This is a genomic window from Halomonas sp. I1 (assembly GCF_032334135.1).
Classification (GTDB): Bacteria; Pseudomonadota; Gammaproteobacteria; order Pseudomonadales; family Halomonadaceae; genus Halomonas.
In genome coordinates this window covers 1-57,671 of record NZ_JAVXUS010000007.1, presented here as the reverse complement: position 1 = coordinate 57,671, position 57,671 = coordinate 1, and the positions used below count along the sequence as shown (strand labels likewise).

Annotated in this window: 48 protein-coding genes; 11 read left to right on the top strand and 37 right to left on the bottom strand. The window is 61.9% G+C overall.

Going from position 1 to position 57,671, the window contains the following annotated elements:
* Positions 1 to 76: 76 nt before the first annotated feature.
* Both RSO41_RS09770 and RSO41_RS09765 read right to left on the bottom strand, forming a co-directional pair.
* Positions 77 to 703 (bottom strand): 3'-5' exonuclease, encoded by a 627-nt coding sequence (locus RSO41_RS09770; protein WP_315618912.1) that lies wholly within the window; start codon positions 701 to 703, stop codon positions 77 to 79.
* Positions 704 to 754: 51 nt separating this feature from the next.
* Complete coding sequence (locus tag RSO41_RS09765; RefSeq protein WP_315618911.1) at positions 755 to 2,569, bottom strand: putative nucleotidyltransferase substrate binding domain-containing protein; 1,815 nt, start codon at positions 2,567 to 2,569, stop codon at positions 755 to 757.
* A gap of 515 nt (positions 2,570 to 3,084) precedes the next feature.
* Between RSO41_RS09765 and RSO41_RS09760 the strand changes: the two genes are divergently transcribed.
* The 5 genes from RSO41_RS09760 to RSO41_RS09740 all read left to right on the top strand — a co-directional run bounded on the left by RSO41_RS09760 (position 3,085) and on the right by RSO41_RS09740 (position 11,076).
* Complete coding sequence (locus tag RSO41_RS09760; RefSeq protein ID WP_315618910.1) at positions 3,085 to 3,345, top strand: DUF4212 domain-containing protein; 261 nt, start codon at positions 3,085 to 3,087, stop codon at positions 3,343 to 3,345.
* 5 nt (positions 3,346 to 3,350) lie between these two features.
* The gene (locus tag RSO41_RS09755; protein ID WP_315618909.1) at positions 3,351 to 5,144 is read left to right on the top strand and encodes a sodium:solute symporter family protein; all 1,794 of its coding nucleotides are present in this window, start codon (positions 3,351 to 3,353) and stop codon (positions 5,142 to 5,144) included.
* A gap of 97 nt (positions 5,145 to 5,241) precedes the next feature.
* Positions 5,242 to 5,757, top strand: a complete 516-nt coding sequence (locus RSO41_RS09750; RefSeq protein WP_315618908.1) for a hypothetical protein — start codon at positions 5,242 to 5,244, stop codon at positions 5,755 to 5,757.
* 201 nt (positions 5,758 to 5,958) lie between these two features.
* On the top strand, positions 5,959 to 9,900 hold the full coding sequence (locus RSO41_RS09745; protein ID WP_315618907.1) for a NahK/ErcS family hybrid sensor histidine kinase/response regulator: 3,942 nt from the start codon (positions 5,959 to 5,961) through the stop codon (positions 9,898 to 9,900).
* 39 nt (positions 9,901 to 9,939) lie between these two features.
* Positions 9,940 to 11,076: a low temperature requirement protein A gene (locus RSO41_RS09740; protein ID WP_315618906.1), complete on the top strand. Its 1,137-nt coding sequence runs from the start codon at positions 9,940 to 9,942 to the stop codon at positions 11,074 to 11,076.
* A gap of 250 nt (positions 11,077 to 11,326) precedes the next feature.
* Here RSO41_RS09740 and RSO41_RS09735 read toward each other — a convergent pair whose 3' ends face one another.
* The 3 genes from RSO41_RS09735 to RSO41_RS09725 all read right to left on the bottom strand — a co-directional run bounded on the left by RSO41_RS09735 (position 11,327) and on the right by RSO41_RS09725 (position 14,889).
* Positions 11,327 to 11,992: a response regulator gene (locus RSO41_RS09735; RefSeq protein WP_013333318.1), complete on the bottom strand. Its 666-nt coding sequence runs from the start codon at positions 11,990 to 11,992 to the stop codon at positions 11,327 to 11,329.
* A gap of 222 nt (positions 11,993 to 12,214) precedes the next feature.
* The gene (gene acs / locus RSO41_RS09730) at positions 12,215 to 14,164 is read right to left on the bottom strand and encodes an acetate--CoA ligase (protein ID WP_315618905.1); all 1,950 of its coding nucleotides are present in this window, start codon (positions 14,162 to 14,164) and stop codon (positions 12,215 to 12,217) included.
* Between the two features lie 164 nt (positions 14,165 to 14,328).
* Entirely contained in the window at positions 14,329 to 14,889 is a 561-nt protein-coding gene (locus tag RSO41_RS09725; protein ID WP_315618904.1) for a SprT-like domain-containing protein, read from the bottom strand.
* Positions 14,890 to 14,960: 71 nt separating this feature from the next.
* Here RSO41_RS09725 and RSO41_RS09720 point away from each other — a divergent pair, with 71 nt between their 5' ends.
* Positions 14,961 to 15,614 (top strand): YecA family protein, encoded by a 654-nt coding sequence (locus RSO41_RS09720; RefSeq protein WP_315618903.1) that lies wholly within the window; start codon positions 14,961 to 14,963, stop codon positions 15,612 to 15,614.
* A 109-nt stretch (positions 15,615 to 15,723) separates the two neighbouring features.
* Here the strand turns inward: RSO41_RS09720 and RSO41_RS09715 are convergent, their stop codons facing one another.
* Positions 15,724 to 16,842: a phosphatidylserine/phosphatidylglycerophosphate/cardiolipin synthase family protein gene (locus RSO41_RS09715; protein ID WP_315618902.1), complete on the bottom strand. Its 1,119-nt coding sequence runs from the start codon at positions 16,840 to 16,842 to the stop codon at positions 15,724 to 15,726.
* 119 nt (positions 16,843 to 16,961) lie between these two features.
* Here RSO41_RS09715 and plsB point away from each other — a divergent pair, with 119 nt between their 5' ends.
* Positions 16,962 to 19,397 carry a glycerol-3-phosphate 1-O-acyltransferase PlsB gene (gene plsB, locus RSO41_RS09710; RefSeq protein WP_315618901.1) on the top strand — a complete coding sequence of 812 codons (2,436 nt, stop codon included), beginning with the start codon at positions 16,962 to 16,964 and terminating at the stop codon, positions 19,395 to 19,397.
* 10 nt (positions 19,398 to 19,407) lie between these two features.
* Here the strand turns inward: plsB and RSO41_RS09705 are convergent, their stop codons facing one another.
* From RSO41_RS09705 to ampD, 6 genes are all read right to left on the bottom strand, one after another.
* Positions 19,408 to 20,175 (bottom strand): class I SAM-dependent methyltransferase, encoded by a 768-nt coding sequence (locus RSO41_RS09705; protein ID WP_315618900.1) that lies wholly within the window; start codon positions 20,173 to 20,175, stop codon positions 19,408 to 19,410.
* A complete protein-coding gene (tsaB, locus tag RSO41_RS09700) occupies positions 20,172 to 20,876 on the bottom strand; it encodes a tRNA (adenosine(37)-N6)-threonylcarbamoyltransferase complex dimerization subunit type 1 TsaB (RefSeq protein WP_315618899.1) in 705 nt (234 codons plus the stop codon). The genes RSO41_RS09705 and tsaB overlap by 4 nt, the downstream gene beginning before the upstream one ends.
* Before the next feature lie 164 nt (positions 20,877 to 21,040).
* The gene (gene adk / locus RSO41_RS09695; protein ID WP_315618897.1) at positions 21,041 to 21,697 is read right to left on the bottom strand and encodes an adenylate kinase; all 657 of its coding nucleotides are present in this window, start codon (positions 21,695 to 21,697) and stop codon (positions 21,041 to 21,043) included.
* A gap of 258 nt (positions 21,698 to 21,955) precedes the next feature.
* Positions 21,956 to 23,959, bottom strand: coding sequence for a pyruvate dehydrogenase complex dihydrolipoyllysine-residue acetyltransferase (aceF, locus tag RSO41_RS09690; RefSeq protein WP_315618896.1), 2,004 nt, complete (start codon positions 23,957 to 23,959; stop codon positions 21,956 to 21,958).
* A gap of 72 nt (positions 23,960 to 24,031) precedes the next feature.
* Entirely contained in the window at positions 24,032 to 26,710 is a 2,679-nt protein-coding gene (gene aceE / locus RSO41_RS09685) for a pyruvate dehydrogenase (acetyl-transferring), homodimeric type (RefSeq protein WP_315618895.1), read from the bottom strand.
* 346 nt (positions 26,711 to 27,056) lie between these two features.
* Positions 27,057 to 27,620, bottom strand: a complete 564-nt coding sequence (gene ampD, locus RSO41_RS09680; RefSeq protein ID WP_315618894.1) for a 1,6-anhydro-N-acetylmuramyl-L-alanine amidase AmpD — start codon at positions 27,618 to 27,620, stop codon at positions 27,057 to 27,059.
* A 79-nt stretch (positions 27,621 to 27,699) separates the two neighbouring features.
* Between ampD and nadC the strand changes: the two genes are divergently transcribed.
* Positions 27,700 to 28,551: a carboxylating nicotinate-nucleotide diphosphorylase gene (gene nadC / locus RSO41_RS09675; RefSeq protein WP_315618893.1), complete on the top strand. Its 852-nt coding sequence runs from the start codon at positions 27,700 to 27,702 to the stop codon at positions 28,549 to 28,551.
* Between the two features lie 5 nt (positions 28,552 to 28,556).
* Here nadC and RSO41_RS09670 read toward each other — a convergent pair whose 3' ends face one another.
* Positions 28,557 to 29,114 (bottom strand): GNAT family N-acetyltransferase, encoded by a 558-nt coding sequence (locus RSO41_RS09670; protein ID WP_315618892.1) that lies wholly within the window; start codon positions 29,112 to 29,114, stop codon positions 28,557 to 28,559.
* 92 nt (positions 29,115 to 29,206) lie between these two features.
* Here RSO41_RS09670 and tsaA point away from each other — a divergent pair, with 92 nt between their 5' ends.
* Positions 29,207 to 29,929: a tRNA (N6-threonylcarbamoyladenosine(37)-N6)-methyltransferase TrmO gene (tsaA, locus tag RSO41_RS09665; protein ID WP_315618891.1), complete on the top strand. Its 723-nt coding sequence runs from the start codon at positions 29,207 to 29,209 to the stop codon at positions 29,927 to 29,929.
* 56 nt (positions 29,930 to 29,985) lie between these two features.
* Here tsaA and purC read toward each other — a convergent pair whose 3' ends face one another.
* The 4 genes from purC to dapA all read right to left on the bottom strand — a co-directional run bounded on the left by purC (position 29,986) and on the right by dapA (position 33,673).
* A complete protein-coding gene (gene purC, locus RSO41_RS09660) occupies positions 29,986 to 30,699 on the bottom strand; it encodes a phosphoribosylaminoimidazolesuccinocarboxamide synthase (protein ID WP_315618889.1) in 714 nt (237 codons plus the stop codon).
* 278 nt (positions 30,700 to 30,977) lie between these two features.
* Complete coding sequence (locus RSO41_RS09655; protein ID WP_315618888.1) at positions 30,978 to 31,769, bottom strand: MBL fold metallo-hydrolase; 792 nt, start codon at positions 31,767 to 31,769, stop codon at positions 30,978 to 30,980.
* Positions 31,769 to 32,743 (bottom strand): lipoprotein-34, encoded by a 975-nt coding sequence (locus RSO41_RS09650; RefSeq protein WP_315618887.1) that lies wholly within the window; start codon positions 32,741 to 32,743, stop codon positions 31,769 to 31,771. Before RSO41_RS09650 ends, RSO41_RS09655 begins: the two co-directional genes overlap by 1 nt.
* A 45-nt stretch (positions 32,744 to 32,788) precedes the next feature.
* A complete protein-coding gene (gene dapA / locus RSO41_RS09645; RefSeq protein ID WP_315618886.1) occupies positions 32,789 to 33,673 on the bottom strand; it encodes a 4-hydroxy-tetrahydrodipicolinate synthase in 885 nt (294 codons plus the stop codon).
* A gap of 185 nt (positions 33,674 to 33,858) precedes the next feature.
* Here dapA and RSO41_RS09640 point away from each other — a divergent pair, with 185 nt between their 5' ends.
* Complete coding sequence (locus RSO41_RS09640) at positions 33,859 to 34,335, top strand: peroxiredoxin (RefSeq protein WP_315618885.1); 477 nt, start codon at positions 33,859 to 33,861, stop codon at positions 34,333 to 34,335.
* A gap of 289 nt (positions 34,336 to 34,624) precedes the next feature.
* Here RSO41_RS09640 and RSO41_RS09635 read toward each other — a convergent pair whose 3' ends face one another.
* Both RSO41_RS09635 and RSO41_RS09630 read right to left on the bottom strand, forming a co-directional pair.
* Positions 34,625 to 35,743, bottom strand: a complete 1,119-nt coding sequence (locus RSO41_RS09635; protein ID WP_315618884.1) for an AI-2E family transporter — start codon at positions 35,741 to 35,743, stop codon at positions 34,625 to 34,627.
* Positions 35,740 to 35,988, bottom strand: a complete 249-nt coding sequence (locus RSO41_RS09630; protein ID WP_315618883.1) for a sulfurtransferase TusA family protein — start codon at positions 35,986 to 35,988, stop codon at positions 35,740 to 35,742. Before RSO41_RS09630 ends, RSO41_RS09635 begins: the two co-directional genes overlap by 4 nt.
* A gap of 142 nt (positions 35,989 to 36,130) precedes the next feature.
* Here RSO41_RS09630 and RSO41_RS09625 point away from each other — a divergent pair, with 142 nt between their 5' ends.
* The gene (locus tag RSO41_RS09625; protein ID WP_315618882.1) at positions 36,131 to 37,591 is read left to right on the top strand and encodes a M48 family metalloprotease; all 1,461 of its coding nucleotides are present in this window, start codon (positions 36,131 to 36,133) and stop codon (positions 37,589 to 37,591) included.
* Positions 37,592 to 37,727: 136 nt separating this feature from the next.
* Here RSO41_RS09625 and lon read toward each other — a convergent pair whose 3' ends face one another.
* The 18 genes from lon to RSO41_RS09535 form a co-directional block, all read right to left on the bottom strand.
* On the bottom strand, positions 37,728 to 40,160 hold the full coding sequence (lon, locus tag RSO41_RS09620; protein ID WP_315618881.1) for an endopeptidase La: 2,433 nt from the start codon (positions 40,158 to 40,160) through the stop codon (positions 37,728 to 37,730).
* 79 nt (positions 40,161 to 40,239) lie between these two features.
* Positions 40,240 to 41,481 (bottom strand): DUF945 family protein, encoded by a 1,242-nt coding sequence (locus RSO41_RS09615; RefSeq protein WP_315618880.1) that lies wholly within the window; start codon positions 41,479 to 41,481, stop codon positions 40,240 to 40,242.
* 84 nt (positions 41,482 to 41,565) lie between these two features.
* Positions 41,566 to 42,039, bottom strand: a complete 474-nt coding sequence (locus RSO41_RS09610; RefSeq protein ID WP_275286423.1) for a phosphatidylglycerophosphatase A — start codon at positions 42,037 to 42,039, stop codon at positions 41,566 to 41,568.
* Positions 42,036 to 42,989: a thiamine-phosphate kinase gene (thiL, locus tag RSO41_RS09605; RefSeq protein WP_315618879.1), complete on the bottom strand. Its 954-nt coding sequence runs from the start codon at positions 42,987 to 42,989 to the stop codon at positions 42,036 to 42,038. The genes RSO41_RS09610 and thiL overlap by 4 nt, the downstream gene beginning before the upstream one ends.
* 14 nt (positions 42,990 to 43,003) lie before the next feature.
* Positions 43,004 to 43,504 (bottom strand): transcription antitermination factor NusB, encoded by a 501-nt coding sequence (gene nusB / locus RSO41_RS09600; RefSeq protein WP_315618878.1) that lies wholly within the window; start codon positions 43,502 to 43,504, stop codon positions 43,004 to 43,006.
* Positions 43,501 to 43,998 carry a 6,7-dimethyl-8-ribityllumazine synthase gene (ribE, locus tag RSO41_RS09595; RefSeq protein ID WP_315618877.1) on the bottom strand — a complete coding sequence of 166 codons (498 nt, stop codon included), beginning with the start codon at positions 43,996 to 43,998 and terminating at the stop codon, positions 43,501 to 43,503. Before ribE ends, nusB begins: the two co-directional genes overlap by 4 nt.
* A gap of 72 nt (positions 43,999 to 44,070) precedes the next feature.
* Complete coding sequence (gene ribBA, locus RSO41_RS09590; protein ID WP_315618876.1) at positions 44,071 to 45,237, bottom strand: bifunctional 3,4-dihydroxy-2-butanone-4-phosphate synthase/GTP cyclohydrolase II; 1,167 nt, start codon at positions 45,235 to 45,237, stop codon at positions 44,071 to 44,073.
* Between the two features lie 159 nt (positions 45,238 to 45,396).
* Complete coding sequence (ribD, locus tag RSO41_RS09585) at positions 45,397 to 46,524, bottom strand: bifunctional diaminohydroxyphosphoribosylaminopyrimidine deaminase/5-amino-6-(5-phosphoribosylamino)uracil reductase RibD (RefSeq protein ID WP_315618875.1); 1,128 nt, start codon at positions 46,522 to 46,524, stop codon at positions 45,397 to 45,399.
* Complete coding sequence (nrdR, locus tag RSO41_RS09580; protein WP_315618874.1) at positions 46,521 to 47,006, bottom strand: transcriptional regulator NrdR; 486 nt, start codon at positions 47,004 to 47,006, stop codon at positions 46,521 to 46,523. The genes ribD and nrdR overlap by 4 nt, the downstream gene beginning before the upstream one ends.
* Positions 47,007 to 47,204: 198 nt before the next feature.
* Positions 47,205 to 47,465 carry a DUF6447 family protein gene (locus RSO41_RS09575; protein ID WP_315618873.1) on the bottom strand — a complete coding sequence of 87 codons (261 nt, stop codon included), beginning with the start codon at positions 47,463 to 47,465 and terminating at the stop codon, positions 47,205 to 47,207.
* A gap of 174 nt (positions 47,466 to 47,639) precedes the next feature.
* Positions 47,640 to 48,650: a UDP-glucose 4-epimerase GalE gene (galE, locus tag RSO41_RS09570; protein WP_315618872.1), complete on the bottom strand. Its 1,011-nt coding sequence runs from the start codon at positions 48,648 to 48,650 to the stop codon at positions 47,640 to 47,642.
* Between the two features lie 35 nt (positions 48,651 to 48,685).
* Positions 48,686 to 50,074 carry an undecaprenyl-phosphate glucose phosphotransferase gene (locus tag RSO41_RS09565; RefSeq protein WP_315618871.1) on the bottom strand — a complete coding sequence of 463 codons (1,389 nt, stop codon included), beginning with the start codon at positions 50,072 to 50,074 and terminating at the stop codon, positions 48,686 to 48,688.
* Position 50,075: 1 nt separating this feature from the next.
* Positions 50,076 to 51,068, bottom strand: a complete 993-nt coding sequence (locus RSO41_RS09560; RefSeq protein WP_315618870.1) for a glycosyltransferase — start codon at positions 51,066 to 51,068, stop codon at positions 50,076 to 50,078.
* Between the two features lie 24 nt (positions 51,069 to 51,092).
* On the bottom strand, positions 51,093 to 52,235 hold the full coding sequence (gene glf / locus RSO41_RS09555) for a UDP-galactopyranose mutase (protein WP_315618869.1): 1,143 nt from the start codon (positions 52,233 to 52,235) through the stop codon (positions 51,093 to 51,095).
* Entirely contained in the window at positions 52,232 to 53,137 is a 906-nt protein-coding gene (locus RSO41_RS09550) for a glycosyltransferase family 2 protein (RefSeq protein WP_315618868.1), read from the bottom strand. The genes glf and RSO41_RS09550 overlap by 4 nt, the downstream gene beginning before the upstream one ends.
* A 7-nt stretch (positions 53,138 to 53,144) precedes the next feature.
* The gene (locus RSO41_RS09545) at positions 53,145 to 54,683 is read right to left on the bottom strand and encodes a beta-1,6-N-acetylglucosaminyltransferase (RefSeq protein WP_315618867.1); all 1,539 of its coding nucleotides are present in this window, start codon (positions 54,681 to 54,683) and stop codon (positions 53,145 to 53,147) included.
* A gap of 4 nt (positions 54,684 to 54,687) precedes the next feature.
* Entirely contained in the window at positions 54,688 to 55,704 is a 1,017-nt protein-coding gene (locus RSO41_RS09540; RefSeq protein WP_315618866.1) for a glycosyltransferase family 2 protein, read from the bottom strand.
* Positions 55,705 to 55,766: 62 nt separating this feature from the next.
* Positions 55,767 to 56,555 carry a hypothetical protein gene (locus tag RSO41_RS09535; RefSeq protein WP_315618865.1) on the bottom strand — a complete coding sequence of 263 codons (789 nt, stop codon included), beginning with the start codon at positions 56,553 to 56,555 and terminating at the stop codon, positions 55,767 to 55,769.
* Positions 56,556 to 57,671 lie beyond the last annotated feature (1,116 nt).

Below are 57,671 nucleotides of genomic sequence, written 5' to 3'. Positions count from 1 at the left end.
CGGCGCTGCCAGGGCATCTACGAAATTCGGGGGCGTTATCCTACCACCCCCGACCCATACAGGCGAAACGCCATGCTCAGCTGCTGTGGCGCCGCACGGCGTCATCACGCACCAGGCGCAGGTACATCAAGGCAGTGGTCACCGCATCGCCCAGTGCACTGTGGCGGCCCATCAACGGCACGTCGAGCCGTTCGGCGGCCTCTTCGAAACACGGTCGCCCCTCGAGTTGAGGATGACGATAGCGCTGGCGTCGCTGATAGAGCTGAGCCACATCGATCGCGGCATTGGGCAGGTCGAAACCGAAGCGCGGTCGCAACTCCCGATTCAGCATGGCCAGCTCCTCCTCCAGATGCCACCCCACCAGGGGCCGATTACCGACGAAGTCCAGGAGGCGCTCCAGGGCATCGCCCAAGGGCTCACCGTCTTCCAGATCGATACCGCGCAACCCGTGCCGACGAACGGTTTCGGCCGTGAGGCCGACGGGCCGCCGTACATGCAGGTCGAGCGACTCGCTGGTCAGGACCCGGTCGCCACGCAGGCACACGGCGGCGATGGCAACGGGCTCGCCATGACGATCGGGCGATTCGGTAGCTCGGCAGGCCACGGCCACCATTTCATCGCCGGTATAAGGCTGAAAGAGCCAGCCGTACCGGCTGTCGGCATGACGCCAGCGATCGGCCGCACGTCGCAAGGCCTTGAACATGATCTTTCCCTCCTGATCGGTCCGGGTTCCTGTCAGAGGGCCGCGCCTCCCTCAGGCGTACTCCAGGTGGTAGCGGTGGGACAACCGCTGTTTGAAGTCCTTGACGATATGCAGTGCCTCGCGCAGCAGGTCGCGTTCCAGCGACGACAGTTCCTGGACCACCACCCGGTCAGGTTCTCCTTCCCTGCCGTCGAGCCGTTCGAGCTGCTGCTTCAGGCGCAATTCGGTGAACAATGACAGCGCCTCTCCCAAATCCTCGGCGAAACGAGCCTCCAGTCGACCATCGGCCACCAGGGCATCGAGCCGCTCCAGGGTCGAGGTCACCGTAATGTTGCGTTCCAGGGCCATGACCCTGACGCCGTGCACGACCGGGAAGATGCCGCCCTTCTTGATGTCGATACCGTGCCGCGGTTTCTTCAGCGAGCCGAACAACGTCAACGGCGTCGAAAACCGCAGCACCGGGCGGGCGAAATGCGACAGCAGGATCTCGTCACCAGCACAGCGCTCGAAGAGCGCCTCGCGCAACCGTGCGAGCAGCGCCGGATTGCCCCCCATGGCCTGGGCGTCGAGCAGGATGGCCAGGTTCATCAGCGCGTCCACGTCACAACGCCGTGCCCAGGTGTCGATACGCTCCCGCCACTGGGTCTCGCTGCCGACCCACTGCGCATTGGAAACCATGATGCCACCGGGACATGGCGGATAGCCCAGCTCGAGGAGCGCATCGCTGAAAGCACGCATGCAGGCCTCTCGTTGCGGCCAGACCAGGTCATCGCTCAGGATCAGGCCGTTGTCCTGGTCGGTCTTGAGGATCTGCTCCCCGCGCCCTTCGCTGCCCATGACCATCAGGCAACTCGCACCGTGATAACGCTCGTCGACGATAAAGTCCCATGTCTTGCCGATGAGGCGCCCATTCAGCGCTGCCAGCAGCCCCATGACGAAACGCGGCTTGACCCCCTGAGCCATCAGCCCTCGCACCAGGTCGGGCATCAGCCGACTGGCAACCGACAGTGACGCCAGATCATCAGCCTGCTCCACCTGCAGGCTGACCCCATGACTGCGGCTGGAAAAATGGCTGAGTGCGTCGACCAGCTCGACGACGCCCACAGGCGTGACATCCTCCATGACCACAACCCGCTCGATGCGGTGATGTGTCATCGCCACCAGCGCTTCGAACAGATACTGGTCCGGGCGCACCGTGACCAGCGCAAAGTGAGCGATGGAGCGTACCGGTGCATCCGGCGGCCACTTCTCCAGCACCAGGGCATTGAGCAGATCGGTCTTGGTCACCATGCCCGGACCGCTGTCGCCATCGACCAGCAGGCTGTCGACGCGTCGTGCCTCCAGGGTGGTCACCGCCTCGGTGATGGTGGCGGTTCTCGCCAACCGGAAAGGCGGACGCATGCATTCCCTCGCACGCGCCAGCATGGTGCCGGCCATGTCGGCCCCACCGGAAGCACGCTGAGCAGCCAGCAGGCGTGTCTTGTGCGCCAGGTTACGACGAAAGCAATCGGCGAAGGCCGGATAGTCATCGCACAACGCCAGGAACTCCGCCCTGGGCAACAGGTAGCAGAGGCTCTCCTGTTCGGCGCAGAACCGATATCGACTCTGCCCGTGCAGGATACTGATAGCGCCGAACAGGTCGCCAGCGGTGTAGTGGCCGATGCGCTCCGGTTCCCCGGGCTGAGTGACATCCAGTTCGGCGACCTCGCCCTTGTGGATCAGAAAGACGCTCTCGCCGGGCTGACCGGCATCGAGAATAACCTCATCTCGATCGAAATAGACCAGATCGAGGCTGCCGCTCACCCTCTCTCGCCCGGCATCGTCGAGCAGGCTGAACGGGGGCTGAGAAAAATCGACATCGATCATGACGAGAGCCTCGCGGCGTGGTCATTACCCACCGCCTCTCCGGACCGCTCGCCGGAAAGACAGAATCATGCATCCTTCATCGAACAAAAGCATCCATCCGGGGACAGGCGCCAAGGCCAGACTAACAAGGCCATACCCATGGCAAGAATCCATACCATGGTTCTATATGCCGAAGTCGTACGAGCAGGCCATCTCATCACTATGGATTAATACCATCGTTTTATAGCGCGGTAACCGTCATTCTCTCACCGCCTTTTCCGCTGCTATACCATGGTCCCATACTGGCTTGCCAACTACATTCAACAATTCTCCAATAACACAATAACCAATTGATAATAAAGGATAACGAAAAACACACAAAAACCACCAAGATCCATTGATACCAAAGTATGGGCTTCATTTTTTCATATTATTGACCAGCATTACCCATGAAACCCTGGAGGGCGTCGCCGTCTCGCCACCCCTCCTTACCGGGTACTACTTTCCGACCTCAACGACAAGCGGAGAGCAACACAATGGCAGACAATAAATCCAATGCCGAAGCCTACTGGGCGGCCAACATACGACTGATAGCAGGGTGTCTGGTCGTCTGGGCCCTGGTGTCCTATGGCTGCGCCATCCTGCTGAGACCCCTACTGTCCGGCATCGCCATCGGTGGTACCGACCTCGGCTTCTGGTTCGCGCAGCAGGGTTCGATACTGACCTTCATCGGCATCATCTTCTTCTATGCCTGGAAGATGAACCGGCTGGATAAACAGTTCGGGCTCGAGGAGTAACCTGCATGAGTCAATTTGCCATCAACGTCCTCTTCGTGGGCGCTTCCTTCGCCTTGTACATCGGCATCGCCATCTGGGCGAAGGTTGGCTCGACCAAGGATTTCTATGTTGCCGGCGGCGGCATTCACCCGATCACCAATGGCATGGCCATCGGTGCCGACTGGATGTCAGCGGCGTCCTTCATTTCCATGGCCGGCCTGATCGCGGCCGGCGGCTATGCCAACTCGACCTTCCTGATGGGCTGGACCGGCGGCTATGTCCTGCTGGCGACCCTGCTGGCGCCCTATCTGCGCAAGTTCGGCAAGTTCACTGTCCCGGAATTCATCGGTGACCGCTTCTACAGCAAACCGGCGCGCATGGTCGCGGTGGTCTGTCTGATCGTGGCCTCGGTGACCTACGTCATCGGGCAGATGGCAGGCGCCGGCGTGGCCTTCTCGCGCTTCCTCGAGGTGGATGCCACCACCGGCCTGTTGATCGCCGCCGTGGTGATCTTCTTCTATTCGGTGCTGGGGGGCATGAAGGGCATCACCTATACTCAGGTAGCCCAGTACATCGTGCTGATCATCGCCTATACCATTCCGGCGATCTTCATCTCGCTTGAACTGACCGACAACCCCATTCCACCGCTCGGGCTGTTCTCCGACCACAGTGAATCCGGCGTGCCGCTGCTGGCCAAGCTCAACGAGGTGGTAACCGCCCTGGGCTTCAACGAGTACACGGCAGACGTGGACAACAAGCTCAACATGGTGCTGTTCACTCTCTCGCTGATGATCGGTACCGCCGGTTTGCCCCACGTCATCATCCGTTTCTTCACGGTGCCCAAGGTGGCGGATGCTCGCTGGTCGGCCGGCTGGGCCCTGGTGTTCATCGCTCTGCTCTACCTGACTGCTCCCGCCGTGGCCTCCATGGCACGTCTCAACATCGCGACCACCGTCTACCCAGAGATGGCCGGCCAGGTCGAGAACGTCGAGGAAGCCACATCCAACCCGATCCTCTACGAGGAGCGCCCCGGGTGGATCCGTACCTGGGAGGAAACCGGCCTGATCCAGTACGAGGACAAGAACGACGACGGTCGTATCCAGCTCTACAACGACACCGAGGACTTCGCGTCGACCGCCGAGCAACGCGGCTGGGAAGGCAACGAACTCTCGGTCAACAATGACATCCTGGTACTGGCCAATCCCGAGATCGCCAATCTGCCAGGTTGGGTCATCGGCCTGATCGCCGCCGGCGGGCTGGCCGCAGCGCTGTCGACGGCTGCCGGTCTGTTGCTGGCCATCTCCTCGGCCATCAGCCACGACCTGATCAAGGGGGCCATCAATCCACGCATCACCGAGAAAGGCGAGTTGATGGCAGCCCGGATATCCATGTCCGTCGCCATCATCGTGGCAACGTACCTGGGGGCCAACCCGCCGGGCTTCGCTGCCCAGGTGGTGGCACTGGCCTTCGGTATCGCCGCCGCCTCGCTGTTCCCGGCGCTGATGATGGGGATCTTCTCCAAGCGGGTGAACAACACCGGCGCCATCGCCGGCATGGTGACCGGCCTGGTCTTCACCCTGGTGTACATTTTCATCTACAAGGGATGGTTCTTCATTCCGGGCACCAACAACCTGCCGGATACGCCGGAAAACTGGGTGCTGGGGATTTCGCCGCTGTCCATCGGGGCCGTGGGCGCCATCGTCAACTTCGCGGTGGCCTTCACCACGTCCCGGATGACGGCGGAGCCCCCCCAGGAAATCCAGGACCTCGTCGAAAGCGTGCGCTATCCCAAGGGCGCTGGCGCCGCCACCGACCACTAAGTCATAATCCCTCCATTCCGGCGTCGTTCGCGGCGCCGATCACAACCCTTGCATCGGGCTTCCTTCGGGAAGCCCGATGATCGTCAGGAAGCCCTACATGATTTGGCATTTGATCGCGGCGATCTTCGCCGGCCTGGGTGCGGCGGGCCTCGGTCTGCTGCTGCGCACCCTGAGCGGCAAGCGACTGCCGCGCTGGGTCGTTCCGGTATGTGCCGGCCTCGGCATGCTCGGCTACCAGATCCAGCATGAATACGGCTGGTTCGATCACAAGCGGCAACAGCTGCCCGACTCGGCACGTATCGTTTCCACTACCGAGGAACCGGCCCTCTGGCGTCCCTGGACCTACCTCGCGCCGATGACGACCGCTTTCACGGTGGTGGATCGGGATGATGTGGCAGTGGAGACGGTGGACGGACAACGGCTGGCGGAGTTCATTCTCTATCGCTTCACCTCCGGCGCCGCCCAGCGCGTGATCCACCAGGCCCAGTTGCTCAATTGCGACAGCCGCGAACTGGTCCCGCTCAGCGAGGAACAACGCCGACCACAGACCGATGAGCTGCGTCGCCTGGAGGGCTCGGACCCGCTCTACCGGGAAGTCTGCCAGGCGAGCTGAACAGCCCCCTCACCAATGCCCCGCTCGCCCGAAGACAGCGCCTGCGCGACGAGCCCGCCAGCCACCTGCAGCGTCGTTGCCCCTCTCGGGGCAGCGCGATGCAACATCATCATGTCGAGCCGCCTTCACCCCCGCCGCCATGGGGGAGTTTGACAGCCCGCCAGCCTGCTAGAATAGCCGCACCAAGCAAGGGAGATACGCATGTTCGCTGGCTGGCTACTGATCGTCGTTTCACTACTGTATGTCGCCGTCCTGTTCGCCATTGCCTGGCGCGGCGATCGCCTGGCCAGGACACGAGGCGCCACCCGCCGCCGCCCGATCGTCTACAGTCTGGCGCTGGCCATCTACTGCACCTCCTGGACGTTTCATGGCGCCGTGGGGCAAGCCGCCACCTCGGGGTGGTCCTTTGCCAGCATTTTCGTCGGGCCGATCCTCACTCTGCTGTTGTTCTGGCCGGTGCTGGCCAAGATGATTCGGGTCGCCAAGCACCAGAACGTGACCTCGATCGCCGACTTCATCGCCTCGCGCTACGGCAAGACCCAGTCGTTGGCTGCCTTCGCCAGCCTGGTGGCACTGATCGGCACCCTGCCCTACATCGTGCTTCAGCTTAAGGCCGTCTCCACCTCCTTCAGCGTGCTGACCTCGGAGGCAGACATCACCCGGGCACCGCTATTCGGCGATACCGCCTTCTACGTGGCGCTGGTGATGGCGGCCTTCGCGATTCTCTTCGGCACCCGCCATACCGATGCCACCGAGCACCATGAGGGCCTTATCCATGCCGTGGCCTTCGAGTCGCTGATCAAGCTGGTGGCCTTCCTGACGCTGGGCGCCTACGTGACCTGGGGCATGTTCGACGGCCTCGGTGACCTGCTGGCCTTCGCCGATATCCAGCTCGAGCTTCAGCGCCAGCTCGCCCAGCAGGACTTCGGCCAGGGGTTCTGGGCCCAGACCCTGCTGGCCATGCTGGCCATCCTCTGTCTGCCTCGCCAGTTCCACGTGGCAGTGGTGGAGAACACCCATCGCGACGATGCCGCCAAGGCCCGCTGGCTGTTTCCGCTCTACCTGCTGGCCTTCGGTTTCTTCGTGCTGCCGCTGGCCGCCGCCGGCCTGACCATCTTCGCCGATACCAATGTGTCGCCCGACACCTATGTACTGGCACTGCCCATGGCCGCCGGCAGCGAATGGCTCACCCTGCTGACCTTCATCGGCGGTTTCTCGGCCTCCACCGGCATGGTGATCGTCGCCGCGGTGGCAGTATCGATCATGATCTCCAACGAGATCGTCATTCCCGCCCTGTTCCGCCTGCGCTGGTTCGACACCAAGGCCCGCGACTATGGCCGCCTGGTGCTGCGCGCCCGTCGCATCACCATCGGCGTGATCCTGGCCATGGCCTACGGCGTCTACCAGCTGCTCGGCGACTTCAGTTCCCTGGCCGCCATCGGCATGCTGTCCTTCGCCGCCGCCGCCCAGTTCGCCCCGGCGCTGATCGGCGGCCTCTACTGGAAGCGCGGCAACCGCCTGGGCGTGATCGTGGGCATGAACGCCGGCTTCGCGATCTGGGCCTACAGCCTGCTGATGCCGGACCTGATCGCCGCCGGCGTGCTTCCCGAGGCCTGGTTGTACGGCGGTCCGCTGAACATCGGCTGGCTCTCGCCCACCGCCCTGTTCGGGCTCAATGTCGGCGACAGTTTCACCCATGGCGTGATGCTGTCGTTGGGCGTCAACCTGGTCGCCTACATCTTCGTCTCCCAGATGACCCCGCAGCGGGTGGTCGAGCGTATCCAGGCCTCGCTGTTCGTCGACAGCGTCGAAACTCGCCAGACCTCGGTGAACCGCCCCTGGACCGGTGCCACCACGGTGGGCGATCTCAAGGTCCTGTGCGAACGCTTCCTCGGCGCCGGCCAGGTCAGCCGTGCCTTCGATGACTATGCCCGCCGCATCGGCAAGCCGATGGAGGACAACACCCGCGCCTCCATCGACGTCATCCAGTTCACCGAGCGCTTTCTGGCCTCGGTCCTCGGCGCCTCCTCGGCGCGTATCGTGGTCAACTCAGCACTCCAGGGCCGAGGCATCGGCATTTCGGACGTGATCTCGATCGTCGACGAAGCGTCCCAGGTACTGGAATTCAACCGCGCCCTGCTCCAGGCCACCATCGAGAACATCAACCAGGGCATCAGCGTGGTCGACCAGAACCTGCGCCTGGTGGTGTGGAATCAACGCTACCTGGAACTGTTCCGCTTTCCCGATCACCTGATCCGAGTCGGCGCGCCGATCGATCGCATCTTTCTCTACAATGCGCACAACGGCGAATACGGCCCCGGCGATCCCGAGGAACACGTCAAGCTGCTCCTCGACAACATCCGCGAAGGCCAGCCACACCGTTATGTCCGCTACCGTCAGGATGGCAGCGTCCTGGAGGTGCAGGGCAATCCCATGCCGGGCGGCGGCTTCGTCTACACCTACCAGGACATCACCCAGCAGAAGCGTACCGAGGAAGCGCTGATCCGCTCGGAAAACAATATCCGCATCTACACCGACAATGTGCCGGCGCTGATCGCCTATTTCGACAAGGACTGCCGCTACCTCTTCACCAACCGCGCCTATGAACAGGCTTTCGAGATCGATCGCAACGAGGTTATCGGCAAACCGCTTCAGACGGTGATTTCCGACGACATGGCGCGAGAACGCGCCCCATGGATCGACCGAGCTCTCGATGGCGAACGGGTCAGTTTCGAGGTTTCGCTGCAGTTGCCCGAGGGCATCCGCTACATGCTGGTCACCTATACCCCCCACTTCGGCGACAGCGGCGCTATCCTCGGCTTCTTCGCCCTCTATCAGGACATCACCGAACGCCGCCGCGCCGAAATCGCCCTCAAGGAAACCAACGAGACCCTGGAGGAGCGGGTGCGCGAGCGCACCCAGGCACTCTCCGAGGCCAACGCTGCCCTGCGTCAGGAGAACCGGGTGCGTGCCGAGGCCGAGCAGGCGCTGCGCCAGGCCAAGCAGGTCGCCGAGGACGCCAATGCGTCCAAGACGCGCTTTCTGGCCGCGGCCAGCCATGATCTGCTGCAGCCGCTCAATGCCGCTCGCCTGTTCACTTCGGCCCTGACCCAGGGGATGGATGCCGACGACATGAAACGCACCATCGGCCATATCGATAATTCGCTGCAGGCCGCCGAAGAGTTGCTCGGCACCCTGCTCGACATCTCCAAGCTCGACGCCGGCGCCCTGACCCCCAGGCGCAGCCATTTCGCCCTGGCGGACATCTTCCGGCCACTGCGCGCCGAGTTCGAGGTGATGGCCGAGGATCGAGGCCTCGACCTGGTCGTCGTGTCGAGCCGTGCCTGGGTCGACAGCGACGCCCAGATGCTGCGACGCATCGTGCAGAACTTTCTTTCCAATGCCATCCGCTACACCCAGGAAGGCCGCGTGCTGCTGGGCTGCCGCCGGCAGGGCGAGCGCCTTTCCATCGAAGTCTGGGACAGCGGACCGGGCATCCCGGAGGCCAAGCAGGCCGAGATCTTCCAGGAGTTTCGCCGCCTCGATCAGGCGTCACGTCACAAGGAGGGCGAGAAGGGCCTCGGCCTGGGCCTCTCCATTGCCGAGCGCATGAGTCGAGTGCTCGATCACCCCATCCGGGTGCGTTCCGAGGAAGGTGCCGGTACCGTCTTCGCGGTCAGCGTGCCGGTGGTGGAAGCCCGCCGTCAGGAGACGGCCGAGGAGAGCAAGCCACGTCGAGCCGGCAACAAGCTGGCCGGCACGCGCATCCTGTGCATCGACAATGAGTCACTGATCCTGGAGGGCATGAAGGCCATGCTTACGGGCTGGGGCTGCGAAGTCTTCACCGCCACCTCCATCGGCGGCGCCAAATCGGTGCTGCGTCACCTGGACGCCGATCCCGACGCCATCCTGGCCGATTATCACCTCGACAACGAAGTCACCGGCCTGATGGCCATGGAAGCGCTAGGCGAACGCCTGCAGGGCAACGTGCCCGGCATCGTCATTACCGCCGATCGCACCGAGGAGGTCGCCGAAACGGTCAAGCGAGCCGGCTATCACCTGTTGCTCAAACCGGTGCGTCCCGCCGCCCTTCGCGCCCTATTGACCCGGACCCTGCAGGCCAGCCGAGCCGCCGCCCGCTAGGCATTGTCTGAATCTTGTTCCCACGAGAGTTCACCAGCCATGCTCGACCTGCGTTTTACCCCGCGTGACCCGGATGCCCCCAACAGAAGCGCCACGCCCCTGGAGCTCTTGTTCGACCTGGCCAGCGTGGTCGCGATCGGGGTGGCCGCACAGGGACTTGTCGAAAGTATCGAAGCCGGACGCACGGTGGCGGGACTGGTCGATTATCTGTGCAGCTTCTTCATGATCTGGTGGGCCTGGATGAACTACACCTGGTTCGCCTCGGCCTATGATGACCATTCCCCAGCCTTCCGGTTGTTGACCATGGTGATCATGTTCGGCGCCCTGATGCTGGCAGCCGGCATCGATGCGGTCTTCGACCGAACGCCGATCCTGCTGGTCCTGGCGGGATTCTCCATCATGCGCCTGGCAATGGTCCTGTTCTGGGTCGGGGCCAGTCGAGGCGATCCAGAACGACGAGCGACTGCCCGGCGCTATGCCATGGGCATCACCCTGATGCAGGGTTACTGGCTCGTGGCCATGACGGCGGTCATGCCCTCGTCCCCCCTCTTCCTGCCGCTCTTCCTGGCGGGAGCCGCCGGCGAACTGTCCGTTCCGGCGCTGGCCGAACGCCACGCCGCCACAACGTGGCATCGCGGGCATATCGTCTCGCGCTACGGACGCTTGACCCTGATCGTGCTGGGACAGTGCTTCGCGTCGATCGTGCTGACGATCCAACTGGCGCCTGACCCCTCCCTGCTCGACGCCGGCAGACTCTGGCACGCCTTTCTTCTCGCCGTTATCGCCTTCTCGATATGGGGCCTCTATTTCACCGACGACCCCCAGCTCGACAGCAGTGGCTACGGCCGCGCACTGCTCTGGGGATATGGGCACTTCTTCATCTTCAGCACCATCGCCGCGGCCGGTGCCAGCATGCGCCTGATGATCGAAGGCCCCGGGGAAACGCCTCTCGGCAACGACGTCCTGAGCCTTGCGCTGGCATGCCTTGCGGCAACCCTCTGGATCGTGCGAGACAGGTACCGCCTGCAGGGAATGGCGCGCTGGTGGCTTCCCTGCCTGGCGATCGTGCTGCTACTCACGCCTGCCTCACCGGCTCCGCTGGAAGCCATCGCGCTGGTACTCGTCAGCGGGACGCTGTTGAGACGCCGGGGCTCGCCGCACGGCGCACCCTGCTGACGCGCAGCCTGCACGAGAAACGAGAAACGAGAAACGAGAAACGAGAAACGAGAAACGAGAAACGAGAAACGAGCATAGCGTGCCAAGGCCGCTCCAGGGGAACAAGGCGACGGGTCGAGCGATGTTCTGCTCGTATCTCGTCGCTCGCTGCTCGCCCAGACGTTGAAACCCGGCCAGGGGCCGGGGGAACTGATCGCGTAAAGCTTACGGCTTAAAGCTTACGGCCCCTGAACGTCGGCTTGGCCGACGCTCAGGACTCTTCCACCTTCGGTGGCTCAACCTCGAGTTTCTGGGCGGCGATCACCGCCTGGGTACGGGAATGGACACCGAGCTTGCGCAGAATGGCCGTGACATGGGCCTTGATGGTGGCCTCGGAGACATTGAGCTCGAAGGCGATCTGCTTGTTGAGCAGGCCTTCGGTGAGCATGTTCAGCACGCGAAACTGCTGCGGCGTCAGCGAGGCGATGGCCTCGGCGAAGCGCGTGTCCTCCTCGTCGGCCTCGCCGAGGGCTTCGGCCATTTCTTCCGGCAACCACACCTCGCCATCGAGGATCTCGCCCACCGCTTCGGCGATCAGCGCCAGCGACGCGGACTTGGGAATGAAGCCGGAGGCTCCGTAATCGATGGCACGACGCACCACATGAAGCTCGTCGCTCCCGGACACCACCGCTACCGGGATATCCGGTGTCTGTCCGCGCAACTGGATCAGCCCCGAGAAACCATGGGCGCCCGGCATGTGCAGATCCAGCAGGATCAGGTCGGCATCCGGATGGCGGGTCACCACCTCGGTGGTGGCTTCCATGGTATCGGCCTCGACGATCTCGGCCTGGGGCGCCAACTGGCGCAACGCCTGGGTGAGAGCCGCGCGGAACAACGGATGGTCATCGGCGACGATGAATTTCTGGGCAAAAGCCATGGTTCTCCTCCGGTTCCGGGTGCAACGGGCGGGCCCGCCGCCTGCTGGACGCTTGTATTTTACCGCATGTTACCCCATGGCCGAGGCAATGCCCAAGCGATCCATCTGAATTGTCGACACTTTCCGCCAACGTCATGAAAAAGCCGGCCCATGGCCGGCTCAGTACAGGACGGCAGGCGACCGAGCCGCCCACCGTCCCACGGGCACGCGCTGACGCGACGATCAGCGATTGGCCCGATGCTCGATCAACTCCTCGACCACCGACGGATCCGCCAGGGTGCTGGTATCGCCCAGGCCATCGCACTCGTTGGCGGCGATCTTGCGCAGGATGCGGCGCATGATCTTGCCGGAGCGGGTCTTGGGCAGGCTGGGCGCCCACTGGATGATATCCGGCGAGGCGATCGGCCCGATATCCTTGCGCACCCACTGGGTCAACTCCTTCTTGAGCGCATCGCTGGGCTCGTGCTGATCATCCAGGGTCACGTAGATGTAGATCCCCTGCCCCTTGATGTCATGGGGGAAGCCGACCACGGCGGCTTCGGCCACGGCCTCGTGGGCCACCAGCGAGGATTCGATCTCGGCGGTGCCCATGCGGTGACCGGAGACGTTGAGCACGTCATCGACCCGGCCGGTGATCCAGTAGTAGCCATCCTCGTCGCGACGGCAACCGTCACCGGTGAAATACATGCCTTCATAAGTGGAGAAGTAGGTCTGGACGAAGCGTTCGTGATTGTTCCAGATCGAACGCGCCTGCCCCGGCCAGGAGTCGAGCACCACCAGGTTACCGTCGGAGGCGCCCTCGAGGCGATGGCCTTCGTTGTCGACCAGCGCCGGCTGCACGCCGAAGAACGGCAGCGTCGCCGAGCCAGGCTTGAGGTCGATGGCGCCGGGCAGTGGCGCGATCATGATGCCGCCGGTCTCGGTCTGCCACCAAGTATCGACGATCGGGCAGCGCTCCTTGCCGATCACCCGGTAGAACCATTCCCAGGCTTCGGGGTTGATCGGCTCGCCCACCGACCCCAGCAGACGCAGGCTGTCGCGTTTGCTGGAATCCATGACATGATCGCCATGCGCCATCAGGGCACGCACTGCCGTGGGCGCGGTGTACAGAATGCTGACCTGGTGCTTGTCGACGATCTCGCCCATGCGACCGTTGGTCGGATAGCTCGGCACCCCCTCGAACATCAGGGTCGTCGCCCCATTGGCCAGCGGGCCATAGACGATGTAGCTATGGCCGGTCACCCAGCCTACATCGGCAGTGCACCAGTAGACCTCGCCATCCTGATAGTCGAAGACGTACTGATGGGTCAGGGCGGCCTGCAGCAGGTAGCCACCGGTGGTGTGCTTGAGCCCCTTGGGCGCGCCGGTCGAGCCTGACGTGTAGAGAATGAACAGGGGATCCTCGGCGCCGACCTCCTCGGCCGGGCAGTCGGTGGACTGCTTGTCGACCAGATCGTGGAACCAGACGTCACGCCCCTCCTTCCAGTCGATCTGTCCACCGGTACGCTGGAAGACCAGGACCTTCTCGGCAACTTCCGTTCCCTCACGGGTCAGGGCCGCATCGACGTTGTCCTTGAGCGGTACCTGCTTGCCGCCACGCACCGATTCATCGGCGGTGATCACCACCTTGGAGGCGGCATCCTTGACGCGCTGGGCCAGGGCATCCGGCGAGAAGCCGCCGAACACCACCGAGTGCACGGCGCCGATGCGCGCGCAGGCAAGCATGGCCATGGCTGCCTCGGGCACCATCGGCATGTAGAGCGTGACGGTGTCCCCCTTGCCGACGCCCAGTGCCTTGAGGGCATTGGCCAGCTGACAAGTACGTTCGTGAACCTCGCGGTAGGTCAGCGTCTTGGAGTTGGCGGGGTCATCGCCCTCCCAGATGATCGCGGGCTGGTCACCACGGCTGGCCAGATGGCGATCCAGGCAGTTGACACTGGCATTCAGCTTGCCGTCCTCAAACCAGCGGATATCGACATTGTTCGAAGCAAAGGAGGTGTTCTTGATGATGCTCGGCGCCTTGAACCACTCCAGGCGTCGGGCCTGCTCGTCCCAGAAGCCTTCCGGGTCATCCAGGGAGCGCTGATACATGGCCTGGTAAGTGTCCTTGTCGGCCCAGGCCTTGGCGGCGATGTCATCGCGTACCGGATGGATATGCTGCTGATCGCTCATCGAAATGCCTCTGTCCTCGGGATGATCCCTTCAGGTGAATGAAGCCGATCGGGCGCGACGCAGCGTCGACCGGCGCCATGTAAGACGAACCCAGCATAACCCCCTGTCGGCTCGGCTTCCCCTTAGACATTGGTATGAACGATTTTCTTTTTTATAACAGTGAGTTAAATCGAATCTTCAACCGCCGAAAACCTCATATAGACCAACGGCTGACCACAGCTCCGACAATGATACTGACGCCCCTGCCGAGCCAGGCCATGACGACGCGCCGAGAAACCATGCTCTCGACAGCCACAGCGATAGCGATAGGGCTCGGGACTCGAGCGGCCGGTATCGAAACGATGCGTGGCATGCGGCGGCAGCCCGAACAGTTCGCGCATCACCGTCCGCCATTCGTGGCCATGCGGGCGTGCCCGATGGCCATCCGCCAGGTGATGCACCAGCCAGTGGGCCACCTCGTGGGGGACGACCTCGACGAGAAAGGCACGACGGTTCTCGTCGAAGAGCACCGGATTGAACCTCAGACCGCCCCGACCGAAATGCGCCTGCCCGGCACCCTTGCCTCGCAGGTCCAGCCAGACGGCCGGGCGCGGTAGGGTGTCATGCACCTCACGACACAGCCGCCAGGCGGCCTCGACCCGCTCGCACAATGCTCGCTGGCTGGTGGCACGATCGAGCGCATCGAGCCATTCGGTATCGGGGTCGGGCAACACGGGATGGATCATGGGGTGCTAGAATGGCGTCCCGTTCCGATGGCGTAAAGCCCCGCGCGAGACGACACCTGCGAGTGAGAGACATGTCAGACGACACCCCCCAGCCCCTGCCGCTCCTCGATGACGAGGCCCTCGACCAGCTCGACGACTTCCTCGAATCGGAAAGGGTCGACGCCGATGCCCTGGACCTGATCGGTACCCACGGCTTCCTCGTTGCCCTGGCCGTGGCACCGAGCGATGTGCCCGCCACCACCTGGGTACCGGAACTCTTCCACGGCGAACCGACCTTCACGGACGATGCCGAGCAGGAAGCGACGCTGGCACTGCTCGAACAACTGCGCCACAACGCCATTCAGGTCCTGGAAGGCGGCGGCCTGCCCGAGCTGCCGTTCGACCTGGAACTGGGGGGACTGGCACCGGAAGAAACGCCGATCGGCGACTGGTGCGCAGGCTTCATGGAAGGCGTCTTCCTCGACGAACCGGCCTGGTTCGCCGATGACGAGGAAGCCGCCGCCACCCTGCTGCTACCTTTCATGCTGCTCTCGGGACTGTTCGCCGACGAGCCCGACATGGCCGAACTGGCCACCGACGGCCAGCGACTGGAACGACTGGTGGCACAGCTCCCGGAACTGGTACTCGATCTCTACCTGCACTATCGCGTCCCACCGGAAGCCCCCAAGCCCAAACCACGCCGCAAGGGACCGCCCGGACGAGGCAAGAAGACGCGCAAACGCTAACGGCTCCAGATTCCGAGCTTCGAGCTTCGAGCTGCAAGTTTCAGACTCCGTATCTCGCGGCTCGTATCTCGTATCTCGTATCTCGTGTCTCGTGTCTCGTGGCTCGTGGCTAGCGCAGCCTCGTCAACATCCCGTCCAGCAGCCCGAACAGCCATTCCTTGAAGCGCTGACCGCGCGGCCGGCGTGCCCAGTCGTCGCGCAGGACTTCCCGGCTGGCGGCGAAGTTGCGTTCGAACAGGGCGGCCACGTCGGCGGCGAAATCCGCGTCGTCCACTTCCTGGTTGGCCTCGAGGTTCCACTGCAGGCTCCAGTGGTCGAAATTGCAGGAGCCAAGGCTCACCCAGTCGTCGACCAGCGAGAACTTGGCATGAATGAAGGACGGCTGGAACTCGAAAATACGTACGCCGGCCCTCAACAGGCGGCCATAGAAACGCTGGCCGGCATAACGCACACCGGGATGATCATGGGCACCGCCGGGTAGCAGCAGACGCACGTCACCCCCGCGTCGTGCGGCACGCACGAGTCGTCGCCGCAGGCCAAGGGTCGGAACGAAGTAAGGGGTGCACATCCAGATACGCCGCCGCGAACCATCCACACGACGTTGCAGAGACAGGCGAATGGCCTGGTAGCGATACCCCCGCCCCCAGACAACACGTCCCCGCATGTTGGCCGCCGCCGATGTTGCCGACGGGCCGGGAACTCCACCTCGCGACCGCGCGACACCGTCCCCTCGCGTCATCGGCGAATCCCAGAGCGACATGAACAGGTGCACCCAGTCGTCGACCACCGGCCCCTCGATGCGTACCGCCACCTCATACCAGGCCTCGAGAAAGTCATCGACCGCACCGAAACCGCCGGTAAAGGCCATCCGACCGTCCACGACCACCAGCTTGCGATGGTCACGGGTCAGGTTGCGCGCCAGAGAATGCCATCCCAGCGGATTGAACCAGCGCAGGGCCACACCGCCCGCTTCCAGGCGACGACGGTCTGCCATCGACAGGCCCATGGCCCCATAACCGTCGAGCATCAGCCGCACGGATACCCCGCGCGACACCGCATCCAGCAGCGCCTCGATCACCATCGTAGCCAGACGCCCCGATTCCATCAGGTACAGTTCGATCAGCAACGACTCCCGAGCCGCGCCGACGGCCTCGAACATGGCCGGCAGAAAGCGCGACGCCTCGGGCAACAACTGGAAGTGATTGGCGTCCCGCCAGGGTCCCGACATTTCCTGCTTCCTCCTCCATACGCCTGACCCTATTGAGGCATCTTCACGGTCCCGGGAAAACCTGACCCCACCGCAGGGCGCCGTTATACTGCCCGTTCATCCTCCTCAAGGGCGACCGAATGGCCAACGCCGCTCCCGTCACCCCACTCCGGGCGCCTTTGCGCCGATTGATCGACGCCTGGACCCAGGTGCGCCTGCTCGAACCCGCCCCGGCGTCCCTCGGTCTCGATCCCGACTTGACGACCCTGTATGTCTTGCCGCGTTCGTCTCTCTCCGACGGATTGCTGCTCGAGGTTCTGACCCGCCAACAGGACCTGCCCGACGCCACCACGCCAAGGCAACTCGGTGCACACACCCTGCCCGCCCAGCTCTCGCTGCCCAGCACGCGGCGACGCCTGTGGCAACGTCGCCGGAGCTCGCGTTCGCCCTTTCAAGCTGTCATCGAGGCGCATCGCGACACGGGCCACGACATTCAGCTGGTCCCCGTCAGCATCTTCTGGGGGCGCGCCCCGGGCAAGCGCTTCGGCCTCTGGCAACTGCTCGCGGCCGACAGCTGGCGCCTCACCGGTCGGTTGAGACGCCTGCTGGCGGTCATGGTCAACGGCCGCGACCTTGAGATCCATTTCGGTGCTCCCCTGCGCCTCGCCGAGCTCGACGATGGGCGCGAACCGGCACGCACCGACCGCAAGGCCGCCCGCCTGCTGCGCGTGCATTTTCGGCGCATGCGCTCTCGGGTACTGGGGCCGGACCTGTCCCACCGACGAACCCTGATCGAGGGCGTGGCACACAGCGAGCCGGTGCGTCGCGCCATCGACGACCAGGCCGGTCAGTCGTCCCGCCAGCGCTCGCGTCTGACGAGACGCGCACGACGCTATGGCCGGGAGATCGCCTCCAGCATGAGCTACCCGGTGCTGCGCTTCCTCGATGGCCTGCTGCGCCGATTGTGGAACCGGCTCTACGATGGCGTCGATGCGCGAGGACTGGAAAGCATCAAGGAACTGGCCGGCGAGCACACCCTGGTCTACGTACCCTGTCATCGCAGCCACATCGATTATCTGCTGCTTTCCTATGTGCTCTACACCCAGGGGCTGATGCCTCCGCACATCGCCGCCGGTCGCAATCTCGACATGCCCCTGATCGGTCCCTTGCTGCGTCGCGGCGGCGCCTTCTTCATGCGCCGCAGCTTCCGGGGCCAGCCTCTGTATTCGGCGGTCTTCAAGGAATACCTGCATCGGCTGCTCAACCGCGGGCATCCACTGGAATACTTCATCGAGGGCGGCCGGTCGCGCAGCGGCAGGATGCTGCCGCCCCGCCCCGGCATGCTGTCCATGACCCTGGACTCCTTCCTGCGCAGCCAGCAGGAGGGCACGCCATCGCTGGTCTTCGTGCCGGTCTACATCGGCTATGAGCGTATCCTCGAGGAAGCCAGTTATCAGCGCGAGCTCGCCGGTGGACGCAAGCGCAAGGAGTCGCCGCTGGCCCTGCTGCGAATCGTGCGGCGACTGCGTGAGCCCCATGGCCGCGTCGCGGTGAACATCGGCGATCCGCTGTCGCTGGCCGACTTTCTCGACCACGCCAGGCCAGACTGGCGCGACGAGCCCACCGAGGATGCGCCCACCGACTGGCGACGCGCCGCGGTCACCGAGCTCGGAGAAACGCTGACGCGTCGCATCAATGCCGCCGCTTCGCTCAATCCGGTCAACCTGGTCGCCCTCGGCATCCTGGCCACGCCCCACCATGCCATCGAAGCGACACTGCTGGAACGCCACCTGACGCTGCTGGCCGCGCTGGGCCGTGGAAGCGCCATCGCTCTACCGCCCGGCGAGCCCGGCGACTGGATCGACCAGGCATGCTCGCTGGGCATGCTCGAGTATCACCCTCATGCATTGGGTGACCTGGTCACCGCCGATCCCGCACGGGCCACGCTGCTGGGCTGGTATCGCAACAACGTCCTGCACCTCTACGCACTCACCGGCCTTGCCGCCTTTGCCTTCCGCCACCAGGCCAGCCACACCCTGGACGGCCTGGAACACCTGTTGGCACCAAGCTGGCCAGTACTGGTTCGGGAGTTCGCCATCGCGCCCGCGGCCTCGTTGCGCGAGGCGCTGGCCGGCACGCTCGAATCCCTCGCTACGCAGGGGCTACTGGAGCGCGACGCCGAGACATGGCGACGCACCCCTTCGCTGACCGGCGGAGAACAGTTGCGCATGCTGGGCAGGCTGATGCAGCCCCCGCTGGAACGCGGTTACCTGCTGCTCTCGGTACTGCTCGGTGAGGCTCCGGGGCATTTCACCCGTGACGCCCTGACCGACCGTACCCGGCAGCTGGCTGAACGCCTGGCGCGCCTGACCGGACGCGACTCCCCGGAATTCTTCGACGCGCGGCTGTTCGCGGGTCTGGTGCACAGCCTCGAGGCCGAAGGCTGGCTACGCACCCGCGAAGGACGACTGTACTATGGCTCAAGGTTGCGCGAGGGCGCGCTGCACGGACAGACACTGTTCGACCCGGCGCTGCGTCATCGCCTGCAGCGAATCGCTCGACATGCCGAGGCGTGAGTCACGGCTATCATGACGCCGTCAGCGAGCGATGGACATACAGGTCATAGCGGCTGGTCTTGCCGTCGAGGGTGTGCCGTGGCGCCGGTCCCTCGATGGGCGGCGCCTTGCGCGGTCGCTTGACGACCACGCGATGCGTGGCCACGTCCAGCGCCGCTTCCAGCAGCCGCGGAGCATCGGCATCGTCGCCGGCCAGTTCGCGGAACAGCCGCATTTCCTTCTTGACCAATGCCGACTTGGCGCGATGGGGAAACATGGGGTCCAGATGGATGACCTGAGGATCGATACCCCCCTCCTGTACCCGGCGAGCCAGGTCAAGACCGGCATCGCCATGCACGAGCCGCATGCGTGATGCGATCTCGGCAGTATCGGGATCGGCGGCGGCACGGACCAGGCCATCCTCCAGCAAGGCGGCGATGGCCGCCACGCGCTCGACCAGCAATACCTCGGCCCCGAGTGATGCCAGCACGAAGGCGTCACGCCCCAGCCCCGCAGTAGCATCCACCACCGAGGGCGTCACCCCTTTGCCGAGGCCACAGGCCCGAGCGATCAACTGGCCTCGTCCACCGCCGAAGCGGCGGCGATGGGCGACCCGTCCGGCCACGAAATCCACCGCCAGAGGATTCCCGTAATCGCCCGGGTCACCGGCCAACACCAGCCGCTCGCCCTCACGGCGCAACATCAACGGGGCCTCCGGTGCATCGACGCACAGGGGCAGCTCCCAGCGCTCCGCCAGGTCTGCAGCGCCCTCGACCGCGACACGGCTACCAGCGTTCATCGCGACTTGCGCCAGGCGACCTGATCACGCAGATAGACCGGCTGTACCTCATGGGCCGGCCGGCCCTCGCCGGCAACAAAGGCCTCGGCGGCCAACAGCACCAGGTCCTCGGCGGCGACATCCAGGTCCGGCAGGCACAGGCTCATGGCCGCCTGCGTCCCGGCAGGCATGGACGGCTGCAACGTCCAGCCGGAGCCGACGCCGACCCAATCATGATCATCATGCCCTTCGGGCAGCCATAGCCGTTCCGGCGGCAGCACCGCCTCCTGGTCCAGCGCCTCCACCCGGCCCTGGTGGCAGCGCCAGCAAGCGGCATAGACCTCGCCCATGCGCGCATCCAACGCCGTGACCAGATAGCGATAGTGATGGCGTCGATGAGCCCCCAGGGCCAGGGCCTGAAGCGTCGAGATGCCAATCAGGGGACGATCCAGGCCGAAGGCCAGCCCCTGGGCGGCCCCCGCCGCGATGCGCAGTCCGGTGAAGGAGCCGGGGCCTCGACCATAGGCGACGGCATCGAGGTCGGCAGGCGTCACGCCGGCCTCTTCGAGCACCTCGTCGACCATCGGCAGGAGGCGGCGGGTATGCGCCCTTGGGGCAAGCTCGAAACGGGAGATCAACTCGTCCGGACGGTCGTCTTGGCGGCGCAGCAGGGCGGCGGAACAGGCGCTCGAGGAGGCATCCAGGGCCAGCAGGATCGGCATGAGAGATACGCGATGATGGAAAATGTCGGGGCATTATACGACAACGGCCCGCACAATGCGGGCCGTTACCAGGACGAAGAAAAGCGTGGATTTGCGTCACGAGCGACGAGAGGTTGGTCACCGCCGGAGCACAGAGCCGAGCGCAGTAGCAAATCCGCCTTTTCTCAGCTATCGAGCGCCTCGATCACCTGGGCCGTGATGTCGTCGACGCTACCCACGCCCTCGACGCGATGATAGCGAGGCGCCACGTCGGGTTCCTGGTTGGCCCAATCCTGATAGTACTCGACCAGGGGGGCCGTCTGGTCGTGGTAGACGGACAGGCGGTTACGTACCGTGGCTTCGCTGTCGTCATCACGCTGAATCAGTGCCTCGCCGGTGACGTCATCCTTGCCCGCTTCGCGAGGCGGATTCAGGTCGACATGATAGACCCGGCCGGAAGCGGGGTGGACACGACGACCCGCCAGACGATTGACGATTTCCTCGTCGGGCACGGCGATCTCGAGGACATGATCGATCTTCACACCGGCATCCTTCATGGCATCCGCCTGCGGAATGGTGCGCGGGAAGCCGTCGAACAGGAAGCCATTGACACAATCGGGCTGCGTGATGCGTTCCTTGACCAGGGAGATGATCAGGTCATCGGACACCAGACCGCCGGTCTCCATGATTTCCTTGACCTGGAGTCCCAGTTCGCTGCCTTCCTTGACGGCGGCACGCAGCATATCGCCGGTGGAAATCTGCGGAATGCCGAAGCGTTCGCAGATGAACTGGGCCTGGGTGCCCTTGCCGGCGCCGGGAGCGCCCAACAGGATCAAACGCATGTGACTTGCTCCTTGAAAACGGGAAGTGTCGTAGATTGAAAAAGGGAGAAGCGAACCATACCCGTGCCATTCTCGCCAGACAAGCGGCGCAAAACGCCGAGCCCCCATGAGGTTAAAAAAAAGCCTATATACCAAAACGTTAGGGTCACTAGCACTTTCGTCTTCCCGCCGCAGGCAGAAGCCCGCGGAGGCCATGACACCCACAGACAACGACGGCGCCTCTCGGCGCCGTCGTCATGGTCATGGCATCGACGCTTCTCAGAGCAGCAAGCGACGGATATCCGTCAGCACCTGTCCCAGGAAGGCGGTGAAGCGCGCCGCATCCGCACCATTGACCGCACGGTGGTCATAGGAAAGTGACAGCGGCATCATCAGCCGTGGCTGGAAGGCCTGACCATCCCATACCGGCTTGGTCTGGGACTTGGAGACGCCGAGGATGGCGACTTCCGGGGCATTGACGATGGGCGTGAAAGCCGTGCCGCCGATGGAGCCCAGGCTAGAGATGGTGAAGCAGCCACCGGTCATCTCCTCACGCTTGAGCTTCTTCGACTGCGCCTTGCCGGCCAGCTCGACGGACTCCTTGGCCAGATCGATCAGCGACTTCTGATCGGCGTCACGGATCACCGGCACCATCAGTCCGTCCGGCGTATCCACGGCGATGCCGATATGCACATACTTCTTGTGCACCACCGTCTCGCCGTCGCTCTTCAGGCTGACGTTGAACTGCGGGAACTTCCTGAGCGCGAAGGCACAAGCCTTGACCAGGAACGGCAGCGGCGTGAGCTTGGCTCCCTGGGCCTCCGCCTCGGCCTTCATGGACTTGCGGAAGGCCTCCAGCTCGGTGATGTCGGCCTCGTCGAACTGGGTCACATGGGGCAGGTTGACCCAACTGCGATGCAGGTTGGTCGCGCCCATCTTCATCAGGCGACCCATCGGCTGCTCCTCGACCTCGCCGAACTGGCTGAAGTCGACGTCGGGGATCGGCGGGATGCCTGAGCCACCCTCGGCGGCAGCCCCGGCGGGCGCCTTGGCCTGACCGGCCATCACCTGCTTGACGTAGGCGTGCACGTCTTCCTTGAGCACCCGGTCCTTGGGACCGCTGGGCTTGACAAGCCCCAGATCGACACCCAGTTCGCGAGCCAGCATGCGGACCGCCGGACCGGCATGCACCAGCTTGCCGTCGCGGGGCTTGTGAGCCGCCATCTCCGCCTCGGGGCTCGGCCGGCCAACCGGCGCGGCAGGCTTGTCATCGCTCGATTCACGCTTGGCACTCGGCGCCTCGGTCGGCTTCTGCTCAGCCTTCTTCGGTGCGGGCTTGGCGCCGGCGGTCTCGATGATGGCGATCACATCGCCTTCGGAGACGCTATCGCCCTCCTTGACCTTCAGCTCGACCAGCTTGCCCTTGTGGGGGCTCGGCACGTCCATGGAGGCCTTGTCGGATTCCAGCGTGATCAGAGGATCCTCTGCCTCGACCTCATCGCCCTCGGCGACCGCCAGTTCGATGATCGGCACGTCGCTGGCACCACCGAGATCCGGCACACGGACTTCCTTGCGCTCGGGCTCGCCGCCGGCGGACTCGTCGGAGGTCTCGGGCGCGGCATCGGCTTCCGGCTCGCTCGGTGACTCGGCGGCCGGGGCAGACTCGCTCGCCTCGCTCCCGCCCGACTCGCCGGCGATTTCCATGCTGCCGATCACGTCGCCTTCGGAGACGGTATCGCCTTCCTTGACCGTCAGGCTGACCAGCTTGCCGGCGTGAGGGCTCGGCACATCCATGGAAGCCTTGTCGGACTCCAGGGTAATCAGGGTATCCTCGGCATCGAGTGTATCGCCCTCGCTGGCCGCCACCTCGATGATCTCGACATCGGACGCACCACCGAGGTCGGGCACCTTGATATCCACGGTGCGGCTACCGCCACCGGACGCGGCGGCTGGCTCGGCCGGTGCCGCGTCGGCCGACGCGTCGTCCGGCGCGGGGCTCGACGCCGCCTCGGAGGCTTCTTCGCCATCGCCGGCGTCACCGCCGCCTTCGGCCTCGATTTCGACGATGCCGTCCCCCTCGGAGACGGTATCGCCCTCCTTGACCAGCACCTTCAGCACCTTGCCGCCCTGAGGCGACGGCACGTCCATGCTGGCCTTGTCGGATTCCAGTGTGATCAGGGTGTCCTCGGGCTCGATGACATCGCCTTCCGACACCGCGATCTCGATGATTTCGACATCGGTGTCGCCACCGATATCGGGCACTTTGATGATTTCGCTACTCAAGGTCGCGCTCCTTCAAACTCTTGACGGGGGCGGGCCCTGACGGCCCGCCATGCCACCGGATCGGTCGACGACTCACACCTCAAGCGGATTGGGCTTGTTGGGGTCGATGCCGTACTTCTCGATGGCCTCGGCCACGACCTTGCGATCGATCTCGCCACGATCGGCCAGCGCCTTGAGGGCGGCCACGGTGACGAAGTAGCGATTGACCTCGAAGAAGTGACGCAGCTTCTCGCGGGTATCGGAACGGCCATAACCATCGGTGCCCAGTACATGATAGTCGGTCGGTACCCAGGCGCGGACCTGGTCGGCGAACAACTTCATGTAGTCGGTAGAGGCGATGGCCGGCCCCTGCCGACCCTCCAGGCAAGCGGTGACGTGCGGCTTGCCCGGCTCTTCGGTCGGCTTGAGGAAGGCCTGACGATCGATTTCCAGAGCCTCGCGACGCAGCTCGTTGAAGCTGGTGACACTCCAGATATCGGCGCCCACGCCCCACTCCTCGGCGAGCAGCTCGGCAGCGGCCTCGACCTCGAGCAGGATGGTACCGGAGCCCATCAACTGGACGCGGGCCTTGTCGCCCTGCGTCTCGCGCAGCAGGTACATGCCCTTGATGATGCTTTCGGAAGGCACCTCCTCCAGGGCCGGCTGCTCGTAGTTCTCGTTCATCACCGTCAGGTAGTAGAAGCAGTTTTCCTTGTCGGCGTACATCCGCTTCAGGCCATCCTGGACGATGACCGCCACCTCATGGGCATAGGTGGGATCGTAGCTGCGGCAGTTCGGGATCATCGAGGCCTGCAGGTGGCTGTGGCCATCCTGGTGCTGAAGCCCCTCGCCATTCAGGGTCGTGCGCCCGGCGGTACCGCCGATCAGGAAGCCTCGTGCCTGCATGTCGCCGGCGGCCCAGGCCAGGTCGCCGATGCGCTGGAAGCCGAACATCGAGTAGTAGATGTAGAACGGCAGCAGCGGCAGGCCATGGTTGCTGTAAGAGGTCGCGGCAGCAATCCAGGACGACATGGCACCGGCCTCAGTGATGCCTTCCTCGAGGACCTGACCCGCCTGGTCCTCGCGATAGAACATCAACTGGCCCTTGTCCATGGGCTCGTACTTCTGCCCCTCGGAGGTATAGATGCCAAGCTGGCGGAACATGCCTTCCATGCCGAAGGTGCGTGCCTCATCGGGCACGATCGGCACGACCCGCTTGCCGATCTTCTTGTCCTTGACCAGGCCATTGAGGATCCGCACGAAGGCCATGGTCGTGGAGACTTCACGACCCTTGGAGCCACTCAGCTGCGAGGCAAAGGTCTTGTCCTCCAGGGACGGAATCTCGAGCGCCTCGAAGTCCGGATTGCGTGCGGGCAGGTAGCCGCCCAGACGCTCGCGCTGGAGATGCATGTACTTCATCTCCGGGCTGTCGTCGTCCGGCTTGTAGTAAGGCATCTCGTTTTCGATCTGCTCGTCGGAGACCGGGATGCCGAAACGATCACGGAAGTTCTTGAGGACTTCAGGATCGTCGATGGACTTGACCTGGTGGGCCTCGTTGTCGGCTTCGCCGCCGGCGGCACCCAGACCATAACCCTTGACGGTGTGCGCCAGGATCACGGTGGGACGACCGTTGGCGTTGTGGAAGGCTTCATGATAGGCGGCGTAGATCTTGAACGGGTCATGACCGCCACGGTTGAGCTTCCAGATGTCCTCGTCGGACATGTCCTTGACCAGTTCGGCGGTCTCGGGATACTTGCCGAAGAAGTGCTCCCGGGTATAGGCGCCGCCGTTGGCCTTGTAGTTCTGGTATTCGCCGTCGACCGCCTCGTCCATGCGCTTCTGCAGGATACCCTTCTTGTCCTTCTCGAAGAGCGGGTCCCACAGTCGGCCCCAGACCACCTTGATGACGTTCCAGCCGGCACCGCGGAACACACCCTCGAGCTCGTCCATGATGCGCGAATTGCCACGCACCGGACCATCCAGACGCTGCAGGTTGCAATTGATGACGAAGTTCAGGTTGTCGAGCTTCTCGCGGCTGGCCAGATGAATGGCCCCCAGCGTCTCCGGCTCGTCGCACTCGCCATCCCCGAGGAAGGCCCAGACCTTGCGGTCCTGCATCGGCTGCAGACCACGCTGGTCGAGATACTTCATGACGTGGGCCTGGTAAATGGCCATGATCGGCCCCAGCCCCATGGAAACCGTGGGCAGTTGCCAGAAGTCGGGCATCAGCCAGGGGTGCGGATAGGACGACAGGCCATCTCCATCCACCTCCTGGCGGAACTTGTCCATCTGGTCCTCGGTGAGCCGGCCCTCGAGGAAGGCACGGGCATAGACACCGGGGGAACTATGCCCCTGGATGAACACCAGGTCGCCCTTGAAATCGCCGTTGGCGGCGCGGAAGAAATGGTTGAAGCCCACGTCGTAGAGGGTCGCGCTGGACATGAAGCTGGCCAGGTGACCGCCGATTCCCTTGTTGGCCTTGTTGGCCCGGGTCACCATGGCAGCCATGTTCCAGCGGACCAGCGAACGGATGCGACGCTCCATGAACAGATCGCCCGGCATCGGCGCCTCACGATGCACCGGAATGGTGTTGCGATGCGGCGTCGTCACCGAGAAGGGCACTTGCATACCATCACGGCGATAGCGATCAGCCAGCCGGGTCATGAGGTACCGGGCCCGGTCCTCACCCTCGCGATCCAGAACCGACTCCAGGGAATCCAACCACTCCTGGGTTTCGACCGGATCGAGATCTTCTCGTGTCTCAAGACTCATAGACGTCTCTCCGAATGACGGTGGGGCGACAGCCCCGCAGCGAGGGGCGTGTGGCGCTCTTCTGTGGGAGGGCATGGAGGCGGCTCCACGCCATCTGCCAGATTTGTAGTCGTTTTACAAGACAACGCGACCAATGTCGGTGGGTGCGCTGACGATACCGTAAACACTCACTGCTGCCAATTGAAACAGACATGGAAATTTTTTTCAAAACCATGGTGACGCCCATAACTCGTGGCATAGCCGCGGCTCCATAGAGGATCTCACCAGTCATGGCGCGTTAGTAGAACAACTAGCTGGAGCCGGACTCGAAGGGCCCAGGCAGACGAAATGAATGTTTTTTTACGTACTATCGCGTCCCTTTTCCCAACATTTGGCGGAAATAGGCCCAATCGAAGGCTGGCCCTGGGTCGCTCTTGCGTAATGGCGCAACACGGGCATGACTGGTGATGCGATCAGGCGTGATGGCCGGGTAGTACACCAGCAGGCGCTGGGTGGCATGCACCAGGGAACGGTATTGCGCTTCGGTATAGGGCGTCACCTCATCCCCTTCCAGCTCTATGCCCACCGAAAAGTCGTTCAGCGCCCGGCGCCAGCGTTTGCCATCGCGCCACCAGGAGCGTCCAGCGTGCCAGGCGCGGGCCGTGAACGGCACGAACTGCACACAGGTGCCATCACGCCGGATCAACAAGTGAGCCGACACTCGCAACCCCTGAATCCCGGCGAAATAGGGGTGCACCTCAGGATCCAGGCGATTGGTGAACAGGCGCTCGATGGCATCCCCTGTGAAAACGCCCGGTGGCAGACTGATGGAATGCAGGACCAGCAAGGATACCTCTCCCTCCGGTCGCGCATCCTGATTGGGCGACGTCACACGACGCGCGTCCTCCAGCCACCCCTGGTCGATCGGCATGCTTTCCCCCTGACGTCGGTGCGTCGCTTTCCTCTATAATGAACGCCTCCCGCTTTCCAGCACAGAGACGATCCTCGCCATGCACTATCAGGATGCCCTCGCCGAAGAGATCCGCGACAGCGCCGCCCGGCTGCTGGCCGAGGATGTCGGCCCCGGCGATATCACCGCCGAACTGATTGCCGAGAAACACTGGGCCCGCGCCCGGGTGATCACCCGGGAGGACACCGTGTTGTGCGGCGTGGCCTGGGTCGACGAACTTTTCCGTCGCCTCGACCCCCGCGTCATCCTTCACTGGCAGGCCGCCGACGGCGACCGACTGAGCGCCGACCAGGTCTTCCTCGAGCTCGAAGGGCCGGCACGCAGTCTCCTGACCGGCGAGCGCGCGGCACTGAACCTGCTGCAGACGCTCTCCGGCACGGCCACCCGCACCCGTCACTACGTCGACCTGCTCGATGGAACGGGTGTTCGCGTGCTGGACACCCGCAAGACACTCCCCGGTCTTCGCCTGGCGCAGAAATACGCGGTGTCCTGCGGTGGCGGCCACAACCACCGTATCGGACTCTACGACGCCTTTCTGATCAAGGAGAATCACATCGCGTCCTGCGGCGGCATCGCGGCGGCCGTAAGAGAGGCAAGGGATATCGCCCGTGACCTGCCGGTAGAGGTCGAAGTGGAAAGCTTCGCAGAGCTCGACCAGGCCCTCGAGGCCGGCGCGGACGTGATCATGCTCGACAACTTCTCGCTGGACGATATGCGCGAGGCCGTGCGACGCACCGCGGGACGCGCCACGCTCGAGGCCTCGGGCAATGTCGACGAGACCACGCTCAAGGCCATCGCCGCCACAGGCGTGGACTGCATCTCCAGCGGCGCTCTGACCAAGGACGTCAAGGCGATCGATTTGTCGATGCGTGTCCTCGAGCTGAACGGCTGACGTCGTCAGGTCTCGACCGCCACCAACGATTTTTCCAGGATCCGACGGCGCAGTCGCTGGCCGCCGCGTTCGACCCACTCCTCACGTACGCGCCGCCAGCCACGGTGTTCCAGGCCATCGGCCAGCACCAGGCTGGCGGCGATATCGACCCGACCGGCGCCACGCTCGACCAGCAGGCGCTCGGCATGCACCAGCAGGGTCGAACCGATACCACGGCGGGCCAGCGAGGGCCATACGTAGAGCGACTCCACGCGATCATGTCGCAGATCGAGCTCCAGAAACCCGACGCAGCGACCATCACAGCTCGCCACCAGGGTGGTATAGAGCGCCTGTCGCGCTACCCAGGCACTGCCGTCTCTGGGCAACACGGCGGCCCAGGCCTCTCGGGCCTGCTGGTCGTAATAACCCATGGCCCCCTGCATTACGGCATGATGGAAGACCTCGGCCTGGTCGGCGCCGTCCTTCGCCTGAGCGAGACGATAAAAAATACGTGGCGTTTTCCGTTCCTGGGAGGCATCACGGCACGGAGTCTCCGATGCTCCCTCGATGTCGGCATGACGCATGCGTGACTTCCTGAGATGATGAAACCGCCCAGAGACTACACAAGCCAGGCCCCCGGGCCAATGCCCGAACGCGACAAGCCGTGGAACCGAGAATGCCCGCACCCCCTTGCCCCCCTGTCACCCTGACGCCCATCGGCCACATCGAGAGCGACTACCCCGACAAGTTCGGCGTGCCGCGCCAGCCCGGGCTCGCCGACGCCGCCCGAGCCCGCCTGGTACTGACCGCTCCCTTCGACGACCCCTTGGCGGTACGCGGCCTGGAGGCCTTCAGCCACCTCTGGATCACCTTTCTCTTCCACCTCAGTCCCGAACGCTGGACACCGCTGGTACGCCCGCCCCGCCTGGGCGGCAACGCCAGAATCGGCGTCTTCGCCAGCCGCAGCACCCACCGCCCCAATCGCCTGGGCCAGTCGCTGGTGGAGCTGGAAGGCATCGACACCGATGACTCAGGCGTACGCCTGCGGCTGCGCGGCGTCGACCTCGTCGACGGCACCCCGGTGCTGGATATCAAGCCCTACCTGCCCTGGGCGGAATCCCGCCCCGAGGCTCGCACCGGTTTCGCCCCCGCCCCACCGCCCCGCTTGCCGGTACGCATCAACCGCGCCGCACAGGCCGCCCTCGATACCCGACCCGACGCCGAGTCATTGCGCGCCCTGATTCATCAGGTGCTGGCCCAGGACCCGCGCCCCGCCTATCGCCGCGGCGCGGAAGAGCGCATCTACGGCGTACGATTGCGCGACGTGGACGTGCGCTTTCGAGCCCTCGAAGACTCGGGCGAGACACGACTGGAAGTCGTCGAGATCGTGATGGTGTAAGGGACAGCAACGACGAAGGGCCCCGCGGGGCCCTTCGTTCGGCATGGCGGTCGTCTTCAGCTGAAGTCGACGCCGATCCGCTTGCCGACTTCCTCATAAGCCTCGATCACACCACCCAGGCCCTGTCGGAAACGGTCCTTGTCGAGTTTCTCGCGGGTCTCGGCGTCCCACAGGCGGCAGCCGTCCGGGGAAAACTCGTCGCCCAGCACGATCCCGCCCTGGAAGAGGCCGAATTCGAGCTTGTAATCCACCAGCAGCAGGCCACCATCGGCAAACAGCTGCTTGAGGACATCATTGACCCGGTACGTCAGGGACTTCATTTCGGCGAGCTGCTCGGGCGTCGCCCAACCAAAGGTCTCCGCCAGCGACTCGTTGATCATCGGGTCGTGCAGGGCATCATCCTTGAGGAACAGTTCGAAGGTGGGGGGCGCCAGCTCGCTGCCCTCTTCCACGCCCAGGCGCTTGACCAGGCCGCCGGCGGCGATATTGCGGACCACGCACTCCACCGGCAGCATGTCGAGCTTCTTGACCACGCTCTCGGTATCGGAAAGCAGCCGCTCATAGTGGGTGGGAATTCCTGCTTCCTGCAGCTTCTCCATGATGAAGGCATTGAAGCGATTGTTGACCTTGCCCTTGCGCGCCAGCGACTCCATGCGCTCACCGTCGAAGGCGCTGGTGTCATCGCGAAAGTGCAGGATCAGACGATCGGGATCATCGGTGGCATACACCGACTTGGCCTTGCCGGCATAGAGTTCTTGACGCTTGTCCATGGGAGCCTCCAGGGCAATAGGATGTATAACCTTGGGGAAACACTGTTTAAATGCCTGCGCATGCGAATCGCTTCATTACGCGGTGCTCGAAAGCTCGCCTAACCCCTCGTTATGTCTCGCTTTCTGTGCTCCGTGCGCCTCGCGTGACCCACATGGATGTGGGAAATGCGATGGCCCGTCGGGAACGGGCCTAGCCATCACTATGCTCGGCTATTTCTTCAGCGTTTCCCTTGGCGTTGCCCGAGGTCGCGCGGGTGGCCTCGGGCATCTCTGTATGTTCAGCGGATCATCCGCCAGTCCAGCCCCTGATCCTGAGCGGCCACCGTCAGACGCGACGCCTCTCCGTCGAGCAGCGGGTCCAGCGCTTCCACGGCCAGCTCGGGGCGGTTGTTGTGCTCGGACAGATGCGAGCAGACGATGTGCTGCAGGCGGTCCAGGCCAAGCCGCTGCAACAGCCAGGCCGCCTGTTCATTGGCGAGGTGTCCCCAGTGGCCACCGACCCGGCGCTTCAGGCTCGGCGGATAAGGCCCCGTCTCCAATAACCGCACATCGTGATTGCATTCCAGCACCAAGGCATCGCAGCCATGGAAAGCCTCGACCACATGGGCGCTGGGGTGACCAAGATCGGTCAGCAGGCCGAGCCGCCGTCCGGAGGCGGAAAGACGAAACTGCACTGGCTCCCGGGCATCATGGGGCACGGTGACCGGGTCGACCTCGATTCCTCTGATCCGAAAGGGCGAGTGGGGCGTTATCCAGTGGCGATGCGGCAGTCGACCGGTGCGGCCCGCCATCCAGGTCCCCGGCGTCAGATAGACGGGCATGCCGTATTTCCTGGCCAGAGGGCCGACGCCATGCAGGTGATCGCCATGCTCATGGGTCACCAGCAAGGCGTCGAGCTGGCGTGGGTGCAGTCCGAGCCGCCCCAGTCGGCGCTCGGCCTCCTTGAGGCCAAAACCGCAATCGACCAGCAGGTGCGTCTCACCATCGCTGACCAGGGTCGCATTGCCCTTGCTGCCGCTGCCCAGGGACGCGAAGCGCAACCGGCCCGGGTCATCGAGCGGCGCCGTCATCAGCGCAGCAAGCCTCCGACCCGCTCCAGCAGTTCACGCCTGTCGTTCGACGCGAGGGGCGCATCGCCAGCGGCGCTGGCGCGTACCAGCGTCTGGTTCGCCCCCTGGCGGCTCAGGGCCAGACGCAGCCGGCTCGATTCCTCATCGAAATCCATCGAGGTCAGCGAATCCCAGAGCCCCCGACTACGCTCGCTGAGGGGCAGATAGTCGACCAGGAAGGAGTACGAGCCAAGGTCTCGCTCCACCAGCTGGCGACGCCCTTCCAGGGAAAAATCCGCCTCGAGTTGAGCGCTGAGTTCCGCCCAGGCACGTTCGATGCCGTAGGGCAGCATCAGTTGCCATTCTCCGTCACGCTGGGCCAGTCGCGGCGAGCGATCCTGCTGCCCCATCTGGCCCTGGGCCGAGAGCCCGGATGCGGTCGCGCTGGCCAGATTGCTGCGTTGCTCGAAGCGACGCTCAAGCGCCTTCAGGCAGCCGTCGACGGGAGCGCCTGCCTGCTCGCAACGGATCTCGCTCTCCCCCTGCTGCAACCCCGGGGCGACACTGATACGCCCCTGGTCGGTGTCCAGTACACCACGGCTATCGTCCCGAGATATCACGTTCAGCCCACGAGTGGTGGCGAAATCCTCGATTTCGGACCAGACGACGCCGGGAGTGGCCCCCACCACCAACCAGCGCTGGTCACCGGCCTCACGGCGAGCCACCTCACCGGCCGACACACCGCTGCCGGCATTCAGGGCGCGGGGGGGAGGCGCCCGAAAGTCGTCGCCCTGGGAGGCAAAAGCCCCGGGGGCATCCGGGACCGGCATGACATCGCGGTAACGGCGCGTATTGCGCGTATCGGGCAGCGCCAGGGGCGCGCCTTCCTCGGCCTTGGCATAATCGACGCTGCGGTTATCGTAGTAACCTTCTCGAGCGCAACCCGCCAGAGCCAAAGCGGCCAGCAGCGGCATCCATTTCAGCGCAGAGTTCATGCATCCACCTTGCATCATGTCATTGGAGATGGCCTCGGCCACCGCTCAGTCTTCGATCAGGCCCGCCAGCTGCAGGGCTTCGCTGACGGTAGAGTGATACTTCTCGGATAACCAGGTCAGCGGTAGACGGATGCCCGGCTCCAGCATGCCCATCCGGTTCAGGGCCCACTTGACCGGAATCGGGTTGGCCTCGATCCCCAGGTTGGTGTGCAGCGGCATCAACCGGGTATTGATCTGATGGGCCTTGTCGGTCTCGCCGGCAACGGCGGCGGCACACAGGTCATGCATGGCTCGAGGCGCGACATTGGCCGTCACCGAAATGTCGCCATGGCCCCCCATCAGCATGAAGTCACAGGCCGTGCCATCATCACCGGAATAGAGCATGAAATCACTGCCTTCGAGACGGGCGATCAGATCCTCGGCGCGCTCCAGGTTGCCGGTGGCATCCTTGAGGCCGACGATGTTGTCCACCTCGGCCAGACGCAGAACCGTCTCGTTATAGATATCGGAGCAGGTTCGGCCCGGCACGTTGTAGAGGATCACCGGCAGGTCGCTGGTCTCGGCAATGGCCTTGAAGTGCTGATAGAGGCCTTCCTGGGTCGGCTTGTTGTAATAGGGCGCCACGGTGAGGCAATAGTCGGCCCCGACCTCCTTGGCATAACGGGTCAGTTCCACCGCCTCGGTGGTGTTGTTGGAGCCGGTACCGGCAATCACCGGAATACGGCCACCGACCTCCTCCACCACGGCGCGAATCACGTCGAAGTGTTCGGCGAACGACATGGTCGTCGGTTCACCGGTGGTGCCCGCCGCGACGATGGCGTCGGTCCCGTTGTCGAGATGGAAGTGAACCAGGCGGCGCAGGGCCTCCCAGTCGATGTCGCCATTGACTTTCATCGGTGTCGCCAGCGCGACGATGCTACCCGTGATCATCCTCTACTCATCCTCCCGGCCTGCCTGATATACGCGGCCTCCGCGGGCTCGCGCCCGGTCGATGTCTCGCCGCCAGGGGTCAAATGGTACTCAGGGCGTCAAGGCCTGTACAGCGACGACTTTACAGTTCGGTCGCGGTTGCGTGTAATCAGGGTCCCCATTTCCTCACCAGCCCAGGAGACGCCATGAGCATCACCCTTGGTCAGCCCGTTCCCGACTTCACCGCCACCGCCACCGGCGACACCCAATTGACCCTGTCGGAGCTGCGCGGCAAGCAGGTCGTCGTCTACTTCTACCCCAAGGCGAGCACCCCCGGGTGCACCACCGAGGGAGGCGACTTCCGAGACAACAAGACGGCGTTCGATGCCGCCAACACAGTGATCATCGGCATCTCCCGGGACGGCATTCGCGCCCAGGAAAACTTCAAGGCCAAGCAGGACTTCAACTTCCCGTTGATCTCCGACAAGGACGAAGCCGTCTGCCGGTTGTTCGATGTCATCAAGCTCAAGAAACTGTACGGCAAGGAGCACCTGGGGATCGAGCGGAGCACCTTCCTGATCGATGTCGACGGCAACCTCGCCCGGGAGTGGCGGGGCGTCAAGGTCAAGGGCCATGTCGCCGAGGTACTGGAGGCCGCGCAGGCACTGCACGCCGGCGAATGACGTCCGGCCCCGGCGCTCTTAGGGAACGCTGAATAAATCGCCGAGCATCGTGAAGGCTAGGCCCGTTCCCGACGGGCCATCGCATTTCCCACATCCATGTGGGTCACGCAAGGCGCACGGAGCACAGAAAGCGAGACATAACGAGGGGTTAGGCGAGCTTTCGAGCACCGCGCACAAATTCGCCGGGAGCGAATTTGAACCGTCTTTAGACGGGCCCGCAGGGTAGCCGCCAAGGATGGCGGCTATAGCGCAGCGATTTGCATGCGCAGGCATTTAAGCAGTGTTTCCCTTACCCGTCGATGCCTTCACCGGTCTCAACGGGCGCTTCCGCCGATACTTCTTCGCGGCGTTGCTGAATCCCTCTCGGCCAGGCATAGACCAGCGCCTTGAGCAACGTCGCCAGCGGAATGGCGAAGAAGATCCCCCAGAACCCCCAGATACCGCCGAAGAACAGGACCGCCAGGATGATCGAGACCGGGTGCAGGTTGACCGCCTCGGAGAACAGCACCGGCACCAGGACATTGCCATCCAGCGCCTGGATAACGCCATAGGCGATCAGCACATAGGCAAACTGCTCGCTGATACCGAAATGAAAGCCCGCCACCGCCGCCACCGGCAGCGTGGCCACGGCCGCTCCGATATAGGGCACCAGTACCGAGAGCCCGACCAGCACGGCCAGCAATGCCGAATATGGCAGGCCGAAGCAGATGAAGGTGAAGAAGGCCACACTGCCGACGATGATGATCTCGATGAACTTGCCGCGTACATAGTTGGCGATCTGGTCATCCATTTCGTGCCAGATGCGTGTCATCAACTCACGGCGTTGCGGCAACAGCGACACCGTGAAGCCCACCAGGCGATCCCGGTCCTTGAGCATGAAAAACACCAGGATCGGTACCAGCACCAGATAGATGATCAGCGACAGCACGTTACCGAGCGACGACAGCGACAACGACAACGCACGCTGGCCAAGCTGGGTCATCTCGCGGCCCGCCATGCCGATCCAGGACTGGATCTGGTCCGGCGTCACCAGCTGCGGATAGCGGGCCTGGAGATCATCGAGCAGGGACTGCCCACTGGCGAACATCCGAGGGGTTTCCTGCAGCAGGTTGACCAACTGGTTCCAGATCAACGGCATCAGGATAAGCGCCATCGCCAGCAGCACGCCGAGAAAGCCGAGAAACACCAGCAACACCGCCAGCAAATGAGGCACCCGCCGGCGCGTCAGGCCATTGACGGCCCCCTGAAGCAGAAAGGCAATGACCAGTGCCGTCAGGAAGGGGGCCAGCATCTGCCCCAGCCATATCACCACGGCAAAGCCCAGGACCAGTACCAGCAGCAGGATGACGGCTTCCTCGTCGGAGAAATAACGCTCCATCCAGCCTCGAAGCAGTGACCTCAGGGTCATCGGGCATGCTCCCCTGCCTTGCGAATCCAGTAGTGATAGACGTCGCCTCGCTCTTCGCGGGCCGGCATCTCATGGTCACTCTGCGCGATGAAGGTTTCGAAGTCCCGCCAGGACCCCCCATCGGTCGCCATCACTTCCAGCAGCTCTCCCGGCTCCAGCCGGGCCAGGGCCTGCTTGGCCTTGAGCAAGGGCAGCGGACAGGGAAGACCACGTGCGTCGAGCACATCGTCGGGTTGCACAGTCATGTTGTCTCCCGGGAGAATGCTTGGGCATGCCGGATCGGCAGAGGCGCGCCTCCGACATGAACTCTTGGGATTTAAAGGCACTTTGTCGACTGAATCAATGTCGGATGGAAAGTGCCTCCCCCTGTTCCGTGACGAGGAAGCCATGCAACGTCGACCCTTAACCTGCCTCGGCATCGCGGCACTGTGTCTGGCACTGGCGACCCCGAGCGCTGCCCTCGATCTCGACCTCGAGCCGCCCGAGCTTCCCAGCCTGGTCAATGGCAATACCCAGGCCATCAGTGGTGAGGAGGTCAGGCTCGGCCGTGCCTGGCTTCGCCAGTTTCGAGCTCATGCGCCCATCTGGCAGGATCCTATCGCCCAGGCATACGTGGACGCCCTGGTGGCACGCCTGTTGCCCTACAGCTCGCTCGGCGGCATTCGCCCGATCTCCACCCTGGTTGCCAGCGACCAGCTCAATGCCTTCGCTGTGCCCGGCGGCGTCATCGGCATCAATGCCGGCTTGTTCGCCTTCTCCAAGCAGGAGGCCCCGATGGTCTCGGTGATCGCCCACGAGCTCGGCCACCTGTCGCAACGACATTACGCCCGTGGCAAGGCGCGTGCAGAGCAGACCCAGATTCCGGCCATGGCCGCCATGCTGGCCGGCATGCTGATCGCCGCCAGTGGTGGCGGCGACGCCGGCATTGCCGCCGCCATGGGCTCCCAGGCCGCCTTCATCCAGGACCAGTTGTCCTATTCACGACGTTTCGAGCACGAAGCCGATCGCACCGGCCTGCAGACCATGGCGGGAGCCGGTTACGACCCTCAGGCCATGGTCGACATGTTTCGCACCATGCAGCGCATGATCGCCCTGCAAGGCGGTAACCCGCCGGAATTCCTGCTGACCCACCCGATAACGGAGTCACGCATCAGCGATGCTCAGGGGCGGGTCGACCAGATGAATGTCGATGCCACTCGTGGAGAAAGCCTCGAGTATCAGCTGGTGCGAGCCAGGGCCCTGCTGGCCATCCATGACCGCGACCCTCGCCAGGCCACCACTCGGCAGGCCCGCGACTCGGCTCCCGAGGACGCTCGGCGCTACCTGCGGGCACTGATCGATGCCGAGCAGGGCCGCACCAGCGAGGCGCTGGATATCCTGGACGCCCTGGCGCGTCGACATCCCGATCTAGCGATGCTACCCGCCACGGCGGCCCAGGTCGCGCTGGAGGCTGGCCGCATCGACGACGCCATTTCACGCAGCCGACGGCAATTGCGCCTGATGCCGGGGTATGCGCCCACCTCACTGATACTGGGCGAAGCCCTGCTGCAACGCGATCCCGATGCGGCCTACCGCGTGCTTCACGACCTGGCCGGGCAGCATCCGGAGGATCCCCAGGTTTTCGCCCTGCTTGCCGAAGCCGCCGGCCACAGCGACCGCAAGGCCTGGGGCCACCTCGCCCGAGCCGAGCAGTTGCAGCTCACCGGCCACATCGACCGGGGCATCGAGCAGCTAGACGTCGCCAAGGACGTCGCCGAGCAATCCGGCGACACCAACGCCATCGCCCAGGCCGAACAGCGCCGCGACGCCTTCATCGGCTACCGGGAAACGATGGAAGACTTTCGTTAGAGCGACGAGCGACGAGCGACGAGCGACGAGCGACGAGCGACGAGCGACGAGCGACGAGCATCAGGGTCTCCTGCCACCCGGAGATCGCAACCTCAATCTCGCATCTCGCATCTCGCATCTCGAAGCTCGTTACCGACTAACCGAACACGACCTTGGCCACATCACGATAGTGACCGGCGAAGTGTACCGTGACACCTTCCCGCAGGTAGTCCGGCAACTCCTCGTAATCGCGACGGTTAGCATCGGGCAGGATCACCTCGAATATCTCGCTGCGCCGGGCAGCGATGATCTTTTCGCGGATCCCGCCGACCGGTAGCACCTGGCCCGTGAGCGTCAACTCGCCGGTCATGGCCAACGGCCTGTCGATGGGCTCGTGCCGCGCCAGGGACAGCAGCGCCGTGGTCATGGTCACGCCGGCCGACGGCCCATCCTTTGGCGTGGCCCCTTCGGGCACGTGCAGGTGCACGAAGGCCGAGTCGAAGAAGTCCGGCTCGGCGTCGTAATCGCCGAGGTGGCCAAGCACATAGCTGTAAGCGATGTTGGCCGACTCCTTCATCACCTCGCCCAGCTGGCCGGTCAGCTTGAAGCCACGATCCAGGGCATGCACCTTGCCGGCCTCCACGGAGAGGGTCGCGCCCCCCATGGCGGTCCAGGCCAGGCCAGTGACCACGCCCTCGCCCTTCATGACCTTTTCCTTGCGGAAGGTCGGGGCCCCGAGGAATTCCTCGAGGTTCTTCACTGAAACCTTGATCGTCTGCTGACCATTCTCGAGCAGCTTGACCGCCGCCTTGCGCACGATGCGATGCAGCTGTTTCTCGAGCTGACGCACTCCTGCCTCGCGAGCATAGCCTTCGATGACCTGGCGCAGGGCCGCATCGGTGAGGTTGATGCGCTTCTTGGGAATGTGGTCGCGTTTCAGCAGCTTGGGCCAGAGGTGATGCTTGGCAATCGCCACTTTCTCCTCGGCGATATAGCCGGAGAGGCGGATCTGCTCCATGCGATCGAGCAAGGCGGGAGGCAGTGAATCCAGGGTGTTGGCGGTGCAGACGAACAACACCTTGGAGAGGTCGAGCCGGACATCCAGATAGTGGTCGAGGAAATCGACATTCTGTTCCGGGTCGAGCACCTCGAGCAGTGCCGAGGCGGGATCGCCCTGGAAGGACTGCCCCATCTTGTCGACTTCATCGAGCATGATGACCGGGTTCTCGACCTCGACTTCCTTGATCGCCTGGACCAGCTTGCCGGGCATGGCACCCACATAGGTCCGCCGGTGCCCCTTGATCTCAGCCTCGTCGCGCATGCCGCCCACCGAGAAGCGGTAGAACTGGCGCCCCAGAGCCTCGGCGATGGAGCGCCCCACCGAGGTCTTGCCGACCCCCGGGGGACCGACCAGCAGCAGGATGGAGCCGCCGACATCCCCCTTGAAGGTCCCTTCGGCGAGGAATTCGACGATGCGTTCCTTGACGTCCTTGAGGCCATCGTGATCGCGATCCAGCACCTTTCTGGCATGCGCCAGATCGAGTTGGTCATCGCTGGTGACGCCCCAGGGCAGCGAGGTCAGCCAGTCGAGATAGTGGCGCGTGGTGCCATACTCCGGCGATCCGGTCTCCAGCACGGAGAGCTTGTCCAGTTCGTCATTGATACGCTCCATGGCCCGTTCGGGTACCACCTTGTCGGTCAGCCGCGCCCGGAAGGTATCGACATCATTCTCGCGGTCATCCTTGGAAATGCCCAGTTCCCGCTGGATCACCTTGAGCTGCTCGCGCAGGAAGAACTCCCGCTGGCGCTCCTGCATCTGGGCGTTGACCTGCTCGCTGATCTCGCTCTGCAACTGAGCGACGTCGATCTCCTTGCGCAGCAACGGCAATACCTTCTGCATGCGCTCGATCACCGGCAGCGTCGCCAGCACATCCTGCAGCTCCGGCCCCTTGGCCGAGGTGATGGCCGCGGCAAAGTCGGTCAGCGGCCCCGGCTCATGAGGGCTGAAGCGATTGAGATAGTGCTTGAGTTCCTCGCCATAGAGGGGGTTGATCGGCAGCAGCTCCTTGATGCCGTTGATCAACGACATGGCGTAGGCGCGGGTCTCGTCGTCCTCGGCATCGACCGGTTCGCGGGGGTAGCTGACCTCGACGAGATAGGGCGGCTCCTTGGACAGCCAACGCTGAATGCGGAAACGACGCATGCCCTGAGCGATGAACTGCAGCTGCGACTCCTCGCCCTGCAGCTTGTGGACCTTGACCGCCGTACCGACCACCGGAAAATCGTCGTGGCCCAGCTCTTCGACCCCGGTTTCACCGACGAACGCCAGTCCTACCATCTGGTGTGGCGTATTGCCGACGCGGCGAATGGTTTCTTCCCAGCGCTCGCGATTGATCACCAATGGCTGAACCTGAGCGGGGAAGAAAGGACGGTTATGGATCGGCAGCAGATAGACCCGTTCGGGCAGGCTGTCACTGGCCGGGACCACGGCATGACCCGAACCGCTGGACTCGAATGTCTCATCGTTCTCGTCGGCCTGGACCCATTCCAGGCCATCCTGATCGAAACCTTGCTCGTTATCGTCGCTCATGCGTACCTCTATCCTGACAGGACGGGACTTTCGATCCCGTGATGATCACGGAATGCGGGCGACGAGCAAGAACTTCAAGTCATGGCAAGCGGCTGGACAGTGGCGGCAAGGGTCGACCATTGATGCGGACCTCGCCACTCACCACATCGACCTGTAGATCTTCGGTGCCCAACGGAAGCCCCAGCCACAGCGCCACCACCGCCGGCAGATCGCGCCACAGGAAGTCACCATCGAGGCGCTCGCGCCAGTCATGCCGCTCTTCCCGTGTCAGCAGCGCCTCCGGCTCGAGCGCTTCCAGATCGCGAGCATCGAAGATCAGTGCGCCATCCCCCTCCAGGGACAAGCCGAGCATCGGGCTGTCCAGATCGACCTCGAGCAGGTCCAGCCGGGGCGAATCGCGCATCAGGGCGCGGATATCGGCGGCCAGGTGGGCCAACAGGTCTCGACTCGTCACTTCACTACCGCCTCGGGCGGCCTCCCCCTTGAGATGCGTCAGCAACGACCGGAGGGCATCGGCATTGATCCGCGACAATTCACCCACGACCTTGCCGGTCATCAGCACCTGGTCGGCAGACATCACCTCGCCCAGAATCAGTTCGCCACGGATGCGCAGCTCCTGCTCGTCGAGCTCGGCCTTGCTGTGCAACATGAGTTCATCGGCATCCAGTTCGAGCGTCGGTGACCGCCAATGAACCCCCGAAATCTTGAGCAGGTCTCGCTGCGTGAAATGATAGGCGCCATCGATGTAGGCATAGCGACTCTCGAGCGTCACCGGTCCAGCCTCGAGGGTGGTATCGCCATCGTCGAGGCGGGCTGAGTCCAGGTGGGCACGCACCTTCCAGTCACCGAACTCCCCCTGTACCGACACCCGGGCACCATGCAGGGACAGGGTTCGGTTTTCCTGCCTCAGGACCAGAGGTGACAGCTCGAGGGCACCGTCGAAGGTACCGGATAGAGGATGATAACGGGCTTCCCAGGCCGGCGGTTTCCTGGCGACCTCGACCCGCGCCTGGCCGGTGCGCTCCCTATGCGGTTGCAGGTGGCCATCCATGCGCGTGCTCAGCAGACCATGGCGAGCCCGGTAGGTGATATCCAGATGCCAGCCATCGCCGAACAACGGCGCAATGTGGATGACCCCCGTGGACGTGAGCCAACCCTGGTCGGCCTCGCTGCGCCAGATTGACAGCTCCCCTCGTGCCTGAAGATCCTGAATGGCGCGGGCCAGTTCGCGTTCGAACATCAGGCTGGCGATCGTCTGAGCTACGGCCCAGGCAACGGCCACAGCCACGATCACCGGCACGATCAACCGTTCCTTGCGCATTCCCCGCTCCTTGTCCCCTTCTCGCGACGTCCTGTCACGGCGACACCGTCCGAGCCTTCCCGCAAGGCTCGGGTACTATGCGACTTAATGCAACCAGAACCACAAGTGCATAGTACTCCAGCCATAGATGCTGGCCAGCACATCATCGATCATGATGCCGAAGCCACCGGCGACACGCCGGTCGGCCCAACGAATCGGCCATGGCTTGAAGACATCGAAGACCCGGAAGACGACGAAGCCCCACAAGGCCGCTTCCCAGGAGAAAGGCACCGCGGTCATGGTCAGCCAGTAACCGACGAACTCGTCCCAGACGATACCGGAGTGATCGTGAACGCCCAGATCACGGGAGGTCTTGTCACATAGCCAGATGCCCCAGAAGAAGGTCACCGCCACCACGACCAGGTACCAGCCCAGCGGCAGCTCGGACATCAGCCAGTAACAGGGAATCGCCGCCAGGGTGCCGAAGGTCCCCGGGGCAAAAGGCACGGCACCGCTGCCGAAACCGAAGGCGAGGAAATGAGCCGGACGACGCCAGACGCTCTGTGGGGCGCGATTCATGGCGTCTCTCCCGGAAAATGCTGCCACCCCGGTGGCGACGACGCCTCGACACCGCTCAAGCCGGGCTCAGAGGTGAGATGTCCGATCACCGTCAACGGCAGCTCCAGCGCTGCCAGCCGATGTCGCGCCTCTTCGAGGCATTCCGGTGGCAGGCTCACCAACAGCTCATAGTCGTCGCCACCACGTAATGCCGCCTGTCGAGCCCCCTGCTCGCCCAGCGCCTTGACGAGTCCCTCGGCCAAGGGCAGTGCGTCGGGCGTCAGCACCGCGCCGCCCCCGGACGCCTGGCGCAGGTGGCCGAGGTCCGCCAGCAGTCCATCGGAGATATCGATGGCCGAGCTGGCCAAACCGCGTAGCGCCACGCCCGCCGCCAGCCTCGGCTGAGGCAGCAGATAACGACGAAGCAGCGGAGAAGCGAGATCGCGATCGCCTTCCCACCAGCGGGAAAGGCCGCCAGCCCCGCCGCCCAGACAACCGGTGACCGCCAGATAGTCGCCCGGTCTTGCCCCGGCACGCGTCAGCGCCGCCGCCGGCGGGACCTCGCCCATCACGGTGACACCGACGGCTAGCTCACCGCGGCTCACGTCGCCGCCCGTCAGGACGACCCCGGTGGTACGGCAGAGGGCATGAAAACCGCTCGCAAAAGCCGCTACCCAATCGCCATCGGCTTCCGGCAGCGTCAGCGACATGACGCACCAGCGTGCTCGAGCCCCCATCGCCGCCAGGTCACTGAGGCTCACCGCCAATGCCCGGTGTCCGATGGCATCCGGAGGCGCGGAGGCGGGGAAATGCACGTCGGCCACGGATGTATCGACACTGACCACCAGCCGCTCGCCCGGCGTGGGGTCGAGCAGGGCACAATCATCGCCGACGCCCAGCGCCACGCCTGTCTCCGTGCCGGTCGGCGCGGGCGCAAGATAACGGGTGATCAGTTCGAATTCGCTATGCATCCGGTCAACCGCCTTCAGCGACGACGCGCCTTGACCTCGGAGGCACGCAGCCGGGCGGCAAGCTTGTCGAGAATGCCATTGACATACTTGTGCCCCTCGGTGGCGCCGAACGACTTGGCCAGCTCGACACCTTCGTTGATGACCGCGCGGTAAGGCACCTCGAGACGGTAGGCCAGTTCAAAGGTTCCGAGGCGAAGAATGGCCAGCTCGATGGCATCCAGATCCTCGAGACGGCGGTCGAGAACGGGCGCGAGCTGCTCATCGATCTCCTCGTGATGGCCCGCCACACCGGTCAGGAGCTCATGGAACAGCGCCAGGTCGGCGATTTCCATGACCTTGTGCCAGTTCTCGTGGTCTTCCAGGTCCTCATCGGCGACCTGGCCACGGAACTCGGCCTCCACGGCAGCCATCGACTTGCCGGTCATCCGCCATTGGTACAACCCCTGCACAGCAAGCTCACGAGCGGCACGACGTGACTGCTGGGCCCTGGAAGGCTCGCGTTCTCGCCCGCTCATTGCTCACCCCCTTCGGATGACGTATCGAAGCAGCGCATCAACGAGACCATCTCCATCGCCGCCATGGCGGCTTCGGTGCCCTTGTTGCCCGCCTTGGTACCGGCTCGCTCGATGGCCTGCTCGATCGAGTTGACGGTCAGCACGCCATTCGCGACCGGCGTCTCGAACTCGAGCTGCAGGCGACTCAAGGCCGAGTTGCACTCACCGGCCACATGCTCGAAGTGCGGCGTGCCACCGCGGATCACCGCGCCCAGGGCGATGACCGCATCGGGACGAGCCACTCGCAGCGCCCGCTGGATCGCCAACGGCAACTCCCAGGCACCCGGCGTGTGCACGATATCGATATGCTCCTCATCCACGCCATGACGCACCAGGCTATCCACCGCCCCTTCCACCAGGCTATCGACCACATGATGGTTGAAACGACCGACCACGATCACATAGCGGCCATCGACATCGACGAAGCTTCCTTCGACTTGAGAAATCGGTTGCATGGTTCTTTCCTGATGAATCCGATCATGCGCGCCCCTCGAGGGGCGCGCTTGCGTATATCCGACGCGGGACGTTCAGATGTCGCCCTCGCCATCGCGGGTCGACGTCTCGCCGGGCTCCACCCGCTCGACCACTTCCAGGTCGAAGCCGGACAGCGCCGAAAAGCGCCAGGGGGAGCTCAGCAGGCGCATCCGCCCCACACCGAGATCGCGAAGAATCTGCGAGCCGGTCCCGATGGTCAGGTAATTCCCGGCGCCATCCGAATCGGTGGAGCGTGGCGCCCGGCGACGTTCGAGAAAGAGGTCGAGCAGCTCGTTCAGGTCCTGCCGAGGACGACCATCATCGAGCAGCACGAAGACACCATGCTCGGCATGGGCAATTTCAGCCACCGCCTCGTGTGCGGTCCAGCTATCGTGCTCGCCCTTCTGCAACGACAGCAGATCCCGCATGACGTTGGCCAGGTGAACGCGCACCGTGGTGATCGCCTCCGGGCTCGGCTGACCCTTGACCAGGGCCAGGTGATGCGCCCCCTGGATGCGATCCCGGAAGACGTGCAGCGTCAGTTCACCATGCGGTGTCTGGACGGGCATGGACTCCACGGGCTCGACGGTCTGCTCATTGTGGATACGGTAATGAATCAGCTCGGCGATGGTGCCCATCTTCAGGCCATGCTCCCGGGCGAAGTCTTCCAGCTCGGGGCGCCTGGCCATGCTGCCGTCCTCGTTCATCACCTCGCAGATGACACCACTGGGGTCCAGCCCCGCCAGGGCGGACAGGTCGCAGGCCGCCTCGGTGTGGCCGGCACGCCGCAGCACACCGCCCGGCTCCGCCATCAAGGGAAAGATGTGGCCGGGCTGGACGAGATCCTCTGGCTTGGCGTCACGCGCCGCCGCCGCCTGCACCGTACGCGCCCGATCAGCGGCCGAAATACCGGTGGTCACACCCTCGGCCGCCTCGATGGACAACGTGAACTTGGTACCGAACCCGGAGCCGTTGCCGCTGACCATCAAGGGCAGTTGCAGACGCTCGCAACGCGCGCGCGTCATCGGCAGGCAGATCAACCCCCGAGCATGGCGCGCCATGAAGTTGATGTGCTCGGCCTCGACCTTCTCCGCGGCCATGATGATGTCGCCTTCATTCTCGCGATCCTCATCATCCATCAGGATCACCATCCGCCCTTGGCGGATATCCTCGATCAGCTCTGGAATGGGGGAAAGTCCCCCGGAAGAGGAGTGCACCATGGAGTCTCCGTAATTGAGCGTGGCGACTGTCGCATCAGAAAGACGCGGGGGTCGCCATCGGGCGTCGCCCGATTCGAAACCGCGTCAGGGTACCGTGGCAGGAACGCCGGCGCCAGTAAATCGGCTCGTGGATGCGGACGCGGCGCTAGGACACTAGCATCACCGGGGAACGGCGATGATCCGCCAGTCGTTACCGACGGCACGGATATCACGGATATCGAGTGGCCGCTGCTCGTCCATCCGCGTCAGGCCCGGCAACTCGAACAGCGGACGGGCCTCGCCGCCAAGCAGGGTCGGCGCCACGAACAACTGCATCTCATCGATCAGGCCGGCGTCCAGCATCGCGCCGGCCAGGGTGGCACCGGTTTCCAGCAGCACCTCGTTGGCCACCTCATGCTCGGCGAGATATGTCAGCAAGGACGCCAGATCGACGTGCCCTTCCGCCCCGGCCGGCAACACCACGACCTCGGCGCCGGCCTCCTCGAGCCGCTCGCGATGCTCATCGTCATGGTCGTCCACTGTCGCCACCAGGGTACGTCCCGGCTCGCGCAAGCAGGCTGCCGCCTGCGGCAAGCGCAGCCGGGAGTCTACCACCACACGCAGCGGCTGACGCTCGGCGATCGCCTCGGCATTATCCAGTTCGAGCTGCTCGGCCCGCACGGTCAGGCGCGAGTTGTCGAAAATGACCGACTCGACACCGGTCATCACCGCGCTGGAGCGCGCCCTCAGGCGCTGCACTTCACGTCGGGCATACGGGCCGGTGATCCACTGAGACTCGCCGGAACGCATCGCGGTGCGGCCATCGAGGCTCATGGCCATCTTTAGCCGAACGAAGGGACGCCCACGGGCCATGCGTGCAATGAACCCGGGGTTGAGCTCGCGCGCTTCGTTCTCCAGCACGCCTTCCACGACCTCGACACCCGCACGGCGCAGGTGCTCGATGCCACGTCCCGCCACCAGGGGGTTGGGGTCACGCATGGCCACGACGACCCTGACCACGCCGGCCTCGGCCAGCGCCACCGCACAAGGACCGGTACGCCCCTGGTGGGAGCAGGGTTCGAGGGAGACATAGGCCGTGGCGCCCCTTGCCGCTTCACCGGCCTGGCGCAAGGCATGGATCTCAGCATGAGGCTCACCCGCACGCTCATGCCACCCCTCCCCCACGAGTCGCCCCTCCTTGACCAGGACGCAACCGACCCGGGGATTGGGATGCGTGGTATAGAGCCCATGGCGTGCCAGTTGAATCGCACGTGCCATCCAGGCTTCAGGTGGCGCAGGCGACGTCATGACTCCCCCGATCCGTCGGGGCGGAAGCTGGGCTCCTGGGCCAGTCGATCGATTTCGGCACGAAACTCATCGATATCCTGAAAACTGCGATATACCGAAGCGAAACGAATATAGGCCACCTGATCGAGGCGCTTCAGGGCATGCATGACTTCCTCGCCGACATCCCGGCCATGCACCTCACGCTCACCGCGCGCCCTGAGGGTCTGGCGAATGCGTTCGACGGCAGCCTCGATGGACTCGGCACTGACCGGTCGCTTTTCCAGGGCACGAAGCATGCCGGCACGCAGCTTTCTTTCATCGAAGAGTTCCCGAGAACCATCCGACTTGATCACCCGCGGCATGATCAGCTCGGCGGTTTCATACGTGGTAAAACGCTCGCTGCACCCCGCGCACTGACGCCGGCGACGTACCTGATCACCATCCGCGACCAGACGTGAGTCGGTCACCCGTGTGTCATTGGCGCCACAAAAGGGGCAGTGCATAGCGATCACCCGACATCGATGGAGGAAGTGACGTGTCGCCATATTGTAACGGTTTGAAGCCGTAGCGCCCAGTTAAGCCGCCACTCGGCGCCCGACGTCACGCGACAGCTCAAGGCTTTCCTGACGACGTATCCCGCCCCAGCGAAAACGGGGATGCCTGATGGCATCCCCGTTTTCGGCCGGTACTGTCGAGCCGGCTCAGCTGGTTGCTGCTTCCAGCTTGTCGAGTTCGGCCTTCAATTCATTGGAATACGCCGTGCGTGCCGTCTGGGCAATCGCAAGGCGCTGCTGCAGCTGCTGAATTTCCTGATCGGTAACACGCAGGTTGACGACCTGTTGACGTGCCGATTCACTGAGCTGATCCAGCGGGTACTCCTTGCCATCGATCGTGACCGTCTGTGCCTGAGCTTGTGCTTGTGCTTGCTCCTGAACGGCTTCCGTCTGTTTCTTTTGCGCCATCATTGGCCTCCTTGTTCAACAATGCATTGGGCACCTTGTCGTATGCCCGGAAGTGAGCATAACACGTCAAACGCAGGATAAATCTCGACCTGCATCAAGAATCATGACCTACCAACCGCCGGGTCCCTGGCTGGCCGCAAGGAGCTTCACGTGTCACCAACGCTGAGGTACCGGTCAATCACGGTACCCATCAGCATTCAGCGACTGCCAGCGCCAAGTATCCGCCATCATCTCATCCAGCCCCCTTTCAGCCGTCCACCCGAGTTCATCTCTTGCCTTGGAAGCATCGGCCCAGAAAGCAGCCAGATCGCCGGCCCGGCGCTCGCCAAAGCGATACGCGATATCCACCCCGGTAACCCGAGTAAAACTGTTGACCATTTCCATGACCGAAACCCCCTTGCCGGTTCCCAGGTTATAGGCCGAAACCCCCGAACGATTCACCTGGAGCGCCTTGAGGTGTCCCACGGCCAGATCCACTACATGGAGATAGTCCCGCTCACAGGTACCATCAGCCGTCGGATAATCATTACCGAAAATCGTCAGCTCCTTGCGCCGGCCAACGGCCACCTGAGCGATAAAGGGCATCAGGTTATTGGGTATACCCAGGGGGTCCTCACCGATCATCCCGGATGGATGGGCACCGATGGGGTTGAAATAGCGCAGCAATATCACCGACCACCGAGAATCTGCACTGGCCAGATCTTCCAGCACACGCTCCACCATCCCCTTGGAGGTTCCATAAGGGTTGGATGTCGTACCACGAGGCATATGTTCCAGATAGGGAACCGGAGCCTCGATACCGTAAACGGTCGCCGAGGAACTGAAGACGATGCGATAGACGCCTGCCGCTGCCATGGCCTGACAAAGCACCAGGGTACCATTCACGTTGTTTTCATAGTATTCCAGCGGTTTCTCGACACTTTCACCGACAGCCTTGAGGCCGGCAAAGTGAATCACGGCGTCAATATCATGCTCGACGAATACGGCATCCAGGGCCTCACGGTCACGGATATCACACTCGGTGAAAGCGATAGGCCTGCCGGCGATGTGCTCGACTCTGGACAGAGCCTCCCTGGAGCCATTGCAGAGATTATCGACTACCACGACATCATGGCCTGCCGCGAGCAGCTCGACAACGGTATGTGAACCGATGTAGCCCGCGCCCCCCGTCACCAGAATCTGCATAAGTTGTTCACCTTGAATCGATCATTCTTGCCGCTTTATCGAGCATCGTACTGAAAGATGCCGCGCCATACCGTGAGAAAGAGAATCTTGAGATCCAGCCATATCGACCAGTTATCGATGTACCAGAGATCATGCTCGATACGCTCATGCAGGTCGGTGTCGCCTCTCCAGCCATGTACCTGGGCCCAGCCGGTAATTCCCGCCTGCACCATGTGCTTCTGCATATAACCGGGAATTTCGTGCTTGAACCGCTCGACGAAAACGGTACGTTCAGGACGAGGACCGACCAGCGACATCTCACCCTTGAGCACATTGATCAACTGCGGCAGTTCATCGAGACTGACGCGCCGCAGAAAGCGTCCCACCATAGTGGCCTGCTTGTTCTGCGCATTTCCCCAGCACACGCCATCGCGCTCGTTATCCACCGCCATGCTGCGAAACTTGAGCATCTGAAAGCGCTGGCCATTCCAGCTCATGCGCTCCTGGCGATACAACACCGGGCCTCGCGACGTCAGCCTGACGGAAAGCGCGATGACCAACATCAGCGGTGAGAGCAGGACCAGCGCCATCCCGGCCAGAAGCTTGTCTTCCATAGCCTTGAGGAAACGTGCCCTGCCGCTCATGGGGCTACAGCTCATATCGAACGCATATAGCCCCGCCACCGTGGAAATATCATGGTTCAGAAGGCGAATGCCCCGCATGTCCGGCATATAACGAATATTGCCGATACAGTGATCCAGGTCATTGAGAAGCCGCTCGACCAGGTTCCCGCGTGATAGTGGTAGACACACCCAGATCTCGTCGCTGACCAGGCCGGCATCTCGCTCACTGTCGAATGCACAGCAGTCGTCGACGTTGAAATGTTGGCAGCCGCTGGCATCCATCAGGCGTACTGCCCGGATGTCGAACCCTGCCGACGGCTGGGCGGAAATCTGTCGATGAGCCCTCAGACAGGATTCCAGGTCACCGATCAGGATAACGTTCTTGCGGTTGCGCCCATGGCTTCTCAGCCGGTTCAACAGTGGATAGGCGACGGTGCGTATGCCGACACACATGATGAAGGCACTGAGAAGCCACATCCCGAGCCACAGGCGTGAGAACTCAGCCCCCGTCTTGGTGAAGTAGAGGTACGTGAAGATGGTGCCGCCCAGGATGATGAAGGCATGCACGATCCTCACTACCAGCTCGACACGCACCGCGCCGCGCCAGGAACGATAGAGGCCACAGGAGCCGAAGATCACCATTCCCAGCAGCATGCCGGACAGCATCATCCACTGATAACGCTCGACCATGCTTGCGAGAGAACCGAAACGCAGCCAGTAAGCCAGGAAGCCACCGATCAGCAACGAACATGCATCAGCGAAACGGGCTGCTATATGAGAGTAAGCTTCGAAGCCCGAAAGCGTCTTGGCGGTTCTTGGCATATCAGGGATACCGCCTTGTCAGCTCATCATGCGAACAGCCCGGATGCCTGCGTAGGCCATCGCGAAATGCCTCGCCGCATAGCCGTAGATACCGACGCTTCTGCGGATAATGGCGCGCGGCCAGCAACCAGCTTAGCATTTTTACTGGCACAACTAGCGGAAACCAAGGGCCGGCAGCGACACGATACATTACCAGGCCATTGCGATAGGTATAGTAAGCTTTCCAGAGTGGTGAATAACGCACCACCTCCCCCTGGAATGTCGAACAATCATGTATAAAACGTACGCCTGGCAGAAAGACATGGCGGCCCCCAGCCTTGCGCAGGGCCAATGTATAGATAATGTCGTCACCATAGATGAATAGCTCACCTCTCGGCAGCCCGATTCGCTGCACCACTTCGGCACGAATGAAGCACCCCACGAAGGAGGAAGAATCAATCTCCAGAGGATTTTCGTCGGCATAGTGATGATCTGCCAGGTGAAAGCCTTCGCGGGAGCGACCAGTCAGCGTGCCCAGCAGCGTTCGCCATAGCAGTCGCCCATGCCAGAACGGATTCCAGCTCGGCCGATTCATTTCGCAGATACCGCCATCCGGATAGTAGACCGCGGCCGCGGCCCCATCGACACCGTCCAGGTCCTGCTCCACGAAAGCACGCAGTGCACCGGATGCCGGGCGTGCATCGTCATCGAAGCACACCAGCCAATCGGCCTGAAAGGTGTCGAGAGCGACCCGGAAGCCAAGCTCGAACCCCCCGGCTCCCCCCAGGTTACGCTCCGGCGTCACCACCTCGAGGCGCGGATCATCCAGGCTGGCCAACCACTCCCGACTGCCATCGGTCGAGCCATTGTCCACCACCACCAGCCCGGCAACGGGTTCATCGAGAACTGCCGCGATCCCCTGCCTGAGGTGTTCGCAACGATTGAAGGAAACGATCACCGCCACCAGCCGAATGGGGGCAGGTGGCGGCGTCAAGGTCGTCTGTTTGTCAGCCATTTCGTCTGCTAGTCACTGTATGGCCTATGCCTCGACGAAAAACGCCGGGATGGGCTCGTCATTCTTGAGACGTTCGAGGAAGCCACGAGCCGTATCCAGTGCCTCTCGGATGGTGACGTCCATATCGAGATAGCGGTAGGTGCCCAGGCGTCCCACGAACGTTACCTTGTCGAGCTGTCGAGCCTTTTCGACATACTTGGCCAGCAATGCCTTCTCGTCTACCAGGCGAATGGGGTAGTAGGGCACGTCGTCAGGTCCACAGGCTCGACTGTACTCACGATAACACACACTGCCCTCGTGCTCTTCCCAGGGAGAGAAATGCTTGTGCTCGGTGATGCGCGTATAAGGCACTGATTCTTCACCATAGTTCATCACCGCACAGCCCTGGTAATCGCCCTGGTAGGTGAAGCGCTCGAAGTCCAGGGTCCGGTACCCGAGTCGACCCAGTTCATTGTCGAAAAAGCCATCCAACGGCCCCGAATAGAAGACATGATCATACCCAGCGGCTTGACCACGCTCGAAGCGGGTATTCAGGTGCACATCGATATTCGGATGGTCGAGGATAGCCGCTACCAGCTTGGTATAGCCTTCTTCCGGCATGCCCTGGAAACGATGGAAGAAATAGTTGTCGCTGTAGTTGAAACGCACCGGCAACCGCTTGAGGATGCTGGCCGGCAGCTTGCTAGGATGACAGCCCCACTGCTTCTGGGTGTACCCCTTGAAGAAAGCTTCATAGAGGTCCCGGCCAACAAAGCGCAGCGCCTGTTCCTCGAAGGTCTGCGGATCCTCGATCGTGGTATCCGCCTGCTCCTCGATAAACTCACGCGCTTCGTCGGGCCGCATGGTCCTGTCGAAGAACTGATTGATCGTATGAAGATTGATCGGTAGCGAAAAGACTTGGCCCTTGGAGGTGGTCTTCACCCGGTTCACATAGGGCTTGAAGCTCATGAACCGATTGACGTACTCCCACACCTCCTGGTCATCGGTATGAAAGATATGCGGGCCATAGACATGGACCATCACCCCGGTCTCCGCATCACGCTCGGTATGACAGTTACCGGCAATATGCGAGCGGGCATCCACGATGGTGACCTCGTGGCCAGCCTCGGCAAGCTCGCGACCGATCACCGCGCCGGAGAAGCCAGCACCAACTAGACAGCACCTCATTTTCCACCCCATATCCTGGCCAACAGAGCACCAGGACGCCATTTCCTGAGTTTCGGGTACCAGTGGCTCAACTTCTCTCCCAAACGGTTGGAGTGTAGCCCCGGCTCCGCAGCAGCCAGCATATGCCCCAATGTCAACGAACCTTCATCCATTGCCTGTCGAATGTGACGATTGATGATCAGGGAACGATAGTGTTGATGACTCAGAGCCTTCGATATGGAATTATCGGAGCTGTCACCTCGTGACCCCATCCGCACATGATAATAGGCAGTCGTATTGGGCACGTAGGCGATATCGAAGTGACGAACAAAGCGAAGATTGAATTCCCAGTCTCCTACGACGGGCAGCGTTTCGTCATACCCTTCGAGCAATTCCAGCGCTTTTTTCGAATACACAAAGGCGATTGGCATAAAGGGGTTATTCTGAGCTACTCGAGGGATGGTGAACGAAGTCACCTCCGGCAAAAAGACAGACGTCTTTCGTGTAATAAGCTCATCCCCTTCCACGCCCTCCATCACCTTGATGGTACGAGCCACCACTCCCTGTACGCTACCGGCCTTCTGGCTTTCCAAGGCATTAACACACACTTCCAGGAAGTCCGGGGCCCAGCTGTCATCATCATCATGAATAACATAGTAGTCCGCTGAACAGTCACACAGCCCGACGTTGCTGGCCGCTTCCATTCCAACTGAGAAGGCATTATGCATGATAGATATCTGGGGGCGAATATCATCGCCAAGAGCAGCGACCACTTTGTCGACCTCCCCTGGGACTCCACCATCGTTGACCACGGTACAGTGCCAGTCAGGGTAAGTCTGGCTAGCCACGCTCTGGAGCGCACGGGCGAGGAACAGGGGACGATTCTTGGTCCTCATGACAACTTGCACACGGGGGCCTATCATTCAGGAGTTACCTCATCCGCGACATGACAATGTCGGTGACACGATCATGATCACTGGCATCGACAACATAGTAATCACAGTACCTATCCGCCATCAGCTCTTGCAGCCTTCGATTAAACTCATGTTCTCTTCGGTGAAATTGACTAAATTCGAAAAGCTGACGCAAATCATAACCCTTTTTTGCAAGTGGCGACTTGTCCACTAGTGCTATGACTGTGAGGCCGTGAGTCCAGCGCAAGGCATCGAGGTACTCAACAGCCTCTTCTCCCATGGTGAACAACATGCAATTGTCTTGCGCATGATATGCCGCCAGATCTCCCAGGAAAAAATGCCAACGATGGCGGGCAACGGCAGGATTATCGCGCCGGTAGCCCAACACCATGTCCTTACCATCCCCGAAGTCAATCTCATTTGACTCCAATATGTCGCCGTGGACGGCAGCACCCGGGAGGTTGGCACAAGATTTACGAACTTGCTGCTTGATAGTGCCATCCAGGGAGCAGATGACCACAAGCGGCATCGGAATCCTCTTGCAGAAGTCGGCAGGCTCACTGGGTGCCAACACCAGAGAGTGCCAGGCATTAGCCTGGGATTCCAAACTTAGTTCCAAAGAGTCAACAAACTGAAGCCTAAACTCATCATAGTTCGTGTCAACATAACCTCGATACTCTTCCTGACTCATTGCACCGATACTGGCCAGTGACTGCTTTAGCGACAAGGCCCGAGGCGATATCTTGCGTGCAAAAAACTGTGTTTCACCCAACAACTCAGGCAATGCATCATCATAATAGACACGTGGAACGCCCTTACTATTGAACTGGTAGCGTGTCAGTGGCGCCATACTAATCTCATGGCTTGAAACGAGATTGGCTACAAGAGTCTGGAAGAACAGTTCATCGGGGACCCAAGTCCGACGGTAGAAGCTAACCATCTCCTCATTTTCATCGATCAAACGCAGAACGGCATCGACTGTCTTGGTACGAAGGCACCACCATTGAGATCCCATATGGGCCGTATGCCCCAAGGGAAGTTGGCGCTTGACACCCAGGAGTTTCTGCAGCTTATTCGAAGCCCTGAAGCGAAATTCCTGAAAGCGCCAGTTGAAGATGTGATAATACTCCCAGCGCTCCTTCTGTATGCCATCCGTTACCCATCGGTTTGCCTCAGCATTGACGGCCTCGATATGGTCTTTGGCCGCCTCGACCAAGTGCTGACGTAGGCTATCGACCGGTTTGACCGGCATGCAGGAACCCGAAATCAGCATTAGGCAATCGCAGCCATATCTCTGACTCCGAGCCAAGTAGAGGCAGTTGAGTGTTGCCTGAATGATGGACCACTCCCCCCAGACAACGTCGACCCGATCGGCAAAGTGGAGCGTGCCCAGCAGGTCGTCGAGCCCCCAGTCCCGCGAAGCCGCCTCCAGATCATGGGGTGATCCGGCGTCGTAGTGGACGTAGATGTCGGAACCGGATGAAAGCAAGGATTTGATCAAGTGATAGAGCTGATCCGGAGGCTCATGCGCCAACAGTACGAATGATATCTTCATTGGCTTACCACTCTCCTCTGTTGATCAATCCAAGCTTGGCCAACGTCCGCCAATCTTCGTACCTTTCCGATACCGTAGGGTTGAACAATCCCTGGTGCTCCCTGATCACTCTGTCATATTGCTTGTACTCGGAGGAATCATTGAAATGCTGTTTGGCCTGCATCTCCACGTCGACTTTCTTGCGGAGCTGGCTGATAAACTTGAAATGCAGCAAGGCACCTGTCGACTTGCTGGGCGAGGAACACTCGTTCAGCCTTCGAGGTATTGCCATGTGCATTGACTCGACATAGGAAAAATGTGGCTTCCATTTCACGAGCGGCACCTTGTTCAATGCAGGTGCACTTTCCGGAGCCTCCCTAGAAAAGACCCGCCTTCTCACTCCGCCCTGAAGCCATATATTACGCAGCGGAGCCGAGAATTTTTTTACGTAACCTGCTCTATCGAAATAGCGGCACGTATCTAGTGGGTCGGCCCCCTCCTCGTAATGGCAGTCCTCAACTGGCTTGTCGCCGTACATATCCACCATGCAGGTAAAGAATGACTCTTCACGAACAGATGAAAGGTAATCGGTTAAATCACGCAAATCACGCCCATCCATTTCAGGATAGACAATAAACTCATCTGGATCACAAGTCATACACCAATGACCACTACCATACTTCCTCAGAAGATAGTTGGCCCAATGCATGCCGAAATTTGATGACTTATAGCTAGCATCAGTATAGAAAGTTGTCACATCTTCCTGACCAACGACAACCTCATCAAAATGATCCGAAGATGCGTTATTAACAAAAACAAAGTGACCAACGCCAAGACTTCTATAATAATCAATAAAATAAGGAAGCCGATGCGCCTCATCCTTCATCACAGAGAAAAGAAGAATATCCTTCTTTTTTATTTTATGCAGATTGTCTTGACATACACTCAACTCCCCAGCATGCCTAAAGGCCTTATAATGAAACTTTGCAAACCGACACACCATTAAAAACTTATCTTTCCAAAAAGAAAAACCCAGCAGCATCACCCCCTCCATCTTGAGAGATTACAAAAAGATTTACCTCAACATCTATAACCATTTAGAGCTCAAGAATCTGACAAAACCTTCAAAATTTGAGGTATATAATACTTATATGCCCTCTCATCAGAAACAAAGACTGGCTGCCTCCCAAGCTTGACTTCATCATAAAAAAGGCGATCTCTTGAGAAATATTCTCTAGCCACCTTTCTATTCGACTCATCATAACATGAAAGTATTCTCTTCACCTGAGAATCATCAAACACCAGCTTACTTCCATTATCCTCCTCTATCTCCATAGAACCCAGGGCTTCGATAACTCTCTGCCTTGCTTTACCTGAAAGACCATAGGTATCAACTCTTCTAAGAATATCCAGCTTGGCAGAAGAGAGAGATGAATTCTTGTCAGAATAATCGTTTAGCCACATCGGGTCTATAGATAGATGATTTAAAAAATCACCAACCGTATCCTTCACACCCGACTCATCAACAACATTAACATAAAGATTACCCAATCCAACACGCCTCTCTATGTCCTTAACAAGTTTATAATAATCAATCCACGAAAAATCTTTATCATGTCTTCTCAAAAACTCATCTGGCGTTGACGACGAAAACTTTTCATCCCAAGGCCATTTAACATGTTGATTATACCAAGACTCAAGCCATAAATCCTGTCTCTTTAAGTAGACAACAGCGCTAACGTCATACCTCTCTCTGAGCCTAGAAAAGAACGAAGCATCCTGAACAAGGCAAAAATCCTCGGCAGATAGAATAATAGTATGCGTAAGGGGGTTTACTTGGAATTCAATATCCCTAATAACTTCTTCCGATGTTATTTTTCCGCCATTTAACATCCATGGCATCCTAACATGGCTATTAAACCCTCTAAACCTAGGATACAAAAAACCATGGCTCTTCAGTATATTATAGCTATTACTCAAGCACTCCTGTATTGATGTGCTACCGGTTCGATGTATACCAAAATGAATTATTAGTTTCATACCAACTCTCTTAGCCGAGAACGGACTAAACACTCTATCAGCCCATTACCTCTATTCATAACAATCACAATTAACGCAAAAAATCTTCATATCTACCATCATAACTAAAAAACCAACCTAGCAAAAAATTCTCGAACCCTCTCAAGGCAAAACACTTTTAAAAAAACCGGAAGCTAACAGACCCCTATCCATTAAAACTTTTAATATTAACTTACCCCCCCCCCCCCAACAGAAAGGCACCAACGTTCCACTACACACTTAAGCCCACCTACTTACAAAACCAGCTAAAAGCTTTCTTAAGATCTTTTAGCTGGCCTTGTTGCCCCAATGCCCCAATGCCCCAACACTCCCTTTACAAAGCTATTCCTGAGAAACCCAGCTACCATCTTCCCTCAACTTCTCTCATCCTTAGATACAATAAGGAAACAGCCCCACCTGCACCATGGGATAGCCTAACTTTAGATAATAACTTCCTCCCGCCTTCCAGAACAACTTACCTTAAAGATCAGGCCTTTATGTGCGGCAAAAGGGGGGACATAGAGACCACTAGACATAAATAAAAGAAAAATATTTTATTATCATACTAAACAGGAACCCTGAATTCAAGAAAAAAGCGCAGCTCCGTGGTCTTCAGAGCCCTGAGATTTCCAAAGAAACACCTGCACGGCCGTTACCGTCTTAGCCACAGCTATGCGGTCGACACATTCCTACTCATTGTCTAGAGTGATGATCTGAACAGGCCCTTGAGGCAGTTTGGTAAGCAAATTATGGCCGCTTGGATCAGCCCTTATCAGGAGCTTGGACAGTCAGGCCACCAAGCACGCCCCACTAAAATGTTAAAGCAACGTAACAAACAGGCCAGTGTTGGGCACCCTATAGCCCAGTGGCCAATTGAAGTGACCCCCTCCATAGCTGCACAGGGTATAGTGCAGTCATCAGGAGGACAGAATGAGCGACGACAACCCCATC

Coding starts and splice junctions, on each gene's coding strand:
- RSO41_RS09720 (WP_315618903.1), top strand. CDS start 14,961: ATGTCAGACGACACCCCCCAGCCCCTGCCGCTCCTCGATGACGAGGCC.
- thiL (WP_315618879.1), bottom strand. CDS start 42,989: ATGCATAGCGAATTCGAACTGATCACCCGTTATCTTGCGCCCGCGCCG.
- lon (WP_315618881.1), bottom strand. CDS start 40,160: ATGAGCGACGATAACGAGCAAGGTTTCGATCAGGATGGCCTGGAATGG.
- purC (WP_315618889.1), bottom strand. CDS start 30,699: ATGGACAAGCGTCAAGAACTCTATGCCGGCAAGGCCAAGTCGGTGTAT.
- galE (WP_315618872.1), bottom strand. CDS start 48,650: ATGCAGATTCTGGTGACGGGGGGCGCGGGCTACATCGGTTCACATACC.
- tsaA (WP_315618891.1), top strand. CDS start 29,207: ATGCCCGCACCCCCTTGCCCCCCTGTCACCCTGACGCCCATCGGCCAC.
- ribD (WP_315618875.1), bottom strand. CDS start 46,524: ATGACGTCGCCTGCGCCACCTGAAGCCTGGATGGCACGTGCGATTCAA.
- RSO41_RS09770 (WP_315618912.1), bottom strand. CDS start 703: ATGTTCAAGGCCTTGCGACGTGCGGCCGATCGCTGGCGTCATGCCGAC.
- RSO41_RS09535 (WP_315618865.1), bottom strand. CDS start 56,555: ATGTTAAATGGCGGAAAAATAACATCGGAAGAAGTTATTAGGGATATT.
- RSO41_RS09655 (WP_315618888.1), bottom strand. CDS start 31,769: ATGACGGCGCCGCTCGATGACCCGGGCCGGTTGCGCTTCGCGTCCCTG.
- ribBA (WP_315618876.1), bottom strand. CDS start 45,237: ATGGTGCACTCCTCTTCCGGGGGACTTTCCCCCATTCCAGAGCTGATC.
- aceE (WP_315618895.1), bottom strand. CDS start 26,710: ATGAGTCTTGAGACACGAGAAGATCTCGATCCGGTCGAAACCCAGGAG.
- plsB (WP_315618901.1), top strand. CDS start 16,962: ATGGCCAACGCCGCTCCCGTCACCCCACTCCGGGCGCCTTTGCGCCGA.
- RSO41_RS09635 (WP_315618884.1), bottom strand. CDS start 35,743: ATGACCCTGAGGTCACTGCTTCGAGGCTGGATGGAGCGTTATTTCTCC.
- adk (WP_315618897.1), bottom strand. CDS start 21,697: ATGCGTTTGATCCTGTTGGGCGCTCCCGGCGCCGGCAAGGGCACCCAG.
- RSO41_RS09745 (WP_315618907.1), top strand. CDS start 5,959: ATGTTCGCTGGCTGGCTACTGATCGTCGTTTCACTACTGTATGTCGCC.
- RSO41_RS09630 (WP_315618883.1), bottom strand. CDS start 35,988: ATGACTGTGCAACCCGACGATGTGCTCGACGCACGTGGTCTTCCCTGT.
- glf (WP_315618869.1), bottom strand. CDS start 52,235: ATGAGGTGCTGTCTAGTTGGTGCTGGCTTCTCCGGCGCGGTGATCGGT.
- RSO41_RS09670 (WP_315618892.1), bottom strand. CDS start 29,114: ATGCGTCATGCCGACATCGAGGGAGCATCGGAGACTCCGTGCCGTGAT.
- RSO41_RS09575 (WP_315618873.1), bottom strand. CDS start 47,465: ATGGCGCAAAAGAAACAGACGGAAGCCGTTCAGGAGCAAGCACAAGCA.
- RSO41_RS09545 (WP_315618867.1), bottom strand. CDS start 54,683: ATGAAGATATCATTCGTACTGTTGGCGCATGAGCCTCCGGATCAGCTC.
- RSO41_RS09765 (WP_315618911.1), bottom strand. CDS start 2,569: ATGATCGATGTCGATTTTTCTCAGCCCCCGTTCAGCCTGCTCGACGAT.
- ribE (WP_315618877.1), bottom strand. CDS start 43,998: ATGCAACCGATTTCTCAAGTCGAAGGAAGCTTCGTCGATGTCGATGGC.
- nusB (WP_315618878.1), bottom strand. CDS start 43,504: ATGAGCGGGCGAGAACGCGAGCCTTCCAGGGCCCAGCAGTCACGTCGT.
- RSO41_RS09610 (WP_275286423.1), bottom strand. CDS start 42,039: ATGAATCGCGCCCCACAGAGCGTCTGGCGTCGTCCGGCTCATTTCCTC.
- RSO41_RS09750 (WP_315618908.1), top strand. CDS start 5,242: ATGATTTGGCATTTGATCGCGGCGATCTTCGCCGGCCTGGGTGCGGCG.
- RSO41_RS09650 (WP_315618887.1), bottom strand. CDS start 32,743: ATGAACTCTGCGCTGAAATGGATGCCGCTGCTGGCCGCTTTGGCTCTG.
- ampD (WP_315618894.1), bottom strand. CDS start 27,620: ATGCCGATCGACCAGGGGTGGCTGGAGGACGCGCGTCGTGTGACGTCG.
- nrdR (WP_315618874.1), bottom strand. CDS start 47,006: ATGCACTGCCCCTTTTGTGGCGCCAATGACACACGGGTGACCGACTCA.
- tsaB (WP_315618899.1), bottom strand. CDS start 20,876: ATGCCGATCCTGCTGGCCCTGGATGCCTCCTCGAGCGCCTGTTCCGCC.
- RSO41_RS09565 (WP_315618871.1), bottom strand. CDS start 50,074: ATGCCAAGAACCGCCAAGACGCTTTCGGGCTTCGAAGCTTACTCTCAT.
- RSO41_RS09755 (WP_315618909.1), top strand. CDS start 3,351: ATGAGTCAATTTGCCATCAACGTCCTCTTCGTGGGCGCTTCCTTCGCC.
- RSO41_RS09550 (WP_315618868.1), bottom strand. CDS start 53,137: ATGATAGGCCCCCGTGTGCAAGTTGTCATGAGGACCAAGAATCGTCCC.
- RSO41_RS09560 (WP_315618870.1), bottom strand. CDS start 51,068: ATGGCTGACAAACAGACGACCTTGACGCCGCCACCTGCCCCCATTCGG.
- RSO41_RS09640 (WP_315618885.1), top strand. CDS start 33,859: ATGAGCATCACCCTTGGTCAGCCCGTTCCCGACTTCACCGCCACCGCC.
- RSO41_RS09625 (WP_315618882.1), top strand. CDS start 36,131: ATGCAACGTCGACCCTTAACCTGCCTCGGCATCGCGGCACTGTGTCTG.
- RSO41_RS09725 (WP_315618904.1), bottom strand. CDS start 14,889: ATGATCCATCCCGTGTTGCCCGACCCCGATACCGAATGGCTCGATGCG.
- RSO41_RS09540 (WP_315618866.1), bottom strand. CDS start 55,704: ATGCTGCTGGGTTTTTCTTTTTGGAAAGATAAGTTTTTAATGGTGTGT.
- RSO41_RS09735 (WP_013333318.1), bottom strand. CDS start 11,992: ATGGCTTTTGCCCAGAAATTCATCGTCGCCGATGACCATCCGTTGTTC.
- RSO41_RS09705 (WP_315618900.1), bottom strand. CDS start 20,175: ATGAACGCTGGTAGCCGTGTCGCGGTCGAGGGCGCTGCAGACCTGGCG.
- RSO41_RS09740 (WP_315618906.1), top strand. CDS start 9,940: ATGCTCGACCTGCGTTTTACCCCGCGTGACCCGGATGCCCCCAACAGA.
- nadC (WP_315618893.1), top strand. CDS start 27,700: ATGCACTATCAGGATGCCCTCGCCGAAGAGATCCGCGACAGCGCCGCC.
- acs (WP_315618905.1), bottom strand. CDS start 14,164: ATGAGCGATCAGCAGCATATCCATCCGGTACGCGATGACATCGCCGCC.
- dapA (WP_315618886.1), bottom strand. CDS start 33,673: ATGATCACGGGTAGCATCGTCGCGCTGGCGACACCGATGAAAGTCAAT.
- RSO41_RS09715 (WP_315618902.1), bottom strand. CDS start 16,842: ATGTCGGGACCCTGGCGGGACGCCAATCACTTCCAGTTGTTGCCCGAG.
- RSO41_RS09615 (WP_315618880.1), bottom strand. CDS start 41,481: ATGCGCAAGGAACGGTTGATCGTGCCGGTGATCGTGGCTGTGGCCGTT.
- RSO41_RS09760 (WP_315618910.1), top strand. CDS start 3,085: ATGGCAGACAATAAATCCAATGCCGAAGCCTACTGGGCGGCCAACATA.